Origin of the sequence: Roseateles sp., assembly GCF_044373315.1 — a bacterium.
GTDB lineage: Bacteria > Pseudomonadota > Gammaproteobacteria > Burkholderiales > Burkholderiaceae_C > JACDQM01.
This window is the reverse complement of sequence record NZ_JBILQK010000010.1, coordinates 1-56449: the sequence shown is the minus strand read 5'-3', so window position 1 is coordinate 56449 and position 56449 is coordinate 1. Positions and strand designations below refer to the sequence as shown.

At 66.8% G+C, this 56449-nt stretch carries 47 protein-coding genes and 2 pseudogenes; 22 read left to right on the top strand and 27 right to left on the bottom strand.

Annotation, left to right across the window (positions count from 1 at the left end; all coding sequences use genetic code 11):
• Positions 1 to 18: 18 nt before the first annotated feature.
• Together ACIQ67_RS04485 and ACIQ67_RS04480 are read right to left on the bottom strand one after the other, a co-directional pair.
• Positions 19 to 360 (bottom strand): YnfA family protein, encoded by a 342-nt coding sequence (locus tag ACIQ67_RS04485; RefSeq protein ID WP_397533157.1) that lies wholly within the window; start codon positions 358 to 360, stop codon positions 19 to 21.
• Between the two features lie 110 nt (positions 361 to 470).
• Positions 471 to 1829, bottom strand: a complete 1359-nt coding sequence (locus ACIQ67_RS04480; RefSeq protein WP_397533156.1) for a hypothetical protein — start codon at positions 1827 to 1829, stop codon at positions 471 to 473.
• Positions 1830 to 2313: 484 nt separating this feature from the next.
• Here ACIQ67_RS04480 and ACIQ67_RS04475 point away from each other — a divergent pair, with 484 nt between their 5' ends.
• Positions 2314 to 3480, top strand: coding sequence for an acyl-CoA dehydrogenase family protein (locus tag ACIQ67_RS04475; RefSeq protein ID WP_397533155.1), 1167 nt, complete (start codon positions 2314 to 2316; stop codon positions 3478 to 3480).
• Positions 3481 to 3498: 18 nt separating this feature from the next.
• Here the strand turns inward: ACIQ67_RS04475 and ACIQ67_RS04470 are convergent, their stop codons facing one another.
• Positions 3499 to 3936, bottom strand: a complete 438-nt coding sequence (locus tag ACIQ67_RS04470; RefSeq protein WP_397533154.1) for a hypothetical protein — start codon at positions 3934 to 3936, stop codon at positions 3499 to 3501.
• Positions 3936 to 6140, bottom strand: a complete 2205-nt coding sequence (gene katG, locus ACIQ67_RS04465; RefSeq protein WP_397533153.1) for a catalase/peroxidase HPI — start codon at positions 6138 to 6140, stop codon at positions 3936 to 3938. The genes ACIQ67_RS04470 and katG overlap by 1 nt, the downstream gene beginning before the upstream one ends.
• A 305-nt stretch (positions 6141 to 6445) precedes the next feature.
• Here katG and ACIQ67_RS04460 point away from each other — a divergent pair, with 305 nt between their 5' ends.
• A complete protein-coding gene (locus ACIQ67_RS04460; RefSeq protein ID WP_397533152.1) occupies positions 6446 to 7336 on the top strand; it encodes a helix-turn-helix domain-containing protein in 891 nt (296 codons plus the stop codon).
• A gap of 18 nt (positions 7337 to 7354) precedes the next feature.
• On the opposite strand, the gene ACIQ67_RS04455 is transcribed toward ACIQ67_RS04460, so the two are convergent.
• From ACIQ67_RS04455 to ACIQ67_RS04440, 4 genes and pseudogenes are all read right to left on the bottom strand, one after another.
• Positions 7355 to 9469, bottom strand: a complete 2115-nt coding sequence (locus ACIQ67_RS04455; protein ID WP_397533151.1) for a prolyl oligopeptidase family protein — start codon at positions 9467 to 9469, stop codon at positions 7355 to 7357.
• Positions 9469 to 12273 (bottom strand): TonB-dependent receptor plug domain-containing protein, encoded by a 2805-nt coding sequence (locus ACIQ67_RS04450; RefSeq protein ID WP_397533150.1) that lies wholly within the window; start codon positions 12271 to 12273, stop codon positions 9469 to 9471. Before ACIQ67_RS04450 ends, ACIQ67_RS04455 begins: the two co-directional genes overlap by 1 nt.
• 289 nt (positions 12274 to 12562) lie before the next feature.
• The gene (locus ACIQ67_RS04445; protein WP_397533149.1) at positions 12563 to 13285 is read right to left on the bottom strand and encodes a GntR family transcriptional regulator; all 723 of its coding nucleotides are present in this window, start codon (positions 13283 to 13285) and stop codon (positions 12563 to 12565) included.
• A gap of 154 nt (positions 13286 to 13439) precedes the next feature.
• A pseudogene (locus ACIQ67_RS04440) lies at positions 13440 to 15213 on the bottom strand (methyl-accepting chemotaxis protein).
• 234 nt (positions 15214 to 15447) lie between these two features.
• On the opposite strand from ACIQ67_RS04440, the gene ACIQ67_RS04435 reads away from it, so the two are divergent.
• Positions 15448 to 16029 carry a DUF1415 domain-containing protein gene (locus ACIQ67_RS04435; protein ID WP_397533148.1) on the top strand — a complete coding sequence of 194 codons (582 nt, stop codon included), beginning with the start codon at positions 15448 to 15450 and terminating at the stop codon, positions 16027 to 16029.
• 17 nt (positions 16030 to 16046) lie between these two features.
• Here ACIQ67_RS04435 and ACIQ67_RS04430 read toward each other — a convergent pair whose 3' ends face one another.
• The 5 genes from ACIQ67_RS04430 to ACIQ67_RS04410 all read right to left on the bottom strand — a co-directional run bounded on the left by ACIQ67_RS04430 (position 16047) and on the right by ACIQ67_RS04410 (position 20096).
• A complete protein-coding gene (locus tag ACIQ67_RS04430; RefSeq protein WP_397533147.1) occupies positions 16047 to 16808 on the bottom strand; it encodes a GGDEF domain-containing protein in 762 nt (253 codons plus the stop codon).
• Complete coding sequence (locus ACIQ67_RS04425) at positions 16792 to 17181, bottom strand: DUF1987 domain-containing protein (protein WP_397533146.1); 390 nt, start codon at positions 17179 to 17181, stop codon at positions 16792 to 16794. The genes ACIQ67_RS04430 and ACIQ67_RS04425 overlap by 17 nt, the downstream gene beginning before the upstream one ends.
• Before the next feature lie 9 nt (positions 17182 to 17190).
• Positions 17191 to 17760, bottom strand: a complete 570-nt coding sequence (locus ACIQ67_RS04420; RefSeq protein WP_397533145.1) for a SiaB family protein kinase — start codon at positions 17758 to 17760, stop codon at positions 17191 to 17193.
• An 8-nt stretch (positions 17761 to 17768) separates the two neighbouring features.
• Positions 17769 to 19004 carry a SpoIIE family protein phosphatase gene (locus ACIQ67_RS04415; protein WP_397533144.1) on the bottom strand — a complete coding sequence of 412 codons (1236 nt, stop codon included), beginning with the start codon at positions 19002 to 19004 and terminating at the stop codon, positions 17769 to 17771.
• Positions 19005 to 19172: 168 nt separating this feature from the next.
• A complete protein-coding gene (locus ACIQ67_RS04410) occupies positions 19173 to 20096 on the bottom strand; it encodes a GlxA family transcriptional regulator (RefSeq protein WP_397533143.1) in 924 nt (307 codons plus the stop codon).
• A gap of 108 nt (positions 20097 to 20204) precedes the next feature.
• Between ACIQ67_RS04410 and ACIQ67_RS04405 the strand changes: the two genes are divergently transcribed.
• The 4 genes from ACIQ67_RS04405 to ACIQ67_RS04390 all read left to right on the top strand — a co-directional run bounded on the left by ACIQ67_RS04405 (position 20205) and on the right by ACIQ67_RS04390 (position 25409).
• Positions 20205 to 21020 carry an MBL fold metallo-hydrolase gene (locus tag ACIQ67_RS04405; RefSeq protein WP_397533142.1) on the top strand — a complete coding sequence of 272 codons (816 nt, stop codon included), beginning with the start codon at positions 20205 to 20207 and terminating at the stop codon, positions 21018 to 21020.
• A gap of 95 nt (positions 21021 to 21115) precedes the next feature.
• The gene (locus tag ACIQ67_RS04400) at positions 21116 to 22690 is read left to right on the top strand and encodes an ATP-binding protein (RefSeq protein WP_397533141.1); all 1575 of its coding nucleotides are present in this window, start codon (positions 21116 to 21118) and stop codon (positions 22688 to 22690) included.
• A complete protein-coding gene (locus ACIQ67_RS04395) occupies positions 22687 to 23403 on the top strand; it encodes a response regulator (RefSeq protein ID WP_397533140.1) in 717 nt (238 codons plus the stop codon). Before ACIQ67_RS04400 ends, ACIQ67_RS04395 begins: the two co-directional genes overlap by 4 nt.
• Before the next feature lie 89 nt (positions 23404 to 23492).
• On the top strand, positions 23493 to 25409 hold the full coding sequence (locus ACIQ67_RS04390) for a potassium transporter Kup (RefSeq protein WP_397533139.1): 1917 nt from the start codon (positions 23493 to 23495) through the stop codon (positions 25407 to 25409).
• Between the two features lie 164 nt (positions 25410 to 25573).
• On the opposite strand, the gene ACIQ67_RS04385 is transcribed toward ACIQ67_RS04390, so the two are convergent.
• Positions 25574 to 26251 (bottom strand): TetR/AcrR family transcriptional regulator, encoded by a 678-nt coding sequence (locus ACIQ67_RS04385; protein WP_397533138.1) that lies wholly within the window; start codon positions 26249 to 26251, stop codon positions 25574 to 25576.
• 100 nt (positions 26252 to 26351) lie between these two features.
• Here ACIQ67_RS04385 and ACIQ67_RS04380 point away from each other — a divergent pair, with 100 nt between their 5' ends.
• The 3 genes from ACIQ67_RS04380 to ACIQ67_RS04370 are packed head-to-tail and all read left to right on the top strand — an operon-like array spanning position 26352 to position 29345.
• Positions 26352 to 27752, top strand: a complete 1401-nt coding sequence (locus ACIQ67_RS04380) for a flavin-containing monooxygenase (RefSeq protein WP_397533137.1) — start codon at positions 26352 to 26354, stop codon at positions 27750 to 27752.
• 4 nt (positions 27753 to 27756) lie between these two features.
• Positions 27757 to 28548: an alpha/beta hydrolase gene (locus ACIQ67_RS04375; protein ID WP_397533136.1), complete on the top strand. Its 792-nt coding sequence runs from the start codon at positions 27757 to 27759 to the stop codon at positions 28546 to 28548.
• Positions 28545 to 29345 (top strand): SDR family oxidoreductase, encoded by an 801-nt coding sequence (locus ACIQ67_RS04370; protein ID WP_397533135.1) that lies wholly within the window; start codon positions 28545 to 28547, stop codon positions 29343 to 29345. Before ACIQ67_RS04375 ends, ACIQ67_RS04370 begins: the two co-directional genes overlap by 4 nt.
• Here the strand turns inward: ACIQ67_RS04370 and kdgR are convergent, their stop codons facing one another.
• The 9 genes from kdgR to kduI form a co-directional block, all read right to left on the bottom strand.
• Entirely contained in the window at positions 29346 to 30146 is an 801-nt protein-coding gene (gene kdgR, locus ACIQ67_RS04365; RefSeq protein WP_397533134.1) for a DNA-binding transcriptional regulator KdgR, read from the bottom strand. It abuts the gene before it with no gap.
• 67 nt (positions 30147 to 30213) lie between these two features.
• Positions 30214 to 32532, bottom strand: a complete 2319-nt coding sequence (locus ACIQ67_RS04360; RefSeq protein WP_397533133.1) for a pectinesterase family protein — start codon at positions 32530 to 32532, stop codon at positions 30214 to 30216.
• Complete coding sequence (locus ACIQ67_RS04355; protein WP_397533132.1) at positions 32529 to 33695, bottom strand: oligogalacturonate lyase family protein; 1167 nt, start codon at positions 33693 to 33695, stop codon at positions 32529 to 32531. The genes ACIQ67_RS04360 and ACIQ67_RS04355 overlap by 4 nt, the downstream gene beginning before the upstream one ends.
• Before the next feature lie 23 nt (positions 33696 to 33718).
• Entirely contained in the window at positions 33719 to 35026 is a 1308-nt protein-coding gene (locus tag ACIQ67_RS04350; RefSeq protein ID WP_397533131.1) for an ABC transporter substrate-binding protein, read from the bottom strand.
• On the bottom strand, positions 35023 to 36150 hold the full coding sequence (locus tag ACIQ67_RS04345) for an ABC transporter ATP-binding protein (protein WP_397533130.1): 1128 nt from the start codon (positions 36148 to 36150) through the stop codon (positions 35023 to 35025). Before ACIQ67_RS04345 ends, ACIQ67_RS04350 begins: the two co-directional genes overlap by 4 nt.
• Before the next feature lie 109 nt (positions 36151 to 36259).
• Positions 36260 to 37141, bottom strand: a complete 882-nt coding sequence (locus ACIQ67_RS04340; protein WP_397533129.1) for a carbohydrate ABC transporter permease — start codon at positions 37139 to 37141, stop codon at positions 36260 to 36262.
• Positions 37138 to 38025: a carbohydrate ABC transporter permease gene (locus ACIQ67_RS04335; protein WP_397533128.1), complete on the bottom strand. Its 888-nt coding sequence runs from the start codon at positions 38023 to 38025 to the stop codon at positions 37138 to 37140. The genes ACIQ67_RS04340 and ACIQ67_RS04335 overlap by 4 nt, the downstream gene beginning before the upstream one ends.
• Before the next feature lie 141 nt (positions 38026 to 38166).
• On the bottom strand, positions 38167 to 38928 hold the full coding sequence (kduD, locus tag ACIQ67_RS04330) for a 2-dehydro-3-deoxy-D-gluconate 5-dehydrogenase KduD (RefSeq protein ID WP_397533127.1): 762 nt from the start codon (positions 38926 to 38928) through the stop codon (positions 38167 to 38169).
• A gap of 15 nt (positions 38929 to 38943) precedes the next feature.
• On the bottom strand, positions 38944 to 39780 hold the full coding sequence (kduI, locus tag ACIQ67_RS04325; protein ID WP_397533126.1) for a 5-dehydro-4-deoxy-D-glucuronate isomerase: 837 nt from the start codon (positions 39778 to 39780) through the stop codon (positions 38944 to 38946).
• Between the two features lie 177 nt (positions 39781 to 39957).
• Between kduI and ACIQ67_RS04320 the strand changes: the two genes are divergently transcribed.
• The 3 genes from ACIQ67_RS04320 to ACIQ67_RS04310 all read left to right on the top strand — a co-directional run bounded on the left by ACIQ67_RS04320 (position 39958) and on the right by ACIQ67_RS04310 (position 44327).
• A complete protein-coding gene (locus tag ACIQ67_RS04320) occupies positions 39958 to 40299 on the top strand; it encodes a cupin domain-containing protein (RefSeq protein ID WP_397533125.1) in 342 nt (113 codons plus the stop codon).
• A gap of 194 nt (positions 40300 to 40493) precedes the next feature.
• Complete coding sequence (locus ACIQ67_RS04315; protein ID WP_397533124.1) at positions 40494 to 43457, top strand: TonB-dependent receptor; 2964 nt, start codon at positions 40494 to 40496, stop codon at positions 43455 to 43457.
• Between the two features lie 87 nt (positions 43458 to 43544).
• The gene (locus tag ACIQ67_RS04310) at positions 43545 to 44327 is read left to right on the top strand and encodes a rhamnogalacturonan acetylesterase (protein WP_397533123.1); all 783 of its coding nucleotides are present in this window, start codon (positions 43545 to 43547) and stop codon (positions 44325 to 44327) included.
• Between the two features lie 14 nt (positions 44328 to 44341).
• Here ACIQ67_RS04310 and ACIQ67_RS04305 read toward each other — a convergent pair whose 3' ends face one another.
• Positions 44342 to 45601, bottom strand: coding sequence for a dienelactone hydrolase family protein (locus tag ACIQ67_RS04305; RefSeq protein ID WP_397533122.1), 1260 nt, complete (start codon positions 45599 to 45601; stop codon positions 44342 to 44344).
• Here ACIQ67_RS04305 and ACIQ67_RS04300 point away from each other — a divergent pair.
• Positions 45600 to 46139 carry a YgjV family protein gene (locus ACIQ67_RS04300; protein WP_397533121.1) on the top strand — a complete coding sequence of 180 codons (540 nt, stop codon included), beginning with the start codon at positions 45600 to 45602 and terminating at the stop codon, positions 46137 to 46139. The genes ACIQ67_RS04305 and ACIQ67_RS04300 overlap by 2 nt on opposite strands.
• Here the strand turns inward: ACIQ67_RS04300 and ACIQ67_RS04295 are convergent.
• Together ACIQ67_RS04295 and ACIQ67_RS04290 are read right to left on the bottom strand one after the other, a co-directional pair.
• A complete protein-coding gene (locus ACIQ67_RS04295; RefSeq protein ID WP_397533120.1) occupies positions 46116 to 47426 on the bottom strand; it encodes a polysaccharide lyase family 1 protein in 1311 nt (436 codons plus the stop codon). The two genes, ACIQ67_RS04300 and ACIQ67_RS04295, sit on opposite strands and share 24 nt — an antisense overlap.
• Entirely contained in the window at positions 47423 to 48376 is a 954-nt protein-coding gene (locus ACIQ67_RS04290; RefSeq protein ID WP_397533119.1) for a sugar kinase, read from the bottom strand. The genes ACIQ67_RS04295 and ACIQ67_RS04290 overlap by 4 nt, the downstream gene beginning before the upstream one ends.
• A gap of 87 nt (positions 48377 to 48463) precedes the next feature.
• Here ACIQ67_RS04290 and ACIQ67_RS04285 point away from each other — a divergent pair, with 87 nt between their 5' ends.
• From ACIQ67_RS04285 to garD, 6 genes are read left to right on the top strand one after another with little or no spacing between them, the layout of a single operon-like run.
• Positions 48464 to 49324 carry an NAD-dependent epimerase/dehydratase family protein gene (locus tag ACIQ67_RS04285; RefSeq protein ID WP_397533118.1) on the top strand — a complete coding sequence of 287 codons (861 nt, stop codon included), beginning with the start codon at positions 48464 to 48466 and terminating at the stop codon, positions 49322 to 49324.
• A complete protein-coding gene (locus ACIQ67_RS04280) occupies positions 49321 to 50253 on the top strand; it encodes an SMP-30/gluconolactonase/LRE family protein (protein WP_397533117.1) in 933 nt (310 codons plus the stop codon). Before ACIQ67_RS04285 ends, ACIQ67_RS04280 begins: the two co-directional genes overlap by 4 nt.
• Positions 50254 to 50275: 22 nt before the next feature.
• On the top strand, positions 50276 to 51256 hold the full coding sequence (locus tag ACIQ67_RS04275) for a TRAP transporter substrate-binding protein (RefSeq protein WP_397533116.1): 981 nt from the start codon (positions 50276 to 50278) through the stop codon (positions 51254 to 51256).
• Between the two features lie 50 nt (positions 51257 to 51306).
• A complete protein-coding gene (locus tag ACIQ67_RS04270; RefSeq protein WP_397533171.1) occupies positions 51307 to 51795 on the top strand; it encodes a TRAP transporter small permease in 489 nt (162 codons plus the stop codon).
• Complete coding sequence (locus ACIQ67_RS04265; RefSeq protein WP_397533115.1) at positions 51786 to 53075, top strand: TRAP transporter large permease; 1290 nt, start codon at positions 51786 to 51788, stop codon at positions 53073 to 53075. The genes ACIQ67_RS04270 and ACIQ67_RS04265 overlap by 10 nt, the downstream gene beginning before the upstream one ends.
• 10 nt (positions 53076 to 53085) lie before the next feature.
• A complete protein-coding gene (gene garD, locus ACIQ67_RS04260) occupies positions 53086 to 54627 on the top strand; it encodes a galactarate dehydratase (RefSeq protein ID WP_397533114.1) in 1542 nt (513 codons plus the stop codon).
• Between the two features lie 55 nt (positions 54628 to 54682).
• Here the strand turns inward: garD and ACIQ67_RS04255 are convergent, their stop codons facing one another.
• A complete protein-coding gene (locus tag ACIQ67_RS04255) occupies positions 54683 to 54937 on the bottom strand; it encodes a hypothetical protein (RefSeq protein ID WP_397533113.1) in 255 nt (84 codons plus the stop codon).
• A 718-nt stretch (positions 54938 to 55655) separates the two neighbouring features.
• Here ACIQ67_RS04255 and ACIQ67_RS04250 point away from each other — a divergent pair.
• Both ACIQ67_RS04250 and ACIQ67_RS04245 read left to right on the top strand, forming a co-directional pair.
• Complete coding sequence (locus ACIQ67_RS04250) at positions 55656 to 55940, top strand: hypothetical protein (RefSeq protein WP_397533112.1); 285 nt, start codon at positions 55656 to 55658, stop codon at positions 55938 to 55940.
• Positions 55941 to 56247: 307 nt separating this feature from the next.
• Positions 56248 to 56449 (top strand): annotated as a pseudogene (locus tag ACIQ67_RS04245) (hypothetical protein); the annotation flags it as partial.

Here is a 56449-nt window from a genome sequence, read left to right as displayed (position 1 = left end):
AACCCGGATCAACGGGCCTCATGCGCCAGCCCCAGGCTTTGCCCCCCACATGATCACCGCCATGCCGAGGAAGCACAGGCCCAGGCCGAGCCAGTCGGTGCTCGTTGGTGTGACCTTGTCCACCAGCCAGAGCCAGAGGATGGCCACGCCGATGTACACGCCGCCGTAAGCGGCATAGACGCGGCCACTTGCTGTCGGATGCAAGGACAGCAGCCAGGCGAACAGCGCCAGGCTGAGGGCCGCGGGCAGCAGCAACCACGCTGATTTGCCCTGCTTCAGCCAGAGATAGGGCAGATAGCAGCCGACGATCTCTGCCAGTGCCGTGGCCACGAACAAGCCAAAGGTCTTGAGGAGCTCCATGGCTGGGATTGTCATCCGCGTGAGCAAGCCGGCGGCGGCGGAGGCTTCTTCGCCGGCCGACACAGGCACCGCCGGGCGAATTCCGGCGGGTCTTGCTACAAGTAAGTGAATCAGCTGCCGCAGCTGCCCCAGGTCTTGCCTTGATCGGCGCTGCATTCCTTGAGGCGGGTGCCGTCGGCGCGGGTGCTGGTGCGGAACCAGTTGCCGGCGCTGAGCTTCTCGACGACGACGCGCAGACCGCTGTCGTCAGTGGAGCGCTTGTACCAACTGTCCACGGCAAGCTTTACCTCTTCGTCGAAGCGGATGCCGCTAATGGCGATGCGCTGGATCACGGTGCCGAAGTCCAGTTGGCCGCTCTTGCCTCGCAGCTTCTGCCAGTCATTCAGCGCCGCGTGCTCGGGGTGGATGGTGTCAAAGCGCAGCAGGTTGGTGTAGCTCACTCGGCCCACCGTGTAGTGGGCGTAGTAGTCGCGCAGGCCCACGATGCCTGGGGTGGCGTGGCTGTTGTCGCTCAGGCAGGTCAGCGGGTCGGCCTCCTTCTTGGGGTCAAGGTAGTGCACCACCAGCTCATATGTGACGCCGTCCTTGAGTTGCTCGATGGCTTCATCGAGCGAGCAGTGGTAGTCGCTCGTCTGGCTGTCGAAGTTGTAGCCCGTGCGCGTGGTCTTCAGCGTGGCTGCGCCCCAGGGCTGGCTGTCCTCCCGGCGCAGATGCAGCACCCGCTCGATCTTGCTCAGCGCCGGCTCCAGGATGACCCACTCGTTGCTGTAGCCAGAGGGGCGCCAGACCGAAGCATTGCGGTACCACACGCCCAGCTGATCGTTGATGTAGTGCGTGCCACGGCCGCGGTAGACCTCGGCACGCACATGGCTGGCGTTGGGGTACTGGGCGTGCAATTGCTGCTTGTAGGCGTAGCCGGCCTTCAGGCCTTTGACGATGTCTTGCGCCAGGGTGTAGCTCTGGCTGTCCTTGGACATGATGAAGTCGTCGTGGATGCGTGCTTCTGACAGGTTATGCCGCCGCACCAGATCGCCCATCACGGTCTTGATCTCGTTGATCAGGCTCTCGCGCAGCTGCTGGCTCTGGCGCAGCTGCTCGCAACTGTTGAGATTGGGCGACGAGGCAGTGAGGCGGGTGCGCACCTGGTCCCAAATGGCCGTGGTCAGCGGCGAGACATGCAAAACCTGCTCCACGCTGAGGGCCTTGAACTGCGGCGCGATGGCCATCTGATAGGCCTGCTTGACTGGACCGCTGTCCTCGTCCACGGCGCCGACGGGCACATCGACATAGAGCGTGGCATAAGGCAGGCAGGCGCGCTGAGCCTCGCCCAGCTCAAGCTGGTAGGCCCCGGCGGCCTTGGACAGGGTGGAGGGCTCGTCGGCGTCCTTGCGCTGGTTGCCGTTGATGTCCAGCCAAACGGTGGCGCCATTGACATAACCATCGATGACCTTGCCGCTGAGCGTGGCCATGGGCACGGGAGCCGGAGGCGCTGGCGGCGTGGGTGCAGGTGCAGGTGCTGGGGCAGGTGCAGGTGCTGGGGCAGGTGCTGGGGCAGCAGGGCCGACGCCGCCCCCTCCTCCGCCGCAACCGGCGCCGGCCAGGGTCAGCAAGGCGCTGGCGCAGAGCGCCGACCATCGATGTGCAGCAGCTCGCTTGTTGTTGTTCTTCCCCATGAACTCCCTCAATGCTTCTTGTCGAAAAAAGCGTGCGAGTTTAGGGGCCGGCCCGGCACGTACTCCTCAGGGTTCCTACGGGCAGCGCCTGGCAGGCAAGCAGGGCTTGATGCGCCAACCCGTGGAAGTACCTGTTCGTCGCACAGCTTACGTTAACGTAAGCTGTATTTCCAATTGGTCACTCAATCCGCCTATGCTGCCACTGAGCCGGCATGGCGCAGCGGCAGCCCTGAGGCTGCGCCCTCCACCACTCAAGCAGACAAGCGCCGGAAAGCCCACCATGTCCACTGCCCTTTTTCATGCCGACGAACGCGAAGACATCGCGTTGGTCGTTGATGCCGCCACGCGCTTTGCCAAGACCGAGATCGCGCCGAACCTGCCGGCCTGGGAAGCGGCCGGCGAGATTCCGCGCGAGCTCTATCGCAAGGCCGCCGGGCTGGGCTGGCTGGGCATGGGCTACCCCGAGGCCTATGGCGGCAGCCCCTGCAGCTGGGCGATGCGCAATGAGATGGCTGTGGCGCTGGCGCGCCATGGCGGCAGCGGCGGCCTGATGGCCAGCCTGTTCAGCCACAACATCGCGATGCCGCCGCTGCTGCGCCATGGCAGCCCCGAGCTGCAGGCCGAGGTGCTGCCCTCGGTGCTGTCCGGCGAGAAGATCGCCGCGCTGGCCATCTCCGAGCCGGGCGGCGGCACCGATGTGTCGGCGCTGAAGACCACCGCACGCCGCGACGGCGACGACTACATCGTCGACGGCGAGAAGATCTTCATCACCTCGGGCATGCGCGCCGACTGGCTGACCGTGGCCGTGCGCACCGACCTGCAGGACAAGAGCCCGATGGGCATCTCGATGCTGATGGTGCCCGGCGATGCGCCGGGCCTGTCGCGCAGCCCGCTGAAGAAAATGGGCTGGCACTGTTCCGACACCGCGCAGCTGCGCTTCGACGGCGTGCGCGTGCCGGCGCGCTTCCTCGTCGGCCAGGAGGGCCAGGGCTTCAAGATGATCCTCACCAACTTCAACGGTGAGCGGCTATCGATGGCGGCGCTCAGCCTTGGTTTCAGCGAGGCCTGCTACGACGAGGCGCTGGCCTGGGCGCGCCAGCGCAAGACCTTCGGCTCGCTGCTGGTGGACCACCAGGTGATCCGCCACAAGCTGATGGACATGCGCATGCGCATCGAATCCACCCGCGCCTGGCTGGACGCCGTGACGCTGCGCGCCGACACCAATGACAAAGGGGCCGAATGGGTGGCCCAGGTCTGCCTGCTGAAGAACCATGCCACGCAGACCATGCAGTTCTGCGCCGACGCCGCGGTGCAGATCCTCGGCGGCATGGGCTTCATGCAGGGCACCGCGGCCGAGCGCATCTACCGCGAGGTGAAGGTGATGATGATCGGCGGCGGCACAGAGGAAATCATGAAGGAGCTGGCCTCCAGGCAGCTGGGGCTGTAGAGGCCTGCGGCCCGCCGCTCACTGCAGCGGCCCGGTCAGCTGCTCGATCGCCTCGATCTGCACCCGGTGCACGCGTTGCCGCCCGGCCAGCCAGCGCAGCAGCGGGCCATCGGGCGGCAAGCCCGACCCCTGCTCGATGCGCTGGTAGGCCGCGGCTAGGCCATGCAAATGGCCCAGCAGGGCCTCGGGTTGCGCCAGCTCGCCGACGCGGCGCTGCAGCGCCAGCGGCTGCACCTGCACGCCTGCCGACGCCGCCATGCGCTGCGCTGCCGCCAGCTCACGCACCAGGATGTTGGCCACCGTGCCGGTGCGGCGCAGGCCCAGGGCATGCAGCTGCAGATGGGTCTGCGCCTGCCGGCTTGCCACTGCCGCCAGCGAGAGCCGCGCCAGCAGGTCTGTCCAGAGGGCACAGACCTGCGGCGGCGCGGCTTCGCGAGGCGAAGCCGCGGTGCGCATCAGCGCAGGTCGAAACGGTCGAGGTTCATCACCTTGGTCCATGCGGCGGCAAAGTCGCGCACGAACTTCGGCCCGCCATCGCGCTGCGCATAGACCTCGCTGAGGGCGCGCAGCTGCGAGTTGGAACCAAACGCCAGGTCAACCCGGCTACCCGTCCACTTCAGCGTGCCGGTCTTGCGGTCGCGGCCTTCAAAGGCGTTCTCGCCGGTGGGCTTCCACACCGTGCCCATGTCGACCAGGCTGACAAAGAAGTCGTTGCTGAGCTGGCCGGGGCGCTGCGTGAACACGCCTTCCTTGGTGCCGCCCACATTGGCACCCAGCACACGCAGGCCGCCGACCAAGGCCGTCATCTCCGGCGCGCTGAGCGTCAGCAGCTGCGCCTTGTCGATCAGCATCGACTCGGGCGAGACGCTGTACGCCGCCTTGCGGTAGTTGCGGAAGCCATCCGCCTGCGGCTCCAGCACCGCGAAGGACTCGGCATCGGTCTGCGCTGCGCTGGCATCGGTGCGGCCCGGCGTGAACGGCAGGTCCAGCACATGGCCGGCTGCCTTGGCGCCCGCCTCGACGCCGGCATTGCCGGCCAGCACGATCAGGTCGGCCAGTGAGACGCGCTTGCCGCCGCTCTGCGCGCTGTTGAAGCTGCTCTGGATGCCTTCCAGCACCGCCAGCACCTTGGCCAGCTGGGCAGGCTGGTTGACGGCCCAGTCCTTCTGCGGCGCCAGGCGGATGCGGGCGCCATTGGCACCGCCGCGCTTGTCGCTGCCGCGGAAGGTAGAGGCCGAGGCCCAGGCGGTGGACACCAGCTCGCTGACCGACAGGCCAGAGGCCAGCACGCGCGCCTTCAGATCGGCCGCATCGGCGGCGCTGATCAGCGGGTGATCGACGGCCGGCACCGGGTCTTGCCAGATCAGGTCTTCAGCCGGCACTTCCGGGCCGAGGTAGAGGCCCTTCGGGCCCATGTCGCGGTGGGTCAACTTGAACCAGGCGCGGGCGTAGGCGTCGGCGAATTCGTCCGGGTTGGCCAGGAAGTGGCGGGCGATCTTCTCGTAGGCCGGGTCGAACTTCAGCGACAAGTCGGCCGTGGTCATGTGCGGCGGGTGCTTCTTGCTGGGGTCATGCGCGTCGACGATCATGTCCTCGGGCGCCACGTCCTTGGCGCGCCACTGGATGGCGCCGGCGGCGGTGGTCATCTGCTCGTAGTCGTACTTGAACAGCACCTTCAGATAGCCCATGTCCCACTGCGTCGGATTGGGCTTCCAGGCGCCCTCGAAGCCGCTGGTGGTGGTGTCGCCGCCCTTGCCCGTGCCGTGCTTGTTGATCCAGCCGAAGCCCATCTCTTCGATGGGTGCCGCTTCCGGCTCGGGACCGACCAGGGCCGCATCGCCCGCACCGTGCATCTTGCCGAAGGTATGGCCGCCGGCCACCAGGGCCACCGTCTCGTAGTCATCCATCGCCATACGAGCGAAGGTCTCGCGCACATCGCGGCCCGAAGCCACCGGATCGGGCTTGCCGTCCGGGCCTTGCGGGTTCACATAGATCAGGCCCATCTGCACGGCGGCCAGCGGGTTCTGCAGATCACGCTCGCCGCTGTAACGGCTGTTGGGCTTGTCGCTGGTGGCCAGCCATTCCTTCTCTGCGCCCCAGTAGATGTCTTCTTCCGGCGCCCAGATGTCGGCGCGGCCGCCGCCGAAGCCGAAGGTCTTGAAGCCCATGGTCTCCATGGCCACATTGCCGGCCAGGATGAAGAGATCGGCCCAGGAGATGGCATTGCCGTACTTCTCCTTCAGCGGCCACAGCAGGCGGCGCGCCTTATCGAGGTTGCCGTTGTCGGGCCAGCTGTTGACGGGCGCGAAGCGCTGGTTGCCGGTGCCCGCGCCGCCGCGGCCATCCGCCGTGCGGTAAGTGCCGGCGCTGTGCCAGGCCATGCGGATGAACAGGCCGCCGTAGTGTCCATAATCGGCCGGCCACCAGTCCTGGCTTTGCGTCATCAACGAGGCCATGTCCTTCTTCAGCGCCGCATAGTCGAGCTTCTTGAAGGCCTCGGCATAGTCGAAATCCGGGTCCATCGGGTTGGACACCGGCTGGTGCTGGTGCAGGATGGACAGGTTCAGCTGCTGCGGCCACCAGTCGGCGTTGGATTGCGCACCCTGGGTGCTGCGGGCGCCGGCGGCGTGGAAGGGGCACTTGGCTTCATTGCTGCTCATTGAGGTCTCCTCGGCTTGATGGATGACGTTGGGATGCATAGTGTTCGCCAAACAAATTTGATTCGCCAGTTGAGGTTTTCAATGGCCCGCATTGCCAGCCTGTATCGCTGAGGCATCGGCCTGGGGCGACAGCGGGGGCTGCCCGTCAGCGCTTGATGCCAGGCTGCACAGACCTTGAGCCTGTGCAATGCCTTCGGTCACACACCAGTCAGCTATGCTCCAGTATCGGATCCAATATCCAATAATCCGGAAGACCCAAGCCGCCGGCGTCGGCGCCGGTCTGGCCGCTTTGGAGGTTCTCGCGCATGAAGCAGATCGCAGGGTGGGCGCAAAAGCCAGGCAGCGCCGCAAGGCCGGACGCACTGGCAAACGCTGCCGCGCTGCCACTGCCTGAGTGGCGCGAGCCCTCGGCCAAAGCGGGGGGCGATGCGGCTTTGATTGAAGACGCGCCGCTGTGGGCCGCAGCATCGCCACAGCTTTTCGGCGCTGCCGGTCTGCAGCTGCTGGAAGCGCTGTTCGAGCCGCTCACCGATGTGGCTTTCTTCGTCAAGGACCAGGACGGCCGCTACCTATGCGTCAACCGCAGCCTGTGGCAGCGCTGCGGCCTGCACTCAAGCGCCGACATGATCGGCCGGCGCTCCAGCGAGCTGTTCCCCAGCGGCATGGGCAATGCCTATCTGGTGCAAGACCACGCCGTCATGCGCAGCGGCCGGCCCATGCTCAGGCGGTTGGAGCGGCACCTCTACCCTGACCTGAGCAGCGGCTGGTGTCTGAGCCACAAGCTGCCGATGCGCGATAACCGGGGGCAGATCGTCGGCCTGGTGGGCATGTCGCGCGACCTCGGCCTGCCCGACTGCAAGCACCCGGAATACGCGGCCATCGCAGAGCTAGCCCAGCGAATCGGCGAAGACTATGCGCAGCCGCTGGCCCTGGCCGACCTCGCCTACCAACAAGGCCTGAGCCTGGACCGCATGGAGCGCATGTTCCACCGCGTGTTCCATCTCACACCGCGCGAGATGCTGGTGCAAGCCCGCATCGACGCCGCCTGCCAGCGCCTGGCGCTGGACGGGCCGCTCAGCATCGCCGAGATCGCGCTGGATTGCGGCTACTCGGACCAAAGCGCCTTCACCCGCCAGTTCAAGGCGACCGTCGGCATGACGCCGAGCCAGTACCGCCAGCTCCAGACCAGGGGCTGAGCAGTAGAGGCACGGCGCTCAAGGGCTGGCGGGCTTCGCGCTCGTCGTCATCAGCTGCTGCTGGAAGAAGCCATAGGTCAGCGCCCACATCAGGGCCGTCTGGCCCATATCGGACGCCCCGGCATGGCCGCCTTCGCGGTTTTCCCAGTACCAGACCGGCTGTCCCAATTCCTGCAGGCGCGCCACCATCTTGCGTGCATGGCCCGGATGCACGCGGTCATCCAGGGTGGAGCTGGTGTAGAGCACTGGCGGATAGGCCGGCTGCGCCTGGGCCTGCTGGTAGGGAGAGTAGGCGGAGATATAGGCCCACTCCTCGGGCACGTCGGGGTTCCCGTACTCGGCGATCCAGGAATGGCCGGCCAGCAGCTTGTGATAGCGCCGCATATCGGTCAGCGGCACCTGGCTGACCACTGCGCCAAAGAGCTCGGGCTTCTGCACCATAGCGACCGAGGTCAGCAGGCCGCCCAGGCTGCCGCCCAGAATGCCCAGCCGCTTCGGGCCGCTCAGCCCGCGGTCGATCAGATCCGCGGCCACCGCAGTGAAGTCGTTGAAGGAGCGCTGGCGATGCTGCTTCTGGGCGCTTTGATGCCAGGCCGGGCCGAATTCGCCGCCGCCGCGCAGATTGGCCACCGCATAGGCGCCGCCTTTCTGCAGCCAGGCGCGCCCGAGCACCCCGCTGTAGCCGGGCTGCAGCGAGATCTCGAAACCGCCGTAGCCGTAAAGCACGGTGGGCCGACCGCCCGCTGGCACAGGCCCGGTGGGCTGGACCAGATAGTAGGGAATGCGTGTGCCATCGCCCGACACGGCAAACAGGCGCTGCACCTCCAGCCCCTGGCTGTCGAAGAAGGCGGGCAGGCGCTGCACCACCGTCTGCCGCGCGCTGCCAAGCTCGCCCAGCGCCAGCTCGGTGGGTTGAAGAAAGCTGCTGCGCACCAGCCAGTAACGGTCTGACTCCGAACCCTGGTAGGCGCGAATCGAGTAGCCCGCCAAGTTGGCACTGCGATGCTGCGTCATCTGCCAGCCCTTGGCACCGCGTCGCCACTCGACTAGCTGCTGCCCTTGCTCGTCCTGCACCAGACCGACCACGCCGCTTCGCGTCAGCAGATGGCTGTGCAGCGCGCGGCGCTCGCCCGGCTCGAACAGCACATCTGCCGCCGGCGAGTGGCCGTCCATGAAAGCGCGCAGCGGCAAGGCCAGCAGGCTGCCGGCCGGGTAGGCGCGGCCGCGGTAGTGCCAATCGCCGCGCAGATCCAGCAGCAGTCGCTCGCCGCCCAGCGAGGCTTGCGCGTGATCCGGCTTGGGCACCTCCTGCAAACGCCCCTGCCGCAGCAGCAGCTGCTTGCCGGTGAAGAAGCCGATGCGCCGCTCCACCACCAGCTGAGGCCGTGCGCTTCGGTCTGTGCTCCACACCCACAGGCCCACATCGCTGACCGGCGTCTCCAGCAGCAGCCGCGCCTGCGCCAGCGTCTGGCCGCGCGACCAGGCCTTGAGCTGGCGCGGGTAGCCTGACTCGGTGAGGCTGCCCGCGCCGAAGTCCGTCGCCACGGCCAGCGTGCCGGGGTCGATCCAGGCCACGCTGTTCTTGCTCTCGGGCAGCATGAAGCCGCCGGCGACGAAGCGACCGCTGCCGGGATCGAACTCGCGCTGCACCTTCGCATCGCCACCGCCACGGCTCAGCGCCACCATGCAGCGCAGCCTGGGCTGCTCGATGCAACGCGCGCCGCCCCAGGTCCAGGGTTCGCCTTCGGCCTTGGCCAGCGCATCCAGGTCCAGCACCGTCTGCCAGCGCGGCTGGCCGGCCAGATAGTCGGCCGCCGGGCTGCGGCGCCAGATGCCGCGCGGGTGCTCGCGGTCGCGCCAGAAGTTGTAGAGCTGCCCGCTGATGGCCTCGGCCGGCGCCAGCCGATCTGGCGACTCCAGCACCTCGCGCAGCTCAGCCACCAGGCCATCGAAACCGGGCAGCTGGCGCAGGCTAGCTTCGGTGCGCTGGCTGTGATCCGCTGCGAACTGCAAGGCCTTTCTGCCCTGCACCTCTTCCAGCCACTGGAAGTGATCCTCCTGTTGCGCTGCTGCGGCCTGCACCGCCAGCAGCGCCAGCCCGCCCAGGGCTGCCCTCACAAAGACGCCGCGCATCAGAAACGGTACTCCGCACCCACGCGCAGCACACGTCCCCACAGCGGCAAGGCCGTGCCAGCCCGGTATTCCGCAGGCCGCTGCTGGTTGAAGGCGTTGTAGAGATTGCCCATCAGCGTGAGGTTCTTGATGCCGCTGTAGCTGAAGGACAGATCCGTGGTGGTGGTCTGCTTGATATGCAGGCATTCAGCTGCATCGATGCCGCGCGTCTTGCAGCCGGCGAGGTAGTTGCCGGTGTCCTCAGCGCCCCATGCCAGTGCCGTCCTGCTGCTGTAGTTGATGCGTGCACCGACGCGCCAGCTGCCCTTGCTCCAGCCGAGCTTGGTGACGGCGCGCAAGCGCGGCGTTCCGCGATAGCCGACATAGCTTTGGTTGAAGCGGTTGTCGTCCATGTTCCAGTCGCGATAGTCGATCTGGTAGTTGGCCTCCAGCCCGGCATCCAGGCGACCCAGGCTGCCCAGGCTCCAGCGGCTGCGCAGGTCGAGGTCAATGCCGGAGACCTTGGTACGGGTCAGGTTGGCATAGCGGTTGGCCAGGCCCTGGATCGGGCCTGCGCTGAAGGCCAGCGTCTGCCCGCTGAGTTCCTTGACGCGGCGGGCTGCCTCGATATCGTCGGCCGACACCGCGCCCCGGGTGACCAGCCCCGGATTCTGGTCTTCGGCCTCAAGAATCTTCGCCAGGCTGCGCAGGCTGATTTCATCCTTGCGGTCAATCTTGTAATAGTCCAGCGAGACGGTCAGCTCGCGGGTCGGCTGCAGCACGATGCCGGCGGTGATGCTGTTCGAGTACTCGGGCTTCAGCTCCGGGTTGGGCGAGACGCGCGTCGGCGCGGTGTGGTCGCAGCCACTGCTGTACACGCGATTGGCCAGCTGCTTGTCGGTGGCGGTGCCCTTGTCGAGGATCTCCCACATCTTGTCGGCGATGGCGCAGCGCTTGGGGTCCTCCAGGCCGTAGTTGAACCAGGAGGCGCCGCCATTGCCGGTCTCCGGCAGGCTCGGCGCCCGGAAGCCTTGGGTGACCGTGCCACGCAGCAGCAGCTGCTCGTTCGGGCGGAAGGCCGCTGACAGCTTCGGTGTCACCGCGCCGAAGCCGTCGAGATCCTTGTCCCCGCGCAGCGCAGCGGTCAGCTTGAGCTGCTTGCTCACCGGCAACTCCACTTCACTGAACACGGCAGCGGTGCTGCGATCGCCACTCAGGCTCACGCCGGAGAACTGCACGATGCGTGCCGCCAGCACGTTGTCGCTGCTGCGGTGGAAGAAATCCTCGCGGCGCAGTTCGGCACCAGCCGCCATCATCACCTCGCCCCCCGGCAGCCGGCCAATACTGCCCGATGCCTTAAGGTCGACGAAGGCCTGCTTGTAGCGGCCATTGCTGCCCATCTCCGGGAACATCTTGTCGAGCAGCGCGCGCGGATTCTGCTGGCCGAATTTGTATTCGCCGCTGACGATTGCCTCGGTGTAGCCAAAGCGGTCGCGGTAGAGCCGCTGCTGCTGGGCAGCGCGTGAGCCCATCAGGCCGGCGGCCATGTCGTAGTCCCAGCCCCGGAAGCTGCCTTCCAGGCCGGCCAGCACGCGGTAGTCCTCGTTGGGGCTCTCGTTCTTGAACATGTCCGGATGATCGACAAAGCGGTAGTTCAGCCCGATCGGGAACGAGTAGGGGTTGTTCGGGTGGCCCGCCGGCAGTTGCGGATCGACGAAGCGTTGCAACTCGCCCTTGATCGAGTCATACCAGGTCAGCTCGTTGCCGGTGACGTTGCTGCGGGGGATGCTGGTGTAGTACTTGGGCTCGATGCGCGAGGCGTTTGCCTCGAAGTAGAGCTGGTGATCGTCACTCAAACGCAGGCGCCCGCCCGCCAGCAGCAGCATGCGCTCGGTGCCGGGCCTGGCGTCGCTGTCCTTCCAATAGTCATACCAGCACAGGCCGTCGCGCAGGTTCTCGGCCTTGCAGCCGGGCGCTGCGGCCGAGATACGTTGGCCGCGCAAGGCGGGGTCGGGGAAGTTGCTGGGATAGCGGCCCACATAGTTGCCCGGGAATGAGCCCGTGCTCTGCTGATCTCGATCGGGATTGAACGCAATGAACCAATCGGGTAGCAGGCCGCGGATTTCGCGGTCTTTGTAGTTGTGGCGCTTGAACAGCTCGACATGGCCGTAGACATTGAAGCCCTGTGTGGCCAGGTCGCCGTAGCCATAGGTCAGCGCGGCGTTCTGCTCGTTATCGAGAACACTGTTCTTGAGCGACTGCTTGTTGAAGGCCGAGACCACGCCCCCCTGGAAATTGCGCCGCGTGATGATGTTGACCACGCCGCCGATGGCCTCTGAGCCGTAGATGGCGGAGGCGCCGTCCTTGAGGATCTCGACCCGCTCGATGATGGCACTGGGAATGGAGTCGGTGTTGGTGAAGTTCAGCTTGAGCCCGTCGGCAAACCCGAAGGAGGCGATGCGCCGGCCGTTCACCAGCACCAAGGTGCCGCCCGTACCGAGGTTGCGCAGCGAGATGCTCGACGCACCGCTGGCCCAGCTGTTGGCGCCGCCCAGGTCGCTGATCGCCGAGCGATCATTGTTGGTCAAGACCTCCAGCAGCTGCGTCAGATTCATCGCACCGGTGGCGCTGATGTCTTCGCGCGAGAGCACCTGCACCGGCAGAGCTGTCTCCGCAGAGATGCGTTTGATGTTGGAACCTGTCACGACCACACGCTCGAGCGGTGCTGGCGTGGCCGCGCTCTGTTGTGCCATCGCAGGCAGTTGAAACACAAGCAGGACAGCAGCAGCGATGCGGCTGTGACGGTTCAGCGGATTGGATGTCATGGGCTTTGTTTGAGCAGGCGGGTGAATTCGGCCGGCAGGGTACGAACTCAGGCCGGGGCCCGTCTTGTCGCCCAAGCCCTGGCCGCAGCGGAAATCTGCACAAAGCCGCCAAATGCCGCCAAAAGCCGGGAAAGCGCTAGCGCTGGAAATCCCTGTCCGTGAATACCCCTTGCCGGGGGGCTTGTGCCGATTTCGGTAGCGCAAGGCCGAAACCGCTCAAGCCAGACAGACGTCGGCGCGCCAGGGCTGGCGCGACATGCGGCGGACTGGCTGCCGCCGGGTGAGCCGCTCAGCGGCGCGCGCTGCGCCGGCCAGCAGGCCGCGCAGCGGCCGTCTCGCGGCCTTGCTGCTGCGACAGGCCGGCCATGTAGTCGCTGTAGCGCTCGCAAGCGCCCAGGATGTGCTGCCGCGTGAGCTCGGCCGCTGCGCGGGCATCACTCGCCACACAGGCCTCCAGGATGGCGATGTGCTCGGCACGCGCCTGCTGGCGGCCATCGGTCAGGCGCAGCTGATCCACCAGATAGCGCTCGGTCTTGTCCAGTGCATGCACCACCGCCTGCAGGTGATAGGGCATCTGCGCCTCCTGATAGAGCGCGCAATGGAAATCACGGTTCAGATCGCCCCAGCGCGTGGGATCGGATTCCTTGCTGAAACGCTGGCAGCGCTGCTTGGCCTCGGCCAGCGCAGCGGCGTCCAGGCGGGGCACCGCCTGCGCGATCAGTTCCGATTCGAGCAACGCGCGGAAGTGGCAGATCTCCTCGACCCGCTCGCGGCCCATCGCCGCCACGGTATAGCCATGAAAGCGCTTGATCTGCACCAGCCCATGCTGCTCCAGCCGCATCAAGGCCTCGCGCACCGGAATGCGGCTGGTGTGAAAGCGCGCCGCGAGCTCCTCCTGCCGCAGCGGCTCGCCGTCGCCGATCTGCCCGGTAATGATGGCGCGACGCAACGCCTCGAACACATGCTCGGCGGCGGCCGGAGCGGTGGGTGCAGGAGCGATCAGGGCCGTCATGGACTGCTTGCAGCGGAAGGGGTTCGGGCCATTCTCGCGCGAAGCGCAGCGCGTGGATGCGAAACCACCAGCGGCGCATCTTTCAGACGCTGGATCTCGGCGACACCCACGCTCCCGGGACTTCGTCGAACCAGCGCGACACGTTTCACCGGGCCTAGAAGGATTCCCAGCTCTCGCTGGCCATGGATGCACCAGCCATGGCGCCAAGCGCTGCGGGCGCCAGCCCCTTGCTCTTGATGGGCTTCCTGGCCGCTGGCTGCAGCGGCTTGGCCGTGCTCTGCTTGTTGGCCGCCTCCGGCCGCCGAGCCGCTGCCGCGTCCTGCGCCGGGGCCGGTGCAGCAGCAGGGCGTGCCTCGGTGCCAGCCAGCTTGAACACGGCCACGGCCTTGACCAATTGCTCGGCTTGCATTCGAAGCGCCTCGGCACCCGCCGCGCTCTCTTCCACGAGGGCGGCGTTCTGCTGCGTTGCCCGGTCCATATGCGTCACCGCCTCGCCCACCTGCGCTACACCAGCGCTCTGTTCGACACTGGCGCTGCTGATCTCACCCATGATGTCGGTGACGCGCTTGATCGCAACCACGACCTCGGCCATCGTCGCACCGGCTTGGTCGACCAGCTCTGTACCCTGGTCGACGCGCTCGACACTGGCCGAGATCAGCGACTTGATCTGCTTGGCAGCCTCCGCCGAGCGTTGCGCAAGGACCCGCACCTCGCTGGCCACCACGGCAAATCCGCGTCCTTGATCTCCAGCCCGCGCGGCCTCCACTGCTGCATTCAAAGCCAGGATGTTGGTCTGGAAGGCTATGCCATCAATGACACCGATGATGTCGACGATGCGCCTGGACGACTCATTGATCTCCTTCATTGTCGAGACTACCTGGTTGACCACGGTGCCGCCCTTCTCGGCCACGTCGCTGGCACCCAGGGCCAGTTGATTGGCCTGCTTGGCGTTGTCGGCGTTCTGGCGCACGGTCGAGCCCAGTTCCTCCATCGAGGCGGCCGTCTCTTCGAGGCTGCTGGCCTGCTGCTCGGTGCGCTGGCTCAGATCGCTATTGCCCTGCGAAATCTGCGCGCTGGCCGTGGCCACGTTGTCAGAGCCGGCGCGCACCGTGCTAACGACTGAATTCAGCGCCGCTTGCATGCGCGCCACACTGGCCAGCACGCTCACTTCATCGCCCGCTTTCAGAATGAGTGGCTGGCTGAGGTCGCCATCCGCCACGCGCCCCACCGCGGCGCTCAGTTCGGCAGGCTCGGCGCCCAAGGCACGGATTAGCCCCCGCGTGATGAACACCGACAAGGCGATCGCCATGCACAGCGCCAATGCACAGGCGCCCAGCAGCCCATTGCGCTTTTGCACATAGGCCGCTTTGGCGTCAACGACCTCCTGGGCCGCGACTTTTGCTGCATGCTCGACATAGGCATTCGTCGCAGCGATCAAGGCGGCCAGCAGCGGGCGACACTCGGCGTTCATCTTGTCGGTCGCCTCCTCTCGGTTGTCGGCCAAGGCCATGGCGACGATGTTGAGAGCCACCGGACCATAGAGCGACTCAACACGCTGGACCTCTGCGAACAGCTTGCGCTCGGCATCGCTGGCCTCCTCAAAGCTGTCGAGTGCCTTTTTTGATCTTGAGGATCGAGGCGCCCACCTTTTCATGTGCGGCCGTGACCGCGTTCTTCTCTGCAGCCAGTTCCGCAGGCGACTTCAGCAGCAAGAGATTTCGCGCCCCGACGGCGCGGGCGAGGGTCGCGTCATGCACCTCGTTCGCATAGGCGACCCGCCGACTGGTTTCGCCGACATAGTCAATGAAGGCCTTGTGGCTGAGACCCAGCGCATGGATCGCCACCCCCGACACAAGCAGCACGATCACAGCTAGACCACCAAACGCTGTCGTCAGCTTGGCCCGGATGGACAGGTTCTCGAATTTCATCGCTGTTCCTTTCGATGCGCGATGGCGCCAATGGCAAGCACCGGCGCGAAGCACTCAACGGAGCGTGAATTCAGCTTAAATGTCCCATTTGATCTATTTGGCATCTTCAGGTCGCACTTTTGATAGGCACCCAGCTGTTGCGATCATTTTCACAAGCCGCCGGTGGTTCAAAAGCGCCTGTTCCAGGGGCCGGATCACACGGCCGCCTGGCTCGGCCTGCTAGGCTTTGGGCCCATGAGTGAGCCCCAGATCCCCCCCACCTCCCCGATCGATGCGGCCCAGATCCAGGCCGAGACACAGTTCTGGCTGGAGAAGGCCGTGATCGGCCTGAACCTCTGCCCCTTTGCCAAGAGCGTGCATGTCAACCAGCGGATGCGCTATGTGGTCAGCATGGCTGATACGCCCGAAGCGCTGTTGAAGGAGCTGGCGCATGAGCTGATGGCGCTGATGCGCGCCGACCCCGACGAGATCGAGACCACGCTGCTGATCCACCCGCTGGTGCTGGATGACTTTCTGGATTTCAACGACTTCCTGGGCGCCGCCGATGCGCTGGTGGAAGAGCTGAAGCTGGAAGGCGATCTGCAGATCGCGTCCTTCCACCCCGACTACCAGTTCGCCGGCACCGCGCTGGACGACATCAGCAACTTCAGCAACCGCTCGCCCTACCCCACGCTGCATCTGCTACGGGAGACCAGCATCGAGCGCGCCACCGAAACCATGGCCGATACCGACAGCATCTTCGAGACCAATATCGAGACGCTGGAGAAGCTGGGCCTGGAAGGCTGGAGCGCGCTGGGCCTGAAGACCCGGCGTTGACGCCGGCCGGCAGCAGCTCAGTTGCTGCTGCAGGCGCTGGCGGCCACCCCGGCGCGCACCTGGTTGCGGCCGCCGCGCTTGGCTTCGAACAGTGCCTCGTCGGCGCGCGCATAGGCATCACCGAAATCACCATGCTGCGCGGTGCGGCTGACGCCGAAGCTGGCAGTGACCGTGCGGCCAGGCAGGCAGTCGAAGCAGCGGCCGGCAATGGCCTGACGCATGCCTTCCGCCAGCTGCAGCGCGGTGTCGAAATCGGTATCGGGCAGCAGGATGGAGAACTCCTCGCCGCCTACGCGGCCGATCTCCGCCAGCGCCGGCGCTGCGCTGCGCAGCCGGTTCACCACCTCGCAGATGACCGCATCGCCTGCCGGATGGCCGTGGTTGTCGTTGATGCTCTTGAAGAAATCGATGTCCAGCACCACCAGCGCCAGCGGCGCGCGTTCCAGGTGCAGGCCGGCGCGCTCGAAGATCGCGCCGCGGTTCAGCGCGCCGGTCAGCGAATCGTGCTTGGCCTTGTATTCCAGCTGAGCCGCGAGACGGTGCAGCTCGCTGTTGAGGATGTTGAGCTCGCGCTCCTCGCGGTCGCTGCGGCGGATCAGCCGGCGGCTGTCGCGCATCAGGCGCTCGAAGTGCACGGCCAGCTCGCCCAGCGCCTCACGGTACTGTGCGGCCGACAGCGAGTGATCATCGCGTGCGCGCAGCGCACGCTCCAGCGCGCAGGCCTCCAGCTCGAAGAGGTCAGGCGGTGCCGCGACCGGCGGCTCAGGCGTCAACGGCACGGAGTGCTATCTCCAGGTTGTCGAAGTCGGCAATCAGCTCTTCGCCGAACTCGCGAATCATCTCGTCCTCGGCATCGTGCTCCCACTGCAGCTCGATGCGGCGACCGGCCGCCGCGGCCTTGTCGAGCAGGTCGAACAGCGTGAACAGCATCTTGGTGCTCGAGCTGTTGAAGTAGGTCAGCGCCACCTTGACATGCAGCGTGCGGTCTTGCGCCGGCAGGGCCAGAAAATCGCGCAGTGCGGCGATCACCGGGCCGTAGAAGGCTGCGGCGTTCTCAGGGTAGGACTCGCCACGCAGGCTGAGCTCATGGGCGTCAAAACGGAACTCGATCTCGGGCGAGCTGGCCGTGGCAGGAATATGCAGGGGATTCATGGCTTCGGCTTAGATGGTGGTCTTGAGAAAGAACATCGTCATGCCAGCGTCCTCGGTGTTCCTGAACTCGAATTCGAGCGGCTCGCTGGCATCGCGCGCCATGGTCAGGAAGCCCAGCCCGGCGCCCTTGCTGTCCTCGGGCGTCTCGGCGCGCAGCGACTCGCGGTAATGCGCCTTGATCTCGTCCAGCGTCATCACGCGCAGCGTCTCCAGCCGTTCGCGTAGCGTGTCGGCCAAGTCGACCGAGATCGGGTTGGCGCAGAGCAGGAAATAGTGCCCGCCGTCGTCCACACCGATGCAGACCGAGCCATGGCGCATCTCGTCATGGCTCTGTTCCTTGGGCGTCAGCGCATCGGCCGAGTAATGAATGATGTTCTGCGCCATCTCGACAAAGGACGAGAACAGGCGCCGCCGTATCGGGCCGGCGGCGCCTGATTGTTCAAGCCGCAGGCGCACGGCCTCGGCCATCGCGGTGATGATGTTTTGCGAGAAGTAGCCGACGTAAAAGAAGATCACCTTCTTCTGGCGCGCGAGCTCGCTGAACTCGCGGTACTGGTCGTAGGCAAAGCGTGGGTCCATGGCGGGGTCTAGAGGCGGAATCCGAAAAGAGTGAGGTCGTCGCGGCGGCGCTGCTCGCCCTGGTAGGCGGCAAATTCCTGCATCAGCGCCGCGCCCAGGTCCTGCATCGGTAGCGCACGGTGGCGCAGCAGCGCTTCGCGCAGGCGGCGCTTGCCGAAGGCAATGGTCTTGGCGCCGCCGACCTGGTCCAGCAGCCCGTCGGTGCAGGCCAGCAGCAGCGTGCCGGGCTGAAGCTCGATCTGCCGGCACTGCCAGCGGGCATCGACGGGCGTGTCCACATAGCCCAGGCCCAGGCGGTCGGCATCGATCAGCTCCACGCTGGGCTGCTCGGGGCGAAGCAACATCAGCGGGGTGCGCGCGCCGGCATAGCTGAGGCGATTCGTCGCGCTGTCGAACCAGAGGAAGGCCGCGTCCATACCGTCATTCGAGCTGCCGCCCTGATCGAGCGACTGGCCCAGCGAGGCCTTGATGCCGCGGTTCACCTCGGCCATCAGCAGCGCCGGCTCGCGCGGGCCATGCCGGTCCAGCGCCTGGCGCAACGCCGAGTAAGCAATCAAGGTCAGAAAGGCACCCGGCACGCCGTGGCCGGTGCAATCGGCCACCACGGCAAACCAGCCCTCGGGGTAGGCGTTGAACTGGTAGAAGTCGCCGCCCACGGTGTCGCGCGGCTCCCAGACCAGGCAGGCATCCTTCAATTGCTGCGTCAGCGCGGCCGCCGAGACACTCAGCATCGAGCGCTGGATCACGCTGGCGTAGTCGATGCTCTGCATGATGTGGCGGTTGCGCTCGGCCTGCTGCTCGGCAATCACGCGCATCAGGTCCAGGCCATAGCCCAAGCCCTTAAAGCGACCCTGGTCCACCACCAGAAAGCCGTCCGCCAAAGCCTTCTCGCCAGACTCGACCGTCAGCAGCGCCAGCTGGTCCACTGTGACGCCGGCATCCACCACCAGCGGGTCCTTGTCCATGAAGGCGATGCAGCTCTTCTTTTCGAACAGCTCGCGGTGAAAGGGCTTGGAGATCTGCGCCAGGAACAGGCCGCGATTGATCAGGCCGATCGGGCGCTGGTCCTCCAGCACCGGCAGGCTGCCCAGCTCGCGGTGGCGGCTGAAGATCTCATACACCTGGGCGTTGTTGTGCTCGGGCGAAACCGCCACGCAGGCCACCGCCAGATCGCCCGCCACCGGCTGGGCAAATCTGGGCTGCGGCCGGCGCTGGGGCGCGGCCAGGATGTCGCTGGGTGTCACGGTCCTCCTCCTGAGGGGCTGCGATCAGTCAAGTGGCACAGCGTAGGTTTCGCCTGTGCAAGCTCTGTGACAAAAAGATGGCAAGCCGAGGAAGATGCTGAAGGCGTGCAAGCCTTCACGGACACAAGCCGCGCCCTGCAGGACCGGCCCGGCTCTGCACAGGGCAGATCAGCGCCCGTAGGCCCGCCGGTAGGCCGCGGGCGTCAGCCCTGTCAGTTGCTTGAAGCTGCGGCGCAGGCTGGATTCATCGGCGAAGCCCAGCGCGTCGCCGATCGCCGACAGCGGCAATTGCGTATGCGTCAACTGTTCAGCCACCTGGTTGAACTTCAGCAGCCGCGCGTAGCTGGCAACAGGGGTCTGCGCCAGCTTGGCCACCTTGCGCGCCAGCGTGCGCGGCGAGACGGCCATCGCCTCAGCCAGCGTGTCCACCGTCAGCTCGGCCGCAGGGCAGGTCTCGATGGCCTGGCGCAGGCGCCGCAGCCAGGGATCGGGTGTCTGCGTCAGTGCCAGCGACTGGAACACCGAGCCCGCGTGTTGCGGCCGCGGCAGCACCATCAGACGTGCCACATCGCGCCACAGTTCAGCGCTCAGGCGGCGCTCCACCTGTTCGCAGACGATGGGCAGATAGCCATGCACGCCAGTCGCCGTGGACTGGCTGCGGTTGACGATGCAGTTGCTCTCCCACTGCCACTGCACATCGGCATGCCTCGCCTGCAGCCAGGGCGCCAGCCACCAGGTGGCGGTGGCGCTTTGGCGGCGCAGGCGGCCGGCCTCGGCCACCAGGGCCACGCCGGTGCAATAGCTCCAGATCTGGGTGCGGGCGGGCAGCGCCCGCAAGGCGCGCACCAGGGGCGCGTGGCGCTCCAGCCAGGCCTGCACATCGCCGGGAGAGTCAGTCCACATGCCGGACACCAGCAGCGCATCGCAGCCCGCGTCGGCAAGCGCTGCCTCGGCCTCCAGCGTGGTGCCATGCGCACAAGCCACAGGACCGGCCTGCAGCCCAACCCATTGCCAGCCAAACACCGGCCGGCCGGCGCCGCGCAGATTGGCCGCGCCCAGGAGATCGGCCGTGGCGAACAGCCCGGTCGGCATGCAGCCAGGGTAGAGCAGTAGACCGATTTTCAATGGCGGCATGATTTGCACGACATTAGGCATAAGCTGCCATGGTAGGCGAGCGCCCGGCTTTCAACAATGCAGGCCATGGACATCACCCAACTCCGCAATGCCACCGTTGTCGTGGCCTACGACGACTGCCGCATCTTGGTCGACCCCATGCTGTCGCGCCAGGGCGCCATCCCGCCCTTCCGCTATCTGAGCGGCCAGCGCCGGCGCAACCCCATCGTCGAGCTGCCTGACGAAGCCCCGGAGGTGCTGGAGACCGTGACCCACGCGCTGATCACGCACTGCCGCAAAGGCCATGTGGATCACCTCGACCGCGCCGGCGAGCGCTGGCTGCGCGAGCGCCGCGTCCCGGTGCTGTGCATGCCTGACGACGCCGAGCACCTGGCCCGCCTGGGCCTGCAGATCCAGCCGCTGAATGCGCAGGGGCCGACCGCTTTCCGGCAGGGCAGCATCACTCCCATCCCCTGCCTGCACGGCGAAGGCTGGATCGGCCGGCTGATGGTGCATGGCCATGGCTACTACATCGAGCAGGCCGGCGAACCCAGCCTCTACATCGCCGGTGACACCGTGCTGACCGACGATGTGCGGCGTTGCGTGACCCAGCGCCGGCCCGATGTGAGCGTGGTGCCGGCCGGCGGCGCCGCCTTCGATCTGGGCTCCGAACTCATCATGGATCAGCCGCAGGTGCTGGAGTTGGCCGCGCTGGGATCAGGACTCTTCTTCGCCAACCACATGGAAGCGCTGGACCACTGCCCGACAAGCCGCGCCGAGCTACTGGCCGCTGCGCGGGCGCAGGGGCTGGCCGAGCGGCTGTTTGCGCCGGCGGATGGCGCCACCCTGGCCTTCAAGGCAGGGCCTGGCCGTCAAGGGGCGGCGCCGGGTGGCGCGCTCTGATCCTGATGCGTTCCTGATGGGGCGCGTGCTAACTTCGCCCCCATGTTCCGTCGCCGCCGTGCCCCTTTCCACCCTTGCCAGCCCGCGAGCCCATCGTGTCAGCACCCGCGCACCGGCCGATGACGCTGCTGCGCCGCCTGGCCAGCGCCGCCCTGGTGTGGCTGCTGGGCTGGCTCTCCACCATGGCCCTGCATGACGAGGTGGACCTGGGCAGCCAGGGCATGCCGCTGGTGCTGGCCGCCGCCGCCTCAGCCTTTTGGCTGCCGACGCCGGCGGTGGCGCTGCTGTGTGTGCTGGCCACACTGGGTTTCAACTGGCGCTATGTGCCGCCCGAGGGGTCGCTGAATGTCGCCACACCCGGCCACCTGCTCCTGCTGGGCAGCATGCTGGTGGTCAGCAGCGGCGCCGCGCTGCTGGTGGGCCGGCAACGCCGCCTGGGCGAAGAGCACGCGCTGCAGGCCGAGCGCCTGCTGGCGCTGCAGGCTCTAGGCGAGCAGCTGCGCAGTTGCTCGCATCAAGACGAGTTTCGTCGCCAGTTGGAGCAGGCGCTGGACGCGCTGCAGCTGGGCAGCGTGGCAGCGCTGTGGGCGGGCAGCGCGCCCTCGGCCAACCAGGCCAGCGGCGAGCTGAGTGCCGACGAGCGCAGCGGCCTGTTCCTATGCATGAGCCTGGACCAGCCCTTCGGCCCCGGGACGGGCCGCTACGAGCATCAGGGCTGCTGGTACCTGCCCGTGCCCGGCCGCGGCGCCGCCCATGGCGCTCTGCTGCTGCGCCTGCATCCGGAGGCTCTGGCCGACGAGGCCACGCGGCGCCATGCGCAGGCCTTGTGCAGCCTGAGCGGCCAAGCGCTGGACCGCCATCAGGCGCTGCAGCGAGAAGCCCAGGCCCAGGAGCGCGCGCACGAACAGCAGCTGCGCAACACGGTGCTGGCGGCGATCTCGCATGACTACCGCACGCCGCTCGCCGCCATCATGAGCGCCGCCTCCTCGCTGCGCGAGCAGGACGAACGGCTCAGCCCGGCGCAGCGCCGCCGTCTGCTCGACGGCGTGCTCGACGAGCTGGGCCAGCTGACGCGCCTGACCGACAACGCGCTGCAGCTGGCGCGCCTGGACGCACCCGGCATGCAGCTGCAGACCGACTGGCAGTCGCCCGAAGAGATCGTCGGCGCGGTGACGCAGCGCCTGCGCAGTCGCGGTCTGGGCGCGCTGCTGCGCACGCGGCTGGAAGCCGGCCTGCCGCTGCTGCGCTGCGACGCGGTGCTGATCGTGCAACTGCTCGACAACCTGATCGACAACGCGCTGAAGTACAGCCCGCCCGAGCAGGCGGTAGAGCTGCTGCTGCGCCAGCTGCCCGGCGAACTACTGATCGCCGTGCGCGACCGCGGCCCGGGCGTACCGCCGGCACAGCGTGAGCGCATCTTCGAGCTGTTCGAGCGCGGCCCGCAGCCCGCCAGCGGCCATGCGGAGGCGCCGTCCCGCCGCGGTGCCGGCGTGGGGCTGGCGTTGTGCCGTGCCATTGCGCAGGCCCATGGCGGACGCCTGACGCTGCGGCCGCGCGCCCATGGCGGCTCGGCGTTCGAGCTGCGCCTGCCGCTGGCGGCCGCCGCGCTGAACGCCGCTGAAGCCGAGCTGCCGGCAGCGCTGCCGATCGATCAAGAAGACAAGGCATGAACTCGAGCCTGCGCCTGCTGCTGGTCGAGGACGACCGCGAACTGCGCCTGACCCTGCGCGAGGCGCTGGTGGTGGAAGGCCACGAGGTCTTTGCCGCCGCCAGCTTGGCCGATGCGCGCGCGCTGTGGGCCACGCAATCGGCCGCGGCGGCCGGCGGCATCGATCTGGTGCTGCTGGACCTGGGCCTGCCGGATGCCGATGGCCAGCAGCTGCTGACCGAGCTGCGCCAGCGCCGCAGCACCGTGGCGCTTATCGTGATCTCGGCGCGCGACACCGAGGCCAACAAGGTGGCGCTACTGGACGCCGGCGCCGACGACTATCTGGTGAAGCCCTTCGGCATCGGCGAGCTGCTGGCGCGCATGCGCGTGGCGCTGCGCCACCGCGGCACCGCGCTGGCGCCGGCCATCACCCACTACGAGCGCGAGGGGCTGCTGGTCGACCTGACCCGCCACCTGGTCAGCAAGGACGGCCGCACGCTGCACCTCACGCCCACCGAATACAAGCTGCTGGCGCGCCTCACCCGCAGCGCCGGCCAGGTGCTGACGCACCGCCAGCTGCTGGCCGAGGTCTGGGGGCCGGAATTCATCGAGCACACGCATTACCTGCGCCTGTACATGGGCCAGCTGCGCGCCAAGATCGAACGCGACAGCGCCGATCCGCGCCTGCTGCTCACCGAAACCGGCATCGGCTACCGCCTGGCCGAGCAACCGTAGCCGCACGCCGACACTGTCGCTTCCTTATGCGTTCCTGATGGCGCGGCGGCCACGATGGCCACATCACAACAACGCAGGGCATCGCCGCCATGAGCAGCTCCCCTTCTTCATCTGCAACATCGCAGTCATCAACGTCCACAGCGCAGCGCCAGGGCATGGCCGCGCTGACGCTGGGCGCCATCGGCGTGGTCTATGGCGACATCGGCACCAGCCCGCTATACACGGTCAAGGAAGTGTTCGCGCCGCACACCGGCGTGGCGCTGAACGCGGCCAACCTGATCGGTGCGGTCTCCACAATCTTCTGGGCGCTGATGCTGGTGGTGACGCTGAAGTACGTGATCCTGATCCTGCGCGCAGACAACCGCGGCGAAGGCGGCGGTCTGGCGCTCACCGCGCTGGCCGCGCAGGCGGTGTCGGGCCGGCCGGGCCTGCGCCATGCGCTGCTGCTGCTGGGCGTGTTCGGCGCTACGCTGTTCTATGGCGACAGCGTGATCACGCCGGCCATCTCGGTGCTGGGCGCGATGGAAGGCCTGGAGTTGGTGACCCCGGCGCTCAAGCCCTATGTGCTGCCGGCCAGCATCGCCGTGCTGGTCGGGCTGTTCCTGATGCAGCGCTTCGGCACAGCAGCGGTGGGTCGCTTCTTCGGCCCCATCATCGTGCTGTGGTTCCTGACGCTGGGCGTCATCGGCGTCGTGCATGTCCTGCGCGAGCCGGCCATCCTGGCAGCGCTGAATCCCTTGCGTGCCGCCGAGTTCATTGCCGCACGCGGCTGGCTGCTACTGGCCACGCTTGGCGCCATTGTGCTGGCGCTCACCGGCGCCGAGGCCTTGTATGCCGATATGGGCCACTTCGGCCGCAAGCCGATCCAGCTAGCCTGGACCTTTCTGGTGCTGCCCAGCCTGGCGCTGAACTATATGGGCCAGGGCGCGCTGCTGATGGCCGATCCCAGCGCCATCGAGAACCCGTTCTACCGACTCTTCCCGGACAGCGCGATCCTGCCGGCTGTCGTGCTGGCCACGCTGGCGGCCATCATCGCCTCGCAGGCGGTGATTTCGGGCGCCTACTCGATGACCAAGCAGGCCATTCAGCTGGGTTTTCTGCCGCGCATGACGGTGCGCTTCACCTCAGCGCGCGAAATGGGTCAGATCTACATCCCGGCGGTGAACTGGGTGCTGCTGGCTGCGGTGATTGCCGCGGTGCTGTTCTTCGGCAGCTCATCCGCGCTGGCCGGAGCCTATGGCATTGCGGTGACGCTGACGATGCTGATCACCACGGTGCTGACCTACTTCGTGGTGCGTGAGGGCTGGCGCCTGCCGGCACCGCTGGCCATCGGCGCGACCGCGTTCTTCGTGGCGCTGGACCTGCTGCTGGTGGCCGGTTGCGCGGTGAAGTTCTTCGACGGCGGCTGGTTCCCGCTGGCGCTGGGTCTGCTGATCTTCATCGGCATGAGCACCTGGTCGCGCGGCCGCAAGCTGCTGCTGGAGAGCATCCGCCGCGACGGTCTGGAACTGCAGCCCTTCATCGACAGCCTGGACGCCAGCAGCCTGCACCGCGTGCCGCGCACCGCGGTCTATCCAGTCGCTGATCCCAGCACCGTGCCGCAGGCCCTGCTGCACAACCTCAAGCACAACCAGGTGCTGCATGAGCGCAATGTGATACTGACGGTGCAGTTCCATGAAGCGCCCTGGGTGGAAGAGCGCGAACGTGTGGAGTTGAGCACGCTGGGCGCGGACTTCTGGCAGATCCGCCTGCACTTCGGCTTCATGGAGACGCCGGATGTGCCCAAGGCGCTGACACTGGCCGCACAGCGCGGGCTGGAGATCCCGGCCTTCGAGACCACCTTCTTCCTCAGCCGCGAGACGGTGGTGCCCACACCCGGCGCCGGCATGGCGAATTGGCGGGAATCGCTGTTCGCGATGATGAGCCGCAACGCCGGCGGCGTGGTGGCGTTCTTCCGTCTGCCGGACAACGCGGTGGTCGAACTGGGGACGCGGGTGCAGATCTGAGGCCGCTAGGCTCAGCGCGCTGGCAGTTTTCGTCGTGCGAACGCTGGCGCAAGGAACGCTGCGGCGGGCTCGCTTTGCTTCCTGCCCGGGCCTCTGGCCCGGGCATGGAACAATTCGCTCCGGCCCGTCGCTGCCCCCGCTCGATCGCAGCAGTGCATGCCGACTCAGCGGCCTGCCGCCGCCACCAGCGCTTCGAAGTACGCCACCTGCGCCCGCACCGCCTCGCGCCGCACGGCTGACGTGATGCGGCCCTCGGTCAGATAGCCGTGGCGCATGCAGGCAAAAGCCATCTCCACCATCAGCGCCGCCACATCGGGCCGGGCCGGTAGCTTGGGTGCCGGCTGGCGCGCCGTCAATGCGCCACGCACCGCCGCGCTGATGCGCGCCATCGCGGCGGCCAAGGTGCCATAGGCTGAAGGGCTGTGCGGCCCGCCCAGCACCAACTGGGCCGCCACCGGATGGCGGTCGTAATAGTCGGACGCCGCGTCGACCAAGGCCTTGGACAGACTCTCGATCGAGGCGTCAGCATGGCGCAGGCACAGCGCCTCCACCAACTCGGCCACGGCCGACAGATGCCGCTCGGCCAAGCAGGCCAGCAGCACGTATTTGTCCGGGAAGAACTGATACAGGCTGGCGCGCGGAATGCCGGCGGCCTTGGCGATCTCGGGGATCGAGGTCTGTTCGGGGCCGAGCTCGGCCACCAGGCCCTCTGCCGCGGCCAGCGCCGCCTCGACGCGCTCCTGCGAGCGCGCCTGTGCCGGCTGGCGCGCACGAGCGGGCGACAGGCCTGCATCGGCGGCAGAGCGCCTGGGAGAAACCCGCGTTGAAGCTGAATCCGACAAAAGTTAGATTTCCTTCAAACCTGACATGTGTCGGATCTTATCCGCAGCAGCCGGGTTCCCGAGCAAGCACATGGCCGTCCAGGCTAGGAGGAGACCGACGATGATCCAAACAAGCCCAGCCGGCGGCAAGACACGCGTGGCCGTGATCGGCGCCGGCCCCAGCGGCATCGCCGCTGCCAAGAACTGCATCGCCACCGGCCTGCCGGTGGTGGTGTTCGAGAAGAACGATAAGGTTGGCGGCAACTGGGTGTTCAACGCCGCCACCGGCCATTCCAGCGTCTACGACAACACCCACATCATCAGCTCCAAGGCCTGGTCGGAGTACGAAGACTTCCCGATGCCGGCGGACTATCCGGACTATCCCAGCCACCGCCAGCTGCAGGCCTATTTCGACAGTTACGCGCGCCACTTCGGCGTGCTGGACGCGACGCGCTTCAAGCACCAGGTGAACCACATCACCCGCGAGGCCGACGGCGCCTGGCGCGTCGAGTTCCATGACGCCGAAGGCCGGCCGCAGGTCGAGCACTTCAGCCATCTGATGGTCTGCAACGGCCACCACTGGAATCCCAAATACCCCGAGTACCCGGGCGAGTTCAGCGGCCGCTTCATGCACTCGCACGATTTCAAGGGCGTGGACGAAAGCTGGCGCGGCAAGTCGGTGCTGGTGATCGGTGCCGGCAACTCGGCCTGCGATGTGGCTGTAGAGTCGGCGCGGCTGGCGTCCAACGTGGGCCTGTCGATGCGCAAGCCGCAGTGGTTCATGCCCAAGTTCATGTTCGGCAAGCCCTCCGATGTGGTGGCCTCGGGCAGCGCCTGGCTGCCGGGCTGGCTGCGCAGCTGGTTCACCACCCGGCTGCTGCGCGTGATGCAGGGCAGTTATGCCGACTACGGCCTACCTGTGCCCAAAGGATCGGCCTTCAGCATGCACCCGACGCTGAACTCCGACCTGCTTGACTTCATCCGCCATGGCAAGGTGAAACCGCGGCCGGCCGTCGAGCGCCTGGATGGCGATCACGTGCAGTTCGTAGACGGCCGGCGCGAGCACTTCGACATCATCTGCGCCTGCACCGGCTTCTGGACCACATTTCCCTTCTTCGACAAGCGCTTCATCGACTTCCAGCATGTGCCGAAGATCCCTCTGTTCCGCAAGATGATGCATGCGGAGCACGGCACGCTGTACTTCATCGGTCTGTTCCAGCCGCTGGGCTGCATCTGGCCGCTGGCCGACTACCAGGCGCGCCTGGCCTGCGCCGAGATCCAGGGCCGCTACCAGCGCCCCGCCGATATGCAGGCCGCGATCCGCCATGAGGTGGGGAACCCGCACTTCGCCTTCGAGGGCGGCCAGCGCCATGCAGTAGAGGTGGACTACCACCGCTTCCGCAAGGAACTTAAGGCCGAGCTGAAGAAGGCCGGTATCGACATCGGCGAGGCGCCCGCCGGCCGGCCCGGCCACTACAAGACGTCCGTGAAAGCAGCGGCGCTGCGACAGCAGGCGGCCTGAGCGCATGGCGCCCGCCGCGCCACTGCCGCGCCTGCTCTTCGTGCACGGCATGTGGAGCAGCGCCGCCGTGTGGGAGGCCTGGCGGCCGCGCTTCGAGGCGCGCGGCTTTGCCACCGAGGCGCTGAGCCTGCCCGGCCATGGCGGCGACGCCCATCGGCTCGATGGCCTGGGGCTTGAGGATTGCGCGAGCGCGGTCGAGCAGGCGATAGAGCGCAGGCCCGGCCCGGTGGCGCTGATCGGCCACTCGATGGGCGGCCTGCTGTGCCAGCAGGTGGCGGCGCGCCGGCCGCTGACAGCGCTGGTGCTGGTCTGCAGCGCCGCGCCGGCGCCGGTTTTTCCGCAGCGGCCGGCAATGTGGCCGCCGCTGCTGCATCACTTCGTGCGCTGGGGCTCATGGCGCGGCCAGTTCCGGCTATCGCGCCGCGAGGCCGATGCGCTGCTGCTGAATGCCGCCCCCGAGCCGGCGCGCGCCGCGCTGTTTGCCGGCATGCAGGCCGAGTCCGGCCGACTGGCCTGGCAGGCCTCATTTGGGACGCTCAACTGGAGCGGCAGCAACCGGGTCGATGTAGCGGCTGTGCGCTGCCCGGTGCTGGCCCTAGCTGGCCTGCAGGACCGAATCGTGCCGCCCGGCGTCAGCCGCGCACTGGGGCGGCTTTATGGCGAAAGGCTGGACTATCGGGAATACACGCAGCACGGCCACTGGCCGCTGGCGGCCGAACAGGGCTGGCAGCAACGTGCCGACGAGGTGGCCGACTGGCTGCTGAACCACACCAGCAAGGGAGCACCAGAAGCATGAGCACCTCAACGCAAAAGAAGATCGCCTTCATCACCGGCGCGGCGGCCGGTATCGGCCGGGCATGCGCGCTGCGCCTGGCGCGCGGCGGTTGGTCACTGGCCCTCAGCGATGTGGACGAGGCGGCCCTGGCGGCGCTGCGCGCCGAGCTGGGAGCGGCCTGCGTGTTCGACGCGCGCCTGGATGTGGCCGACCCGGCGGCCGTGGACCGCGTCTTCACGCACGTAGCCGAGGCCACCGGCGGCCGGCTCGACCTGCTGCTCAACAACGCCGGCGTGCTGGAGATGGGGCCATTCGAAACCCTGCCGATCGCCCGCCAGCTGCGCATCAACCGCATCAACGACGATGGCCCGCTGCTGTGCAGCCAGCGTGCCTTTGCGCTGCTGGCTGCCACGCCGGGGGCACGCGTCGTCAACCTCAGCTCAGCCTCGGCCAGCTACGGCGTGCCCAGCCTGGCGGTCTATTCGGCCAGCAAGTTCTGGCTGCGCGGCTTCACCGAAGCGCTGAACCTGGAGTGGGAGCGCCACGGCATCCATGTCTGCGACGTGATGCCCAACTTCGTCCACACCGCGATGCTGGATGGCCGCGACAGCCAGCGCCTGATCGAGCGCCTGGGCGTGCAGCTGAGTGCCGAGGATGTGGCCGAGGTGGTGTGGCAGGCCGCCACGTCGGCGCGCCGGCAGGTGCACTGGCGGGTCGAGAAAAACCCGCTGTTGCGCGTGCTGCTGGGGCTTAACCAACTGCTGCCGCAAGGACTGCAGCGCGCCATCATGAAGCAGGCCTCAGGCAGCGGCGACTGATCAGCCCAGCATGTCCTTGCTGCAGCCCAGCTTGGAAGAGATGTCGCGGCTGGCGTCCTTCAGCATCTTGACCACCTCGGGCGCGCGCGCCTCGTCATAGCGGAAGGTCGGGAAGCTGACGCTCATGCCGGCGATGGGCTGGCCCAGGCGGTCGAAAATGGGCACGCCCAGGCAGCGGATGTGGTCGTCGAATTCTTCGCGGTCCTCACCGAAGCCCTGCGCCTTGACGCGCTGCAGCTCGGCCAGAAAGGCGGCCGGCTCGGTGATGGTCTTGTCGCGGTAGCGCTTGAAGTCGGCACCCTTGAGCACGCGGTCGCGGCGCTCGGGATGCTCCCAGGCCATCAGCACCTTGCCGATGGCGGTGCAGTGGATCGGCGCGCGGCGGCCGATGCGCGAATACATGCCCAGCATGTGGCGCGAATCGACCTTGTGCACATAGATGATCTCGGAATCGATCAACGTGCCCAGGTGCACCGTCTCGCCGGTGGCGTCGGCCAGCATCTGCATATGGTGCTTGGACAGCTCCACCAGATCCGGATACTGCAGCGCCTTGGCGCCCAGCTCGAAGGTGCGCATCGCCAGGCCGTAGCGTTCGCTGTCGGCCTCCTGTCGCACATAGCCCAGGGTCTTCATGGTCTGCAGAAAGCGGTAGACCGTGGCTTTGGGCATGGCCAGCCGCACCGACAAATCGGAGATGCCGGTTTCGCTGCGCTCCGACAAGGCCTGCAGGATGGCAAAGACCTTCAGGACAGCGGCCACCGATTCCGGCTGCTGTTTGCCATCGTTGAGATCGTCATCCATGCGTTTCGATTGCCTCGGGCTAGCGTTTCAACAGAGATATGGGATTGTCCATGCTTTCAGTGCGCCTTCAGCGCGGCGCAGCGCCGGCCTGTGAGCGCAAGCGCTCGGCCAGGCCTGCGGCCGGCTCGGCGCGCAGCGTGTAAGGCGGCGTCCAGCCGGCCGGCTGAATAGCCGGCGCGTCGGGCTGGGCGGCGCGCAGCAGCGCCAGCGGATCGACCGGCGAGCCGTTCAGCAGCGAGCCGCGGTCCTCGAAGCGCTGGCCCTTCAGTGCGCGCAGCAGGCGGCTGGGTTCACCTTCCCAGACATTGGCTTCGCTGATGAGGGCAGAGCCCTGGCCCAGGCCGATCGAATAGCCCTGCGCGTACGGGCCGTCGCGGCGCGCCAGATAGAGGTTGTTGAGCACATGCACCTGGCCGAAGCGCACGCGCGGCGCGCGCTCCTTCACGTCTTCCCACAGGTTGTGGTGCAGCGTGACGCGCAGGGTGCCGGCGTCGGCCGTCTGCGTGTCGCCAGCACCGATTAGCGTGGTCTTGTCATGCTGGCGGAAGCGGTTCCAGGACACCGTCACCAGATCGGACTGCTTGGTGATGTCCAGCAGCCCGTCGTGGCGCTGGATGGGGCGGCCGAAGGCGCTGGCCTCCAGATGGTCCGGATGCTCGCCATCGTCGAAGCTGCAATGGTCCACCCACACATGGCGGGCGCCGCGCAGCGAGACGTTGTCGTACTCCGAGTTCCACTCGCCATGGCCGTTGTCGCGCGGCTCCCAGGCGGGGAAAAGGTCGTAGGCATCACTGAAGTGCAGCTGGCGCAGGATCACCTGCTGCACCTTTTCCAGCAGCAGCATGCCGCCCGCGAAGCCAGCACCGGGAACGGCGCCGATCAGCGTGGTGTGCGAGGGAATGCGCAGCACGATCTGCGCGGCCTGGCGCTTGGCCGAGCGCCGGCGGGCTTCTTCGAGCGGGCCGCTGGGGTCGGCACGGCCCCAGCTGGCCGGGTCGTACTGGCGCACAAAGGCCTCGAAGTCATAGGCCGGGTCGCACAAGTCGGCCGCGCCGAGGCGCTGGCCGCTGGTATCGGCGGCCAGATCGATGCGGGCTAGCAGCACGATGATCTTGGGCGTGTCGCCCAAGCCCAGCGCCGCGTCCAGCTCTGCGCGCGTGCGCACGGCCAGCACATGCTCGGGCTTGGCATCGGCGCCGCCGCGCGTGCCGCCTTCCATCGACGCCCAGCCCTGGCCGGCCGGCAGGGTTTCAAAGGCGGCGGCGGGCAGCGCGGTGTTGGTGTATTCGGCTAGGCGGTTGGCCGCAGCGCCTGTGGCCGTGAAAGGCCGGCGCGCGGTCGACGCTTCCCAAGGGCCGAGATGCGGGCCGAGCAGGCTGTCGCGCACCAGGGCCTGGCCATTGGGTGCGCCGGGCTGCCACTCGCCCTTAGGTACGCCCTGGTCCCAGGCCCGACCCAGCGCGATGCTGCCCGGTACAAGGCCCGGCTCGGCCAGCCAGCGGCTGCGCTGCACCAGAAAGCCCAGCGCCTGCGCGGCCGGCGTGCTGGGCGCCAGCACATAGCCGCCCTGCCCCGGTGCGCGACGACCTGCGCGGGCCAGGATCAGGCTGTCGTCGATCACCAGGCGGGCCGCGCCGAAGATGAAGTCCACATCGCCAGCGATCAGGCTGCGCCGCACCAAGACTCGCGCCGTCTCTGAGTTAGCCGCACGGTCGGCGTAGAAGGTGTCCTGGTGGCCCAGCAGGCGTAGCTGCTGCAGCTGGATGCGGTCGCCGCGCGTCATCAGCGCCACCGCCTGCGCGCCGCCGGCCTCGCCGGCGCCCTCGGGGTAGCCCTGGCCCTGGCGCACGCCGTCCATCGCGTCATTGACGATGCTCAGGCGCAGCAACTGCACGTCGTCGCTGAAGATCGCCAGCGTGCTGCTGCCGGCCGTACCATGGGCCTTGGCCTCCAGCGCCGGGATGCAGGGCTGGGCCGCCTGGCCCGGTGCCTTGGGCTGGCCGGCGTAGCGACCATCGACGAGGCGCACCTCAGCCGCATCGCCCAGGCCATAGAGCGTGAACGGCGCCTTGTCGCGCACGCACAGCTGGCCGCGGTAAGTGCCGGGACGCACGAGTATGTAGTGGCGCTGCGCGCTGGCGCCCCTGGCCGGCAGCGCATCCAGCGCGGCCTGCAGCGTGCGGTGCGTGCCGCTGCCATCGGCTGCGACGATGGCCTGCGGCCTCCAGCGTGCCGGATCGTCCAGCGTAGCGGGTTGCCAGTCGCCCAGGTAGGCGGCTGCGTTCAGTCGCGCAGCTTCGGCCGCTTCCAGTTGCGGGCGTGGGTGGGCCAGCGCATTCAGGGCCATCGCCAGCAGCCCCGTCGTCACGGCCGCCCAGGCCTTCATGCCCGGCCCAGATCCGCCAGATACAGCGCTGGCTCGCCCTCGGCGTCGCAGCTGAACAGCACCTGTTTCTCGTCGGGCGTGAAGCTGGGATGCGGGTGGGTCACCTGGCGGCTGTTCTTGTAGACGCCCCAGCTGCTGTCGTGGCGGGCGATTGCGCGGGTGGTGCCGGTCTTGAGGTCGAAAAGATGCAGATAGGGGTCGCCGCTGAGCATCTCGTTGCTGGCAGAGGAGTCGCCGCTGGCCTTGCCGCAACCGTCGCCGACGATCAGCGTGCCGTCCTGGTTGCTCATCAGGTGCGAGCACTGCGGCATCGCGGTCAACAGCTTGTTCTCCAGCGTGACCGGGTCCAGGCTGTAGATCCAGCGCTCGGGCGAGTCGTGCTGGTAGCTCACATAGATCATCGCGCTGCCGTCGGGCACCCAGAACTCATGCGTGCAGCTCTCGCCCGGCGCGTGTTCCTTGCCGCAGCGGCGGTTCGTGCCGTCCTCGTTGATGAACCACATGCGCGCATCGATCAGGTCATGCGGGCCTTCGTGGCAATAGGCCACGGTGTTGTCGTCGAAGGGGCGGTACTGCGGATGGCCCAGCCAGCCGCGCTGCTCCAGGATGACCGTGCGCTCGCCGGTCCTGAGGTCCACGCTGAACAGCCGGCAGCGCGGCTTCTGGTGGAACATCTCGTTGAACTTCTGCCAGGTGTTGAGCGGAAACCAGTCGTCGGCATGGATCTCGATGCCCACCATCTTGGTACAAACGCTGTTGCTGACCCAGGTGCCATAGCCCACCCAGCCCTGCGGCACGGTGTAGACCACCTCCTCGCTGAGGTCGGCCAGGCTGAGTCGGATCAGCTGGCGTTCGGCACGCACAAAGTACAGGTGCTGATCGTCCGGGCTGAGAAAGCCGCCGAAGGTGTTCTCGCCGGCCTGGTCGCTGAGCTGGGTGGCGACCTGGCTTTCCAGGTCCAGCAGGTGGTAGTTCCAGTTCGGGCTGGGCTGGGGGCCAAACTCGGCGCCGAAGATCAGCCGCTTGCCATCGTTGGTGAAGCACTTCTGATAGAAGTAGTTGCGATGGCAGGTCACATCGGTGGGCGTGAGGCGGGTCACGCGTGCGCCGGTGTCCGGGTCTTCGCGGGTGACAAACTTCAGCTGGCGTTGAGTGGCTTTCATGATGGAGATGCTGTGTTCAAGACTCACTTGATGCGTTGCAGGAGCGCCTGGCCTTCTTCGACCAAGCGGGTGGCGGCGGCCTGTTCGCTGGTCTTGCGGTAGGCGATGGTCTCGAAGACCTCGCGCATGAACTTGTGCAGGCGCGCATGCTCGAACAGCGGCGCCGGGCGCTTGAGCCGGCCGCTCTGGCGCTGCGCGCGGATCTGCTCGTAGGCGGCCAGCTCCAGCGCCGGGGCCTTGCCGCTGCTCTTGAGCTGCTCGAAGGCCGCGCGCGCTGACGGCAGGCCGCGGGTTCGGCCGAGGATGGCGGCGGCCTCCAGATCGTTCAGCAGGAAGTTGATCAGGCGTGCGGACATCTCCGCCTGGCGTGAGTTGCGGCCGACCGCATACATCAGCGTCGGCCGGCCGAACATGCCGCTTTCCAGCGAGCCGGGTAGGGTCGGAAACTCGCCCAGCACCAGCTGCTGCTGCTTGTTCAGGGTGGAGGCGCGCAGGCCGATGGCCGAATCCCAGGTGTAGTTGCCGGCCCAGTTGCCGACCACCCAATCCGGCTGCTGCTCGGTGGGCTTCTCGGCGCCGCCCAGCGAGGCGCGCAGCGGCAGCGGCGTGGCCACATGTTCGTCGACCAGGCGCTTGTAGACGCGCACCCAGTCCAGTGCTGCCGCCGGGTTCATCGCCACGCGCGGCTGCAGCGGGTCCACATAAGGCATGCCGTGGCGCTGCTGCACCCAAGCCTGGGACAGCAGCATCATGTCGTAAAGCTCGCCGTCCAGCGGGTAGGCGTTCTCGCCCAGCTTGCGACGAAAAGCCGGGCCGGCGGCAAACAGCTCGTCCCAGTTGCGCGGCAGTGCGATGCCGGCACGCTGGAAGGCCGACTGGTTCAGCAGCATCACGCGGGCGCTGAACGACACCGGCAGCGCATTGAGCTTGCCGGCCACCTCGCCATAGGCCAGGTCTTCGGCGCTGAGCTGGCCAAGATCGAGCTGGGCGGCATGCTGGCGCAGGTCGGCAAAGCCGTTGCCGCGTTTGCTGAACATCGCCAGCCAGGCCCAGTTGATCTGCATGACATCGGGCTCGGAGCGGCCGGCGATCTGGGTCGTCAGGCGTTCCAGATAGCCGTTGAAGCCCATGTACTCGGCCTTCACCCGCACGCCAGGGTGGCGGCGCTCGAACAGATCCAGCGCCTTCAGCGTGGCCTCGTGGCGGGCCGATCCGCCCCACCAGGCAAAGCGCAGCACGGTCTCGCGCGGCTGTGCGCTGAGCACCATGGGGGCGGCAGCTAGACCTGACACCAGCAGTTGGCGCCGGTTGAACAGCGAGGGTTCTCTCATAGCAGCAGATTGGCGCCGCTGGCGGCGTCGAACAGATGGCAGGCAGAAAGCTGCAGATGCAGGCTGAGCTCATCGCCGCGCTTGAGCCCGGCCAGCGCCGCTGCCTGCTCGGCCGGCACGCGTGCCGTCAGTGGCAGCGCGCCGAGATCGGCATGCACATAGACCTCGGAACCCATGTGCTCGGTGAAGCGGAGCTTGGCCGCAGCAGCGGTGCTGTCGCCCTGAGCGCGCGGCAGCAGGCCGATGTGCTCGGGCCTCAGGCCGAAGCGCACGGCGGCCGAGCCGCCCTGCAGGCGCTGCGCCTTGTCGGCCGGCAGCGGCAGCAGCGCGTCGCCCACCCGCACCGCCAGGCCGCTGGCCGCGGCCTGCAGGCTGGCGTCGACGATGTTCATCTCGGGCGAGCCGATGAAGCTGGCCACAAAGGCATTCGCCGGGCGCTCGTACAGCGCGGTGGGCGTGTCGACCTGCTGGATCTGCCCGTCCTTGAGCACGCAGATGCGCTCGCCCATGGTCATGGCCTCGACCTGATCGTGCGTGACATAGACGGTGGTGGCCGCCTGGCCGGATTCGCGCAGCGTGCGGTGCAGCTCGGTCAAGCGCACCCGCATCGCAGCGCGCAGCTTGGCGTCCAGGTTGGACAGCGGCTCGTCGAACAGGAAGACCTCGGGCTTCTTGACGATGGCGCGGCCGACTGCCACGCGCTGCGCCTGCCCCCCGCTGAGCTGCTTGGGATAGCGGTCCAGCAGGTGCTCCATCTCCAGCAGCTTGGCGGCATGGCGCACGCGCTGGTCCAGTTCCGCCTTGGGCGTGCCGGCGAGCTTCAGGCCGAAGGCCAGGTTCTCGTAGACCTTCATGTGCGGATAGAGCGCGTAGTTCTGGAACACCATCGCAATGCCGCGCTGCTTGGGCGCCAGCTCGTTGACGACGCGGTCCCCGATGCGCAGCTCGCCGCCGGAAATGGTTTCCAGGCCGGCAATCATGCGCAGCAGCGTGCTCTTGGCGCAGCCCGACGGGCCGACGAACACCATGAACTCGCCGTCGCGTACTTCCAGGTCCACGCCATGCACGGCCTTGAAGCCGTTGGGGTAGACCTTTTCTATCTTGTTGAGGCTTAGTCGTGCCACGTTGTCTCCGCGTGTCTGTATTCGGTCTTGCTTCTAGCGGCGCAGGCTCCTGAGCAGGGCTGCCCTGTTCCACTCATGTCGTGATCGATGCAAGCGCAAGCCACCGTCCTCATCCCTTCACCCCACTCGACGTCGCGCCTTCGATGAAGTGCTTCTGCGCCGCGAAGAACACCAGCACCGAAGGAATCAGCGCCACCACCGAGATGGCGATCACATTGGCCCACTCGACTTCCTCGGTGGCGCCGATGCTCATCTTCAGCGCCAGCGAGACCGGGTATTTCTCGACCGAGGCCAGATAGATCAGCGGGCCCATGAAGTCGTTCATGGTCCAGATGAACTGGAACACGATCACCGAGATGATGGCCGGCTTCAGCATCGGCACGATGATGTGCCAGAGCAGCTGCAGCGCATTGCAGCCGTCGATCTGCGCCGCCTCTTCCATGTCGCGCGGAATGCCGCGCAGGAACTGCACCAGCATGAAGACGAAGAATGTGTCGGTGGCAAAGGCCGAGGGGATGATCAGCGGCAGGTAGGAATCCAGCCAGCCGATCTCGCGGAACACCAGGTACTGCGGCAGGCGCAGCACGATCAGCGGCAGCATCATCGTCGCGATCATGATGCTGAACATGAACTTCTTGCCCCAGAACTCGAAGCGCGCGAAGGCATAGGCCACCAGCACGCAGGAGATCACCGTGACGATGATGCGCGGAATGGTGATCAGGAAGCTGTTCAGGAAGTAGGTCGCGAAGGTGTACTCGGTGCTGGTCTTCCAGCCCTTGGCATAGGACGCGAAGTCAAAGCGTTCGGGCCAGAAGCCGGCCGAGCTGAAGATCTCGGAATTACTCTTGAACGAGGCGCCGATCAGCCACAGCAGCGGATACAGCATCACGAAGGCGACCGCGATCAGCGCCACATAGCGCAGCCAGGGGCGGCCGCGGTCACGGCTCAGCTGCAGCGAAGCGCTGTTGCTTGTCTCGATGCCCGCGCTCATCGCTTCTGCTCCTTCTCGCCCGAATAGAAGACCCAGTACTTGGAGCTCCAGAAGCTCAGCGCAGCCAGGCCGCCGACCAGGGCGAACAGCACCCAGGACAAGGCCGCGCCATAGCCCAGATTGAAGAAGCGGAAGCTCTGGTCGTAGATGTAGAGCGCCAGCACATAGGTCGAGTGCAGCGGGCCGCCCTCGGTGATCATGTAGGGGCCGTTGAATTCCTGGAAGGCGTGCACCATCTGCATGATCATGTTGAAGAAGATGACCGGCGTGATCAGCGGCACCGTGATCTTCCAGAACTGCTGCCACTTGCTGGCGCCGTCGCATTCGGCCGCCTCATACAGCGACACCGAGACGTTCTGCAACGCCGCCAGGAAGATCACCATCGCCGAACCGAACTGCCAGGTGAACAGCAGCACGATGGTCCACATCGAGTAATGCTCATCCGCCAGCCAGGCGATCGGCTCCATGCCCAGCTCCACCAGCACCAGATTGACCAGGCCGTTCTTGGCAAACAGAAAGCGCCACAGCACGGCCGTCGCAATCGAGCCGCCCAGGATGGACGGGATGTAGAACGCGGCGCGGAAGAAGTTGATGCCGCGCAGCTTGAAGTTCAGCACATGCGCGATGAACAGCGCGAAGCCGACCCGCAGCGGTACCGCCAGCAGCGCGAAGATCATCGTCACACCGAGCGATTGGCGGAACAGCGGATCCGCCGTCGCCAGCTCGGTGTAGTTCTGCAGGCCCACATACTGAGGCGGGTCGATCAGGTCGTACTGCGTGAAACTGAGCGCGAAGCTCATCACGAAGGGCGTGAGCTTGAACAGCAGCACGCCCAACACAAAGGGCAGCACGAACAGAAAGCCAAGTTTTTTGTTTTCGTACATCTCACCGTGTCTCCGTCGGTGATCTCAAGGCTACGCCCTCTGTAGAAGCCAGAGCCTGGGATCGAACCGCCCTGCGGACGGTTCGTGCCTGGCGCCGAACTAGGCCTCTGACCTCGAACGGCGCTGCGCTTGGGTTGTGGCTTAGCGGGCCAGCCAGCCGCCGTCGACTGCGACGGTATAGCCGTTCACATAGTCCGAGGCCTTCGAGGCCAGGAACACGACCGGGCCAGCCAGGTCCTCGGGCAGGCCCCAGCGTCCGGCCGGGATGCGCTCCAGGATGGAGGCGTTGCGGCCTTCGTCAGCGCGCAGCGCAGCGGTGTTGTTGGTGGCCATATAGCCCGGCGCAATGGCGTTGACGTTGATGCCATGCTGTGCCCACTCATTGGCCATCAGCCGGGTGATGCCCATCACGCCGCTCTTGCTGGCGGTGTAGGACGGCACCCGTACGCCGCCCTGGAAGGACAACATCGACGCCACATTGATGATCTTGCCGCCGCTGCCCTGGGCCAGGTATTGCTTGGCTACGGCCTGCGAGAAGAAGAACACCGTCTTCAGGTTGATGTCGATGACATCGTCCCAGTCCTTCTCGCTGAACTTGATTGCATCCTCGCGGCGGATGATGCCGGCGTTGTTGACCAGGATGTCGATGTTGCCGGTCAGCTGCCGGGCTTCGGCGATCAGGCCGTCGATGCAACTGATGTCGGCCAGGTTGGCGCGCAGATCGAGAAAGCGACGCCCCTGCGCCTCGACCTGCTGCTTGGTCTCGGTCGGCTCGGAGACGTTGACGCCGACGATGTCGGCCCCGGCTTCAGCCAGCGCCAAGGCCATGCCCTGCCCCAGCCCGGTGTTGCAGCCGGTGACGATGGCCACGCGGCCGCTCAGTTGGAAGTTGTCCAGAATCATGGCTATGCCTTGTGCTCAGCGCAGGGTGGTCATGGGCACGTGGTCCATGTCCTTGAAGACCTGGTTCTCACCCACCATGCCCCAGATGAAGGTGTAGGCCTGGGTGCCGACGCCGGAGTGGATGCTCCAGCTCGGGCTGATCACGGCCTGCTCATTGCGCACCACCAGGTGGCGGGTCTCGGTCGGCTCGCCCAGCATGTGGAAAACCGCTGCCTGCTCGCTCATGTCGAAATAGAAGTAGACCTCCATGCGGCGGTCATGCGTGTGGCAGGGCATGGTGTTCCACAGGCTGCCAGGCTCCAGCTGGGTCATGCCCATCAGCAGCTGGCAGGTAGGCAGCACGTCGGGCACCAGGAACTTGTAGATGGTGCGGCGGTTGCTGGTCTCCGGCGCGCCCAGGGTCTCGGGCGAAGCCTCGGCCAGCGTCACCTTGCGGTGCGGATAGGCGGTGTGGGCCGGTGCGCAGTTGAAATACAGCTTGGCCGGCGTCGCGGCATCGACACTAGCGAATTCCAGCTGCTTGGCGCCCTGGCCCACATACAGGGCCTCGCGCGGGCCGACCTCGAAGAACTGACCATCCACCGTAACGCGCGCTGCGCCGCCGATATTGATCAGGCCCAGCTCGCGGCGCTGAAGGAAGAAGTCGGTGCCGGTGTGCTTGCCCAGCTCAGGCGAAAAAGTCACCGGCTTGGCCACAGGCATGATGCCGCCGACGATGATGCGGTCGATCTGGCTGTAGGTCAGCGTGGCCTCGTCGGCCTTGAACAGGTTCTCGACCAGAAAGTGGCGGCGCAGGCCGCTGGTGTCCAGCGTGCGGGCGTGCTCGCTGTGAATGGGTTGGCGGATTTCCATGGACGGTCCTCGGTTGGGCTGCAGCCTGTACAAGCGGCTGCGGCAGATGTCATGGGGCGCAAGCGTAACCCCGACTGGGAGTTTCCCGGAATCATGGTTTCTATTTAATGAACCACTGTTTCATTTATTCGCAAGCTCGGTATAGTTGCCCTCAACACAGCCGGAGCACCGCCTGCCATGAGTTCCTCTTCCGCCTTCTTCGAGAACGCCGCCACGCACTGGACCGACCTGGGCGACGGCATCCGCCGCAAGATCGTCGGCCACACGCCCGAGCTCATGTCGGTGCTGGTGCAGTTCGACCGCGGTGCCATCGGTACCCCGCACGCCCATGACGCGCACGACCAGATCGCCTATGTGGTGTCGGGTGCCTTCGAGGCCGAGATCGACGGCGTCAAGCGCGTGCTGCGTGTCGGTGATGCCTTCATCGCGCCGCGCCTGACCATGCATGGCGTGGTCGCGCTCGAAGCCGACAGCACCTTGCTGGACCAGTTTTCACCGCGTCGCGAGGATTACCTGTAATCCTCGCGACCGACAGGCGGGTGCTCGCACTGCAGCGAAGCCCGCGCTGAACCCCCAAGGCGCCCTGCGAGCGCCCGAACACCGCCGAACAGAAAGCCGCGCCCATGAGCCCGGCACCTCGGCCAGGAACGCCGCGCGGCGCCGCAAGCCAATCTGGCAGACGGCGGCGCTTCAGAACCCTCAGGAGACAAGACATGCCCAAACGCCACGGGACCAACCCGCCCCGCCTGACCCGCCTCGCCGCCTGCCTGCTGGGCGGCGCCACCCTGGGTCTGACCGTCCAGGCCCAGACCGCGCCGGACAACAAGACCACCAGTGAAGCCAAGACGCTGGATAGCGTCGTGATCACCGGCATCCGCGCATCGCTGGAAAGCGCGCTGAATGCCAAGCGCCAGGACAAGGGCATCGTCGATGTCATCAAGGCCGAAGACATCGCCAAGTTCCCCGACACCAATCTGGCCGAATCGCTGCAGCGCGTGCCAGGCGTGGTGATCGACCGCGATGCCGGCGAAGGCCGCAACATCACGGTGCGCGGCCTGGGCGCCGACTTCACCCGCGTGCGCATCAACGGCATCGAGGCGCTGGCCACCACCGGCGGCACCGACAGCTCCGGCGGCGCCAACCGCTCCCGCGGATTCGACTTCAACGTCTTCGCCGCCGAGCTGTTCAACAGCATCACCGTGCGCAAGAGCGCCTCGGCCGATGTCGACGAAGGCTCGCTCGGCGCCACCGTCGATCTGCAGGCCGCGCGCCCGTTCGATTTCAACAAGCGCGTGATCACCGGCTCGGTGAAGGCGCGCTACAACGACCTGTCCGGAAGCACCGATCCGCGCCTGGCCTTCCTGGTCTCGGACACCTTCGCCGGCAAGACCTTCGGCCTGCTCGTGTCGGGCGCCTATTCGAAGCGCAAACTCAATGAAGAAGGCTTCTCGACCGTGCGCTGGGACAACGGCGCTTCGTCCGGTGGCTGGTGCGCGCCCACCGGCGTCGCCAACAACCCGACCACCTCGACAGCCACCACCTGCGGCCCCGCGGCCCAGGGCGTGCCGCGACTGACCGGCAATGCCGACACGATCGCCGCCTACAACGCGGCCAGCAGCGTCAACAACTTCCACCCGCGCCTGCCGCGCTACGGCCGACTGACCCATGACCAGGATCGCCTGGGCCTGACCGCGGCCGCGCAGTGGCGCCCCAACGACGCGACGCTGGTCAGCCTGGATGTGCTCTATTCCAAGCTGGACGCCACCCGCCAAGAAGACTTCTTGCAAGCCATCTCTTTCAGCCGCACTGCGACTCAGGGCGGCAAGCCGCAGACCAGCGTGGTCAACACCAGCTATGACGCCAATGGCGCATTGCAGTTCGGCCAGTACAACGGTGTGGACATCCGCGCCGAATCGCGCTTCGACAAGCTCTCCACCGCCTTCACGCAACCCAGCCTGACGCTGGAGCACGAGTTCAGCGACACGGTACGCGTCAGCGCCAAGGTCGGCCGCGCGGACTCCAAGTTCCGCAACCCGATCCAGACCACGACGACGTTGGACGCGCTGAATGTCAACGGCTACACGCTGGATTTCCGTGGCAACAGCCGGTTGCCGCTGATTGGCTTCCCCTTCGACCCGGCGGCCAGCAGCGGCAATCCGCTGGCACTGGTCGGCGTGCCGCAGGTCGCCACCGGCACGCAGCCCACCACCATCCCCAACACCACCTCCAGCGAGATCCGTATCAGGCCGCAAGGTGCCAACAACCGCAATGACGTGGCCCAGGTGGACTTGGCCTGGGACCTGGTACCCAGCAAGCTGACGCTGCGCGGCGGCGGCAACTACAAGCAGTACAAGTTCGACACCTACGAGTTCCGCCGCGTTAACCAGAACGACACCATCTTCGCACCGGCAGCGGGCACAAGCGCCGCCAGCCTGACGACGCTGCTGAGCGGCTTCGGCAAAGGCCTTGATCTGCCGGCCGGCACGCCGACCGCCTGGTCCATTCCCAACCTGAGCGCCATCGCCGCGGCCTACGACATCTATTGCAACTGCATCAAGAGCGGCCCAGCCGGCGGCCCGGGCGACTTCACGCTGTCGTCCACGACCAACGGCAATGCCCGCGGCAACAACCGCCGTGTCACCGAGACCGACACCGGCGCGTTCGCGATGCTGGACTTCGACCAGCGCTTCATGGACATGCCGGTACGCGGCAATGTCGGTGTCCGCTATGTCAAGACCGAGCAGTCGTCAACCGGCTACCAAGCCGCGGCCGGCGGCACCGAGGTGACCGTGCCAAACACCTATGACGATGTACTGCCCTCGCTGAACATCGCGGCCAACATAACGCGCGATTTCATCGTGCGCTTCGGCGCCGCCAAGGTGATGGCACGTCCGCAACTCGGCAACCTGAACCCCGGCGGCACCATCAGCACCACCGGCACGCTGTCAATCACTAGCGGCAACCCGACGCTCAAGCCCTTCCGTGCCAAGACCTACGACAGCAGTCTGGAGTACTACTTCGGCCGCAATGCCTTCATCGGCATGGGCCTGTTCCGCAAGGACATCGACACCTACATCCAGAGCCTGCGCACCAATATCGCCTTCAAGGAAACCGGCCTGCCGCAATCGCTGCTGCCGTCCAACTTCACCGGCGACGAGGTGTTCCAGGTCACAACGCCGATCAACACCCCGGGAGGCAAGCTAACGGGCATCGAGCTGAACTACCAGCAGCCCTTCACCTTCCTGCCGTCCTGGGGCAAGAACTTCGGCACGGTGCTGAACTACACCTATGTGAAGTCCAAGATCACCTACCTGGTCTCGCCCACCAGCAACGCCACCATCGTGGACGACCTGCTCAACATGTCGCCCAAGTCCTGGAACGCCACGCTCTACTACGACGACGGCAAGTTCAGCGCCCGGGTCTCGGCCGCCAAGCGCTCGGCCTTCCTGACCCGCGTGCCGGGCCAGAACAACAACGATGTCGAAGGCAAGAACGGCTCGCTCAACGTGGACGCGTCGATCTCCTACAAGGTCAATGACAAGCTGGACATCACGCTGGAAGGCGTGAACCTGACCAACGAGGCGAACGACCAGTTCATCAGCCGCGCCCGCAACAGCCCGGTTGTCTACCACGTCACCGGCCGCGAGTTCCTGCTCGGCGCACGCTACAAGTTCTGAGCCAACGCTTGAAGTCCTACAACAGGGCCGCCCAACAGGCGGCCCTGTTTTTTGTGCAAGACCCAAACCCCTTTGTACGGACGAGCGATGAAAAACCTGCTCCTGGCCCTGCTGCTGGCTGGCAGCGCGCTGGCGCCTGACGCGCAAGCGCAGACCCTGGGCCTACGCCTGATCCTTGTCGGTGACTCAACGCTGGCGCCGCGCAGCGGCTATGGCAATGCGCTGTGCCAACGCCTGGACCAACTGGCGTGCCTGAACCTCGCGCGGGGTGGCCGCAGCAGCAAGAGCTACCGCGCCGAGGGCCTCTGGTCCAGCGTGCTGGCGCTGCTGCGCGAAGGCGGCCAGCGCGATCTGGTGCTGATCCAGTTCGGCCACAACGACCAGCCCGGCAAGCCCGGCCGCTCGACCGATCTGGCCAGCGAGTTCAAGCCCAATCTGGCCGGCTATGTGCGCGAGGCGCGCGCCGCCGGCGCCGAGGTGCTACTGCTGACGCCGCTGACACGCCGCAGCTTCGATGCGCAAGGCCAGCTGCAGAACGATCTGCGCCCCTGGGCACTAGCCACGCTGGCGCTGGCGGACGAGCTGCAGGTGCCGGTGATCGACCTGAACGGGCTCAGCGCCGTCGCCGTGCAGGCAATGGGCCGCGAACAGGCCGATCATTTGGCCATCGCACCGCCCGCCTCAGGCGCCATGCATGTGCCGCCGCCCTGGATGGTGGAACGCGCCGGCCCGGCGCGGACGCTGTTCGACCACACCCATGTCGGCCCGCAGGGCGCGGCCCTGTTCGCCGATCTGGTGCTGCAGGCCCTGCTGGCACTGCGCCCCGAGCTGGCGGCAGCAGTGACACCAGCAGCGCCGCCGCGCCCCTAAGCCGCTACCGGGACTCAGCGCTGACGAGACAGTTGCGCGTCCAGCCAATCCAGCGCGGCCTTCTGCTGGGCCAGGCCAAAGACATGGCCACCCGGCCAGAGCCGGGTGTCCAGCTGTGCAGTGGCGCCATCTGCAGCCCAGACGGCACGCAGGCGCTCAAGCGCGCTGCTGACAGCATCGAGCGGAAACAGCGGATCGTCAGCGCCGGCGTGCATCAGCAGCGGGCGCGGCGCCGCCAGAGCGGCAACGTCCGGATGGTCGAGCTCAGCCGCCAGGCCGGGATGCAGCATCGCGAAGGCCGACTGGCCCTGCAGCGTATGGCCGCCCGGACGCATCAGCCCTTCGCGCGTGCACATCCAGTGGCTGGCCACGCAGGCCGCCAGCTGCTGCGACAGCGCCGCCAGCTGCCAGGCCCGGAAGCCACCCATCGAAAATCCGAGCGCCGCCACCCGCTGCGCATCGATCTCGGGCTGTGCGCGCATCCAGCGCAGCGCGCGCAGGTCCTCACTGGCGATCAGGGCCGCCCAGCTCTGCCCCAGGTTCAGCAGATTGGCCGCCAGCGCCTGCTGGTGATCACGTGCGAAGCCCGGCCGCGAGCGTTCGCCCCAGCCCAGCGCATCGACCGCCAGCACCGCATAGCCGCGCTGCAGCAGCGCCTCGCCCAGGAAGCGGCCACCGTAGTAGCGCGCCACCCAGGCTTCGGCGCTGCGCGCGCGCTCGGCATCGTCCCAGGGCCGGATCAACTTTTCCTTGCCGATGTCGAAGCGTGCGCCATGGTCGTGCAGCAGCAGCACCGCCGGGAACGGCCCTTTGCCAGCAGGCAGCAGCAACAGCGCTGGCGCCGGGCCGCCCGGGCCCTGCTCCAGCAGCAGTCGGCGCGCGAGGCCACCCGCTACGGGCTGTTCGCCGAGGCTGCGGGTGCTGAAGCTGGCATCGGTGTCGGCCTCGCCCGGCAGCAGCATCAAGGCCCGCGCACGCGCCAGTGCCCGTTCGCGCCAGGCCAGCTGATGGCGCCCCGCTGCCGCATCCCAGCCCAGGCGCGGCTGACGCAGGCGCTCGCGCAGCGAGGCATGCAAGGGCGGCAGGCCCTCGGCCGACAGGCCGCTCTCGGCAGCACGCGCGAGCAGCGGCGTGGCGAGTGCGGCTACCGCGCCGCCCAGCAGGCGACGCCGCTGCAGGTACATCCGCTCAGCCCGCTGGCATGAGGCAGACTCTCGCTGCCGCGCCGCGCCGATGCCCTCGTCGTCTGCCGCTTCGTTCACATCGTCCTTCATGCCCGACCTCTCCTTCCTGCTTTCGCCTGCCCAGGGTTTCGGCTATCTGGCCTTCGTCTTCGGCGTGGCCTGCTTTGCGCAGACCGATGACCGGCGCTTCAAGCTGTTCATGGCGTTGGAGTGCCTGGCCTATGTGCTGCACTTCGCCTTGCTGGGCCATCCCACGGCGGTGGCCAGCAACCTGGTTTCTCTTGCCCGCTCGGTGGCGGCGATGCGCGCCCGCACGCCGGCCGTCGGCCTGTTCTTTATTGGCCTGAGCCTGGCCTTGGGCGCCTGGCTGTACCAGGGCTGGGTCTCGCTGCTGCCCATCCTGGCCTCGTGCATCGGCACCACGGCCTTGTTTTTTCTGCAGGGCCTGCGCATGCGCCTGCTGATGCTGTGCGGCACCGCGCTGTGGTTGCTAAACAACCTGCTCGTCGGCTCGATAGGTGGCACGCTGCTGGAAGCCACGCTGCTGCTGACAAATGGCTGGACCATCTGGCGGCTGTGGCGCAGGCCGGCCGGGGCAGCAGCATCAACGCCCGTTTCGGAACAATGAATCCCAGCCTGCCCGCGGGCTCATATCGTCCAGGTTCCAGTCATTGGGATCGAAGGCCCGCCGCGTCGGCGCGTACTGCGGATAGCCCTGCGCGTTCTCCAACTCGGAATCGATGATCTTGCCGCGACCCTCGGCCACATCGGACAGCAGCTTGAAGTCGATCGGATCGCGCGCCCAGGGCCGTGCGCCGACCGCCAGCGGCAACTCCTGCTCAAGACGCTCAGCCGCGATCCAGCGCAGGCCGGCCGGCAGATTGGGTGTCTCGGTCGCCAGGATGCGCGCGGAGCCGCTGGTGTAGCCGCCTGTCATCGGCAGCGCCTGGCCCTGCGCGTCGACCGCCAAGTTGCCCCGCAGATGCAGCGCCACATCACCCTGGCCGCCCAGCGTGAACAGCGGCAAGCCAGCGCGCGTGTCAGGGCCCTGGCGGTAGGCATTGGCGACCAGACTCAGCTGGCCGGTCTGCGGCTCGCGGCCAGACCATTCATGTGCAACCAGGTTGTAGTGCACCGCGCGCGCACCCGGGTTGTAGATCAGGTTGTTGACCATGGCCGCGTGCACGCCGCCCTTGAACAGCGCATTGCGCTCCTGATTGGAGGCGTAAAGATTGCCGTACAGCAGCACCTGGCTGGCGTTGTCATGCACGAGCGTGCCCTTGGAATGCTCGCCTTTCGGATGCACCGAGTTCGCCAGGCCCTCGTAGATCAGGTTGTGACTGTAGGTGATCTGATGCGAGGTGTTGCGGCGCCAGTCCGCAGGCGTCTCACCCTGGAAGCGCGGCCCCCCGATGGACAGGTTCTCGTCGGTCGCCCAGGAGAAGCTGCAATGGTCGACGATCACGCGTGCGGCACCGGCGCCGGTGCTCAGCCCATCATGGTCGCCACCGCTCTTCTTGGCACGGCCGTACTCGCCGGGGCGGACCATCAGGTGCTGGATGATCACGTCCGCGGCCGCCACCTCCAGCTCGCCCTTGATCAGCGTGATGCCCGGATCGGGCGCAGTCTGCCCGGCCACGGTGAGCCGGCCCTCGCGGATGCGCAGCGAGGCGCCCGCCAGGTCGATCACGCCACCGACCTCGAACACCACGATGCGCGGCCCTGGCGCCTCCAAGGCGGCTCGAAGCGAACCGGGTCCGCTGGCCGCCAGGCTTGTGACACGGATCAGTGCGCCGCCCCGGCCGCCACTGGTCTGGGCCCAGCCGGGGTGCTCGTAAGTGGCGCGGTTGAGGGTTTGGCCAAAGACCTCCGAACACAGCAAGGCCGCCAAGCCGAAAAGCAGTGCGTTCTTCACGCGGAGTCCTGGACCAGGTCCTGCATCAGCTCAGGCGCGATCACCGCACCGCGGTGCTGGATCACGCGCGCCGCCAGGCGGTTGCCGAACTCTGCCGCGGACAGCGCATCCGCGCCGAGCAGGCGACGGCTCAGATAGCCGGCGGCGAAGGAGTCTCCCGCCGCTGTGGTGTCCACCACGTTGGGCACGCTCACTGTCGCCGCTTCCTGCCAATCGCTGTGGCCGGCTTGGCGCAGCAGGGTCGAAGCGGCGCCGCGCTTGATCAGGATCTCCGGCGGAGCCAGCTGCTGCGCGTGGGCCACGGCCTCGTCCAGCGAGCCCAGGCCCATCACGGCCTGATGGTCGTCGGCCGTCACCAGGGCGATCGTGGCCGAATGAAAAGCGCGGTTGAAGCAGGTCCTTGCCGTCAGCAGGTCCGGCCACAGGCGTGGCCGGTAATTGTTGTCGAACACCACCTGCGCGCCCAGTGCGCGCATCGATGCCATCAGCGCATAGACCCGCTCGCGCGCCAGCGGCGACAGGATGGCCAGGCTGATGCCGCTCAGATAGAAGGTGCCGAACTCGGGGCTGCACGCCTCCAGCGGCGTCTGCGCCGCATCGAAGTACAGCCGTGCCGCGCTGGATTCGCGCCAGAAGTGGAAGCTGCGTTCGCCGCGCTCGTCTAGTTCGATCATGTACATCCCCGGCAACTTGCCCGGGATGCGCTGCACCAAACTCAAGTCCAGGCCCTGCGCCTGCCAGCGCTGCAGCAGGCCCTCGCTCAGCGGATCGTCGCCGAGCGCCGTGGCATAGCTGACCTCGATGCCAGCCGCCCGCCCGCAGCGCGCCAGATAAACCGCTGTGTTGAAGGTGTCGCCGCCATAGGCCTGGGTCAGCGTGCCGAAGGCCTGGCCCTGCAGCTCCAGCATGCATTCGCCGAGCAAAACCACCTTGTGTTGCGTCGCCCCCATGAAAGCCCTTATCTAATTGAAACGCTGTTTCGTTATTCTCATCTCATGAGCACTCTTTTTGAAACAGCACTCACCCTGAGTTCCTGAATGCGTATGGCTCCTGACACGCCCGACACCCTAACCGACGCTGCCACCCAAGCCCTGCTGCTGACCGGTGCGGCCGGTGCGCTGGGCTGCGTTCTGCGCTTGCCCCTGGGGCGGCTGTGCGGTGGTGGCCAGCCCTATGCCGCGCTGCGCCTGAGCGACCGGGCCGCGTTTGCCCAGCCCGCCGGCACGCATGAGCAGGAGAGCCCCTGCGAGCTGGCTGACCGCACGGCGATGGAGTCGCTGCTGCAGGGCGTGGCCGCAGTCGTGCATCTGGGCGGCGTGGCCGTGGAAAGCCCGTTCGAGCCGATCTGCGAAGCCAATATCCGCGGCGTCTTCCACCTGTATGAAGCCGCCCGACTGGCAGGCACGCGGCGCATCGTGCTGGCCAGCTCCAACCACGTCAGCGGCTGCTATGCACAAGGTCAGTCCATCGGACCGGCCGATCTGCCGCGGCCCGATGGCTATTACGGCGTCAGCAAGCTTTTCGCAGAACAGATGGCGCAGCTCTACTGGGACCGCTACGGCATCGAGAGCGTCTGCCTACGGCTGGGAACGGTGGCGGCCGAGCCGCAAGACCGGCGCGCACTGTCAACCTGGCTGAGCTTCGGCGATCTGGAACGTCTGGTGCTGGCGGCGCTGAGCGCCAAGGACGTGGGCTGCCTGACGGTCTACGGTGTTTCGGCCAATCCGGCACGCTGGTGGAGTGAGGCCGGTTGGGCGCAGCTGGGCTACCGCCCGCAGGACAGCGCCGAGGCCTGGCGCGAGCAGGTCCAGCAGCTCGGCCAGCCGGCCGATTCGCCGATGGCGCGGCTGCAGGGCGGCAGTTTCCTGGGCCTGGGTCCGTTCGAGCGCCAGCCATGAACCTGAGCGCCCACCCCGAGCTCTGGTGGCAAGGCCCCAGCGCGCTGGCCGAGAGCCCGCTGTGGTCGGCGCTGGAGCAGGCCTTCTACTGGGTGGACATCAGTGCCCGACGCCTGTGGCGCCACGACGGCACGGCCGCAGCCGCACAAAGCTGGGAGATGCCGAACCCACCCGGCTGCATCGCCTTGGGCTCGCAAGCCGGTGAGTTGCTGGTGGCGCTGAGCGATGGCGTGCAGCTGCTGAGCCTGCTGCCCCAAGGGCGTTGGACGGGTCGCCGCGTGGCCGACGCCCCGTATGGCGCGGACATGCGCTTCAACGATGGCCGCTGCGACCGCCAGGGGCGCTTCTGGGTCGGCAGCATGGCTCTGAACCCGGATGAGTCGCCCGCGCGCGGGCGGCTGGCGCGCTTGCAGCTCGAGGGCGAACACGCCAGCTGGCAGCCGGCCCTGCGCGAGCAGATGTTGATCCCCAACGGCCTGGCCTTCAGTCCGGATGGCGCGCGTCTGTACTTCAGCGACTCGCATCGCTCGCAGGCCCGGGTCTGGGTCTGCGACTACGACCCGGCCACGGGCCAGGCTGCAGCACCGCAGCCCTTCATCGATCGCCTCGCCTGCGGCCGGCCGGACGGCGCGGCGGTGGACGCCGACGGCGGCTACTGGATCTGCGCCAACGACGGCGCGGCCGTGCTGCGCTACACGCCGGCCGGCGTGCTGGACCGACGCATCGACTTGCCGGTGGCCAAGCCCACCATGTGCGCTTTTGGCGGGCCGGACCTCGGCACGCTGCTGATCACGACCATGTGCCCTGCAGGCCCTGGTTTGTCTGCGACCCCGCTGGACGGCGCGCTGTTTGCGCTGCGTCCGGGGGTCACGGGCCTGGCGGAGACCCCCTTCGCGGGTGGACGCCAGCCCTTCTCACACGATGACTGACAAACCCTGCGAGGAGACACCCATGAACCGACCCCGTTTGACATTGACCACAGGCCTGATCGCCGCAGCGCTGGCCGCACTGGGCCAGGGCGCCAGCGCGATGCAACTGCGCTCGGCCGACGTGCACAACAGCGATGACTACCCCACCGTGGCTGCCGTCCGCCATATGGGCGAACTGCTGAGCCAGCGCAGTGGCGGCAAGTTCACGACCAAGGTCTTCAACAAGGGCGCGCTGGGCAGCGAGAAGGAAACCATCGACCAGGTCAAGATCGGCGCCCTGGAGATGACGCGGGTGAATATCAGCCCGATGAATGCCATCTGCGCCAAGACGCAGGTGCCGACCATGCCCTTCCTGTTCCGCTCGGTGGAGCACATGCGCAAGAGCCTGGACGGCCCGGCTGGCGAAGAGATCCTGAAGAGCTGCGAGCCCCAGGGCTTCATCGGCCTGGCCTACTACGACAGCGGTGCGCGCTCGATCTACGGCCGCAAGCCCGTCAAGACCGTGGCCGATGCCAAGGGCATGAAGATCCGCGTGCAGCAGTCGGACCTGTGGGTGGCGCTGATCGGCGCCATGGGCGCCAATGCCACGCCGATGCCGATCGGCGAGGTCTACACCGGGCTGAAAACCGGCCTGATCGACGCAGCCGAGAACAATGTGCCATCCTACGAAGGCTTCAAGCATTTCGAGGCGGTCAAGTTCCTGTCCAGGACCGAGCACTCGATGGCGCCGGAGATGCTGCTGATGAGCAAACTGGTGTTCGACAAGCTGAGCAAGGCCGAGCAGGACATGATCCGCGCGGCGGCCAAGGAGTCGGTGGCCTTCCAGCGCAAGAAGTGGGACGAACAGGAAGCCAAGTCCATGGCCGCGGTGAAGGCGGGCGGGGCCGAGATCATCGACGTCGACAAGGCGTCCTTCCAGGCGGTGATGGCACCGGTCTATGCCAGGTTCATGACCACGCCTGACCTGCAGCGCCTGGTCAAGACCATCCAGGACACCAAATGAGCCCGTCGGTGCTGAAGGAAACGACAGCACCGGCAACACGATCAGCAGGCTTGTTCACCCGCTTCTGCGCCAGCCTCTCCAAGCTGGCGCTGATGGCGGCGGTAGCGGGCCTGCTGGCCGTGGTGCTGTGCGTGCAATACCAGGTGATCGGCCGCTATCTGTTCAACGACACGCCCACCTGGGCCGAAGCGCTGGCCATGCTGCTGGTGCTTTACGTCACCGCGCTGGGCGTGGCGGTGGGCGTGCGGGACGCCGGGCATATCGGGCTGGAATCGCTGCTCGTGCTGCTGCCCGAGCGTCTGCGCCGCAACTTTGAAATTCTGATCCACCTTCTGGTGGCGCTGTTCGGCGGACTGATGCTAAAGGCAGGCTGGCTGTGGACCACGCTCAAGTGGGGCGAGAAGAAGCCCATGCTGGGCGTCCCCGAAGGCATGGACTACCTGCCGCTGGTGATTGCCGGCGGGCTGATCGTGCTGTTCTCGATAGAACATATCGTCGCGCTGGTGCGCGGCCACCACGTGGAGCCAGCATGGAACTGACGATTCTTGGCTTCAGCTTCGCGCTGCTGCTGATTCTTGGCGTGCCCGTGGCTTTCGCCATCGGCCTAGCCTCGGTAGTGACCATCCTGGCAGCCGGCATGCCGGTTGCCATCGTCTTCCAGAAGATGGTCGGCGGCATGCAGGTGTTCAGCTTCCTGGCGATTCCCTTCTTCGTGTTCGCCGGCGAACTGATGCTGCATGGCGGCATCGCCGAACGCATCATCCGCTTCGCCAACAGCCTAGTCGGCCATGTGCGGGGCGGCCTCGGCATGAGCAATGTGGTGGGCTGCACGCTGTTCGGCGGCGTGGCCGGCTCGCCGCTGGCCGATGTCTCAGCCATGGGCTCGGTGATGATCCCGATGTTGAAGAAGGAAGGCTACGACGCGGACTACGCCGTCAACGTCACCACCCACGCCTCCCTGGTGGGTGCACTGATGCCGACCTCGCACAACCTGATCATCTTCACGCTCGCGGCGGCCGGCATTGCCTCGGTCAGCGTGTTCAGCCTGATCCTGGCCGCGCTGATACCGGCCGTGCTGCTCACAGTCTGCAATCTGGTCGCCGCCTATGGCGTGGCCGTCAAGCGAGGTTATCCGACGCATGGCACCTTCCCCGGCAGGCCCGCGGTGCTCAAAGCCTTCGGCGCCGCACTGCCCGGCCTGCTGGTGGTGGTGATCATCCTGGTGGGCATCCTCAGCGGCGTCTTCACTGCCACCGAGTCGGCGGCGACAGCGGTGTTCTGGGCACTCGCCATCACGGTGCTGGCCTACCGCTCGCTGAGCTGGCAGAACTTCCTCAAGGCTTGCGCCAAGGCCTGCAAGACCACCGGCGTGGTGCTGTTCCTTATCGGCATCTCCTCGGCCTTCGGCTACTTCATGGCGCTCTATGAAGTGCCGCAGAAGACCGGCGAGCTGATGCAGTGGGTGGCCAACGAGCCCTGGCTGATCTTCCTGATGGTCAATCTGCTGCTGTTCGTGCTCGGCACCTTCCTGGACATGGCGGCCACCATCCTCATCTGCACCCCGATCTTTCTGCCAATCTGCCAGAAGTTCGGCATGGACCCGACGCAGTTCGGCATCGTCATGCTGCTGAACTGTTCGCTGGGTCTCAACACCCCACCGGTGGGTACGACCCAGTTCGTCGGCTGTGCCATCGGCCAGATCTCGGTCGGCGAGGTGATGCGTTCGATCTGGCCGTTCTATGGCGCCCTGATCGTCACGCTGATGCTGGTCACCTATGTGCCCGCCTTCTCGCTGTGGCTGCCGGGACTGATGAAGTGAGGACCGGACCATGAGCGCGAATCCTCGACGCATCCGCATGCATGAGCGCGACAACGTCGCCATCGTGGTCAACGACGGCGGCCTGCCTGCCGGCACTCGCTTTGACGACGGGCTGTGCCTGGTCGATGCCGTGCCGCAGGGCCACAAGCTGGCCTTGCGCGCCATCGCCGCCGGCCAGCCGGTGCTGCGCTACGGCGTCTGCATCGGCCATGCCCGCCAGCCGATTGCAGCCGGGGCCTGGGTGCACGAGCGCCTGCTGGAGATGCCCGAGGCGCGCGCACTCGACCAGCCCTTGCCCCCGCCCGAGCCGGCCCCGGCGCTGGCGCCCTTGGCCGGCTACAGCTTCCAGGGCTATCGCAATGCCGATGGGTCGGTGGGCACGCGCAACATCCTGGCCCTCTCCACCACGGTGCAATGCGTGGCCGGCGTGCTGAACCTGGCGCTGCGACGCATCAAGGCTGAACTGCTGCCGCTGTATCCGAATGTGGATGACGTGGTCGCCATCGAACATGCCTACGGCTGCGGCGTCGCGATCGACGCGCCTGGCGCCGAAATCCCGATCCGCACGCTGCGGAGCCTGGCGCTCAACCCCAACTTTGGCGGCGAGGTGATGCTGGTCTCGCTGGGCTGCGAGAAGCTGCAGCCGGATCGCCTGCTGCCGCCCGGCAGCCTGCCGATCGCCGATGCCCAGGCCAGCAGCCGCGTGCGCCTGCAGGACGAGCAGCATGTCGGCCTGGGCTCGATGCTGGACAGCATCCTGGCGCAGGCCCGCGTGCACCTGGAACGGCTGAACCGGCGCCAGCGCGAAACCGTGCCGGCCAGCGAGCTGGTGGTGGGCCTGCAATGCGGCGGCAGCGACGCCTTCTCGGGCGTCACCGCCAACCCAGCGCTGGGCTTCTGCGCCGATCTGCTGGTGCGCGCGGGCGCCACCGTGATGTTCTCGGAAGTCACCGAAGTGCGCGACGCGGTCGACCAGCTTGTGTCGCGGGCTTCTGACGCCGAGGTGGCCGAGGCCATCCAGCGCGAGCTGGCCTGGTACGACGCCTATCTGCAAAGCGGCCGAAGCGACCGCAGCGCCAACACCACGCCCGGCAACAAGGCGGGCGGGCTGAGCAATATCGTCGAGAAGGCGATGGGCTCCGTCGTCAAGTCAGGCACGGCACCCATCGCCGGCGTGGTGGCGCCGGGCGAACGCGCCCGCAGCAAGGGCCTGCTGTTCGCCGCCACGCCGGCCAGCGACTTTGTCTGCGGCACGCTGCAACTGGCTGCCGGCATGAACATGCATGTGTTCACCACCGGCCGCGGCACGCCCTACGGCCTGGCGGCCTGCCCGGTGATCAAGGTCGCCACGCGCACGGAGCTGGCCACCCGATGGCATGACCTGATGGACCTGGACGCCGGCCGCATCGCCAGCGGCGAGGCCAGCATCGAGAGCATGGGCTGGGAGCTTTTTCATCTGATGCTGGACGTAGCCAGCGGGCGCCGCACCTGGTCCGAGCGCTGGGGCCTGCACAACGCCCTGGTGCTGTTCAATCCGGCACCGATCACCTGAGGCTGTCCCTGCCATCAGGGGCGCAGCTGGGCCAGCCGCCCCCACCTCGCCAGCCTCAGATGGCCTTGGCCAGCTTGGCAGCGGCCATTTGCAGTTCGCTTTGCGCGGCGCGGCGGCCGGTAATGACAACCTGCGGCAGTTGCGCCACTTCGACCGAAGTCTGCATGCGCCTGCCTTCAATCACCACACGCTTCAGCTTCACGACTTCAGTGGCCTGCGCTGCCTTGGGGGCAGCCAAGCCCAGGCCCAGGGCGACCAAACTGGTTCCAATGACGACGGCGAGGACAAGTGCATTTACGGTGGTGTTCATGGCGGGCTCCCATTGCGGTTTGGCGTTTGAGTGCCTTCAGTTTCTTCGCCGGCCCGCTGCTGCACCAGCGCAAGCCGACGAGTTGCAGCCCGGACGGTATGAGCTGAAGCTCTCGCCGATCTGCCGGTTGACCGGGAGAAAGGACAGCCAGCTCGTGAAGACCTGCACGCGCACCGCAGCCGACACGAGTGTCGAGTCCCACTGAGTTCTGAACCTGACATCTTTCTGGATCAACAGCTTAGCGGCAATCGACTCACGCACCTTTGAACTCCTCATTCGCTTAACTTTGAATTTTCACGAAATCTTGTCGCTTAACTTTGAACTCTTGCCACTCAGCTCGGCCGATAGCTCGGCCGTGCCCGCAGCCACAGGGAACAATACAGCTTGCCGATGCTGCACAAGCAACGCAAACTGCCAGCATGAGATCGACACGCCGCGCGAGCTTGAGCCGACCGACGAAATCTCGCCCCTTCAGCTACATCCGTAAAGACGGATCTGTGACGCTGCCCCCTGAACTCGCCGAGTTTCGCCTCGGACAACGCGTCTACTTCTTTGTTCAAGGTCAGTCAGTCCACATCTCGGGACGTCCAAAGCGCAGTTGCGCAGGCCGGTTGATTTCGAGACGCATCAAGCGCGCAGTTCGCAGCCTGTCAGCATATGGCCCGCGCCGCCGTTCGCACTTGGCTCGATCAGGGCCTGCGCAAATGATCGACGGCAAATGACTAGCCTAGCCACTGTGGGGTACGACAGCGCGCCCGCCCCGCCTTCAAGGCGCACCTGGAACTACCGGGTGATCTCGTTCAAGCAGGGCGAGGATGCGTGGTGTGCGATCCACGAGGTCTACTACGAGTATGGTGTTCCCGTCACCTATGGGACGTCCCCAGCGGTAGCTCTTTGGGATGTCGAGGAGGGGGACGTCGCCGGCCGCTCCTGCATGGATCGGATGAGGGAGGCGCTGAACAAGCCGTTCCTGACCGAGGGAGACTTCACCCGGGAGGGCTGAACACAACGGGCAATCGTCGTATGGCTCTTTAAGGCTGACAGCAGCCGGTCATCACTCGTGGACCTCATCGCGACCCGAACGCTGGGCCGGCTGCCCATCAACGGTCATTCACCAGGGCTGGCGATCGACCCGGAGCCGACATCCGCTGTCCCGATCTCGCCACCCTGAAGCAGCCGGTCGGGCAACCTTTCAGTCACCCGTAGGAGGAACCGCGACGGAGGGCACACGTCAGCTGGCAGCCATTAAGGCGATTGAGGCACGGAGCACGGCTTGAGACCGTGCGGGCTCACCCCACCGGGAGCCCATCGTGAGAGCCACGGCGCAGCAGCCCCAGCGGGCGCCCGATGGCGCCCCGGTCCACTACGAACGCCACCGTCCTGAGCAGACCACGCTGTACTGCCTGGTGCAGCAGCACGCGGCCAGCTTCATCGCCCACACCGAGGCCAGCACTGGCGCCGAGTTGCCCCGGTTCATCAAGGACGAGTTCGAAGCCTTCCTGGAGTGCGGAA

What these genes read in the sequence shown, in the direction of transcription:
- ACIQ67_RS04485 (WP_397533157.1), bottom strand. Translation starts at nt 360, where the DNA reads ATGGAGCTCCTCAAGACCTTTGGCTTGTTCGTGGCCACGGCACTGGCA.
- ACIQ67_RS04480 (WP_397533156.1), bottom strand. Translation starts at nt 1,829, where the DNA reads ATGGCCACGCTCAGCGGCAAGGTCATCGATGGTTATGTCAATGGCGCC.
- ACIQ67_RS04475 (WP_397533155.1), top strand. Translation starts at nt 2,314, where the DNA reads ATGTCCACTGCCCTTTTTCATGCCGACGAACGCGAAGACATCGCGTTG.
- ACIQ67_RS04470 (WP_397533154.1), bottom strand. Translation starts at nt 3,936, where the DNA reads ATGCGCACCGCGGCTTCGCCTCGCGAAGCCGCGCCGCCGCAGGTCTGT.
- katG (WP_397533153.1), bottom strand. Translation starts at nt 6,140, where the DNA reads ATGAGCAGCAATGAAGCCAAGTGCCCCTTCCACGCCGCCGGCGCCCGC.
- ACIQ67_RS04460 (WP_397533152.1), top strand. Translation starts at nt 6,446, where the DNA reads ATGAAGCAGATCGCAGGGTGGGCGCAAAAGCCAGGCAGCGCCGCAAGG.
- ACIQ67_RS04455 (WP_397533151.1), bottom strand. Translation starts at nt 9,469, where the DNA reads ATGCGCGGCGTCTTTGTGAGGGCAGCCCTGGGCGGGCTGGCGCTGCTG.
- ACIQ67_RS04450 (WP_397533150.1), bottom strand. Translation starts at nt 12,273, where the DNA reads ATGACATCCAATCCGCTGAACCGTCACAGCCGCATCGCTGCTGCTGTC.
- ACIQ67_RS04445 (WP_397533149.1), bottom strand. Translation starts at nt 13,285, where the DNA reads ATGACGGCCCTGATCGCTCCTGCACCCACCGCTCCGGCCGCCGCCGAG.
- ACIQ67_RS04435 (WP_397533148.1), top strand. Translation starts at nt 15,448, where the DNA reads ATGAGTGAGCCCCAGATCCCCCCCACCTCCCCGATCGATGCGGCCCAG.
- ACIQ67_RS04425 (WP_397533146.1), bottom strand. Translation starts at nt 17,181, where the DNA reads ATGAATCCCCTGCATATTCCTGCCACGGCCAGCTCGCCCGAGATCGAG.
- ACIQ67_RS04420 (WP_397533145.1), bottom strand. Translation starts at nt 17,760, where the DNA reads ATGGACCCACGCTTTGCCTACGACCAGTACCGCGAGTTCAGCGAGCTC.
- ACIQ67_RS04410 (WP_397533143.1), bottom strand. Translation starts at nt 20,096, where the DNA reads ATGCCGACCGGGCTGTTCGCCACGGCCGATCTCCTGGGCGCGGCCAAT.
- ACIQ67_RS04405 (WP_397533142.1), top strand. Translation starts at nt 20,205, where the DNA reads ATGGACATCACCCAACTCCGCAATGCCACCGTTGTCGTGGCCTACGAC.
- ACIQ67_RS04395 (WP_397533140.1), top strand. Translation starts at nt 22,687, where the DNA reads ATGAACTCGAGCCTGCGCCTGCTGCTGGTCGAGGACGACCGCGAACTG.
- ACIQ67_RS04390 (WP_397533139.1), top strand. Translation starts at nt 23,493, where the DNA reads ATGAGCAGCTCCCCTTCTTCATCTGCAACATCGCAGTCATCAACGTCC.
- ACIQ67_RS04380 (WP_397533137.1), top strand. Translation starts at nt 26,352, where the DNA reads ATGATCCAAACAAGCCCAGCCGGCGGCAAGACACGCGTGGCCGTGATC.
- ACIQ67_RS04375 (WP_397533136.1), top strand. Translation starts at nt 27,757, where the DNA reads ATGGCGCCCGCCGCGCCACTGCCGCGCCTGCTCTTCGTGCACGGCATG.
- ACIQ67_RS04370 (WP_397533135.1), top strand. Translation starts at nt 28,545, where the DNA reads ATGAGCACCTCAACGCAAAAGAAGATCGCCTTCATCACCGGCGCGGCG.
- kdgR (WP_397533134.1), bottom strand. Translation starts at nt 30,146, where the DNA reads ATGGATGACGATCTCAACGATGGCAAACAGCAGCCGGAATCGGTGGCC.
- ACIQ67_RS04360 (WP_397533133.1), bottom strand. Translation starts at nt 32,532, where the DNA reads ATGAAGGCCTGGGCGGCCGTGACGACGGGGCTGCTGGCGATGGCCCTG.
- ACIQ67_RS04355 (WP_397533132.1), bottom strand. Translation starts at nt 33,695, where the DNA reads ATGAAAGCCACTCAACGCCAGCTGAAGTTTGTCACCCGCGAAGACCCG.
- ACIQ67_RS04350 (WP_397533131.1), bottom strand. Translation starts at nt 35,026, where the DNA reads ATGAGAGAACCCTCGCTGTTCAACCGGCGCCAACTGCTGGTGTCAGGT.
- ACIQ67_RS04340 (WP_397533129.1), bottom strand. Translation starts at nt 37,141, where the DNA reads ATGAGCGCGGGCATCGAGACAAGCAACAGCGCTTCGCTGCAGCTGAGC.
- ACIQ67_RS04335 (WP_397533128.1), bottom strand. Translation starts at nt 38,025, where the DNA reads ATGTACGAAAACAAAAAACTTGGCTTTCTGTTCGTGCTGCCCTTTGTG.
- kduD (WP_397533127.1), bottom strand. Translation starts at nt 38,928, where the DNA reads ATGATTCTGGACAACTTCCAACTGAGCGGCCGCGTGGCCATCGTCACC.
- kduI (WP_397533126.1), bottom strand. Translation starts at nt 39,780, where the DNA reads ATGGAAATCCGCCAACCCATTCACAGCGAGCACGCCCGCACGCTGGAC.
- ACIQ67_RS04320 (WP_397533125.1), top strand. Translation starts at nt 39,958, where the DNA reads ATGAGTTCCTCTTCCGCCTTCTTCGAGAACGCCGCCACGCACTGGACC.
- ACIQ67_RS04315 (WP_397533124.1), top strand. Translation starts at nt 40,494, where the DNA reads ATGCCCAAACGCCACGGGACCAACCCGCCCCGCCTGACCCGCCTCGCC.
- ACIQ67_RS04310 (WP_397533123.1), top strand. Translation starts at nt 43,545, where the DNA reads ATGAAAAACCTGCTCCTGGCCCTGCTGCTGGCTGGCAGCGCGCTGGCG.
- ACIQ67_RS04300 (WP_397533121.1), top strand. Translation starts at nt 45,600, where the DNA reads ATGCCCGACCTCTCCTTCCTGCTTTCGCCTGCCCAGGGTTTCGGCTAT.
- ACIQ67_RS04305 (WP_397533122.1), bottom strand. Translation starts at nt 45,601, where the DNA reads ATGAAGGACGATGTGAACGAAGCGGCAGACGACGAGGGCATCGGCGCG.
- ACIQ67_RS04290 (WP_397533119.1), bottom strand. Translation starts at nt 48,376, where the DNA reads ATGGGGGCGACGCAACACAAGGTGGTTTTGCTCGGCGAATGCATGCTG.
- ACIQ67_RS04285 (WP_397533118.1), top strand. Translation starts at nt 48,464, where the DNA reads ATGCGTATGGCTCCTGACACGCCCGACACCCTAACCGACGCTGCCACC.
- ACIQ67_RS04280 (WP_397533117.1), top strand. Translation starts at nt 49,321, where the DNA reads ATGAACCTGAGCGCCCACCCCGAGCTCTGGTGGCAAGGCCCCAGCGCG.
- ACIQ67_RS04275 (WP_397533116.1), top strand. Translation starts at nt 50,276, where the DNA reads ATGAACCGACCCCGTTTGACATTGACCACAGGCCTGATCGCCGCAGCG.
- ACIQ67_RS04265 (WP_397533115.1), top strand. Translation starts at nt 51,786, where the DNA reads ATGGAACTGACGATTCTTGGCTTCAGCTTCGCGCTGCTGCTGATTCTT.
- garD (WP_397533114.1), top strand. Translation starts at nt 53,086, where the DNA reads ATGAGCGCGAATCCTCGACGCATCCGCATGCATGAGCGCGACAACGTC.
- ACIQ67_RS04255 (WP_397533113.1), bottom strand. Translation starts at nt 54,937, where the DNA reads ATGAACACCACCGTAAATGCACTTGTCCTCGCCGTCGTCATTGGAACC.
- ACIQ67_RS04250 (WP_397533112.1), top strand. Translation starts at nt 55,656, where the DNA reads ATGACTAGCCTAGCCACTGTGGGGTACGACAGCGCGCCCGCCCCGCCT.